The sequence below is a fragment of the Pseudomonas sp. GD03842 genome (assembly GCF_029841165.1).
In the GTDB taxonomy this organism is placed as follows: domain Bacteria; phylum Pseudomonadota; class Gammaproteobacteria; order Pseudomonadales; family Pseudomonadaceae; genus Aquipseudomonas.
Map to the genome: position 1 here is coordinate 1 of NZ_JAOCEA010000010.1, position 57,671 is coordinate 57,671.

Here is a 57,671-nt window from a genome sequence, read left to right on the forward strand (position 1 = left end):
CCACAAATGGGGCCGCTGTAAAAGCGGAACGGTGAATCAGCGTCACCCTCGCCAATGGATCAGCTCGCTATAAACCGAACCAACCGACCAACCAGCCAAACAGCAGCCGCAGCAGAGTGTTTGCCCGGGGCAATTAAAACCGCGCATATTGGATCCTGAATTAGTTGTCTGCTGCCCTTGAAAAGTGACCGAGCCAATTAACCGGTTTTTTAAGTAAGCGAACTAAGGCTGTTCGACAGCCGGTATTCAACTTCCCACCCCCACGGTCGAAACATATTTCAGGCCGCATCTTCCCTTTCTTCTTACAACCCCGTAAAAAGCGCGGCGCGCGCCTGATCGGTCACGCATCCTCGTCGCTGGCATTCCTGGTTATGGACACAATCGTATGATCAAACGTCTGGGCTTCAGCAGAAAGATCCTGCTGGCCGCTGCACTCATAGTTGTCGTTGCTTTTTCATGTTTCATCCTCGTGAACGATTACCGACAGCGCGAAACGCTGAAGAGCAATGTCAACGCCGAACTGCAACAACTGGGCAGTTTGACCACGCAAAACATTCAAACCTGGCTCGACAGCCGAACCCAATTGCTCTATTCGATGGCCCAGCAGATTGCCGCCGATGGCGCCACGCCCGCCAGTCTGCAGCGCATCGTGGGACTGCCGGTGTACCCGGACAACTTCCAGCTCAGCTACTTCGGCGGCAAGGACGGCCTGATGTTCTCGGTTCCGGCCGGTAACCGTGCCGCCGACTATGACCCGCGCGCCCGCGGCTGGTACAAGGCCGCCGATGCGGCTCAAGGCACCATCGTCACCGAGCCCTATATCGCCGCCTCGTCGGGCAAGCTGGTGGTCACCCTGGCCACCCCGGTGCGTCAGCAAGGCCAGATGATCGGTGTGGCTGGGGCGGACATATCGCTGGATGCCATTACCAAAACCATCAATTCGCTGAATTTCGGTGGCCATGGCTATGCGTACATCGTTAGCGCCGATGGCAAGATCCTGATTCACCCGGACAGCAAGCTGATCCTGAAAAACGTCAGTGAGGCTTACCCCAACGGGGCGCCGAAAATCGCGCCAGGCGTGTCGGAAATCGAATCGGCTGGCAAGGCGCAGTTCATTTCGTTCACCAAGGTCGAGGGCCTGTCTTCGGCCAACTGGTACGTGGCGCTGGTGCTCGACCGGGACGCGGCCTACTCGATGCTCAGTGAATTCCGTGCCTCGGCCATGACCGCAATGGTCATTGCGGTGGCGATCATCATGGTGCTCCTGGGCCTGCTGATCCGGGTGCTGATGCAGCCGTTGCACCAGATGGGTCGCGCCATGCAGGACATCGCCGACGGAGAGGGCGACCTGACCAAACGCTTGTCGATCCTCTCCCAAGACGAGTTCGGCGCTTTGGCATTGTCGTTCAACCGTTTCGTGGAGCGGATTCACGGTTCGATCCGCGAAGTGGCCTCCACGGCGGGACAACTGGGCGAGGTCGCCGCGCGGGTGGTGGGTGCTTCCAACTCGTCCATGGGCAACTCGGATCAGCAATCCAGCCGTACCAGCAGCGTTGCTGCGGCGATCAACGAGCTAGGGGCCGCTGCTCAGGAAATCGCCCAGAATGCGGCGCTGGCTTCCCAGCATTCCAGCGAAGCGACACAGTTGGCCAGTGAAGGGCAGGGTGTCGTGTCGCAGACCATCAAGGCGATGAACGCGCTGTCGGAAAAGATCAGCGAGTCTTGCGCCAACATCGAAACCTTGAACGCGAAGACCGCCAACATCGGGCAGATCCTCGAGGTGATCACCGGTATTTCGCAGCAAACCAACTTGCTGGCGTTGAACGCAGCCATCGAAGCCGCCCGTGCGGGTGAGGCCGGACGCGGCTTTGCCGTCGTGGCCGATGAAGTGCGGAACCTGGCCCATCGCACTCAGGACTCGGCTCAGCAGGTGCAGGGCATGATCGAAGAACTGCAAACGGGTGCCCGTGATGCGGTGGCGAACATGACCGAGAGCCAGCGCTTGAGCGAAAGCAGCGTGACGGTTGCCAACCAGGCCGGTGAGCGCCTGAACAGCGTGACCCGACGCATCGGCGAGATCGACGGCATGAACCAGTCGGTGGCCACCGCCACCGAAGAGCAGACCGCGGTCGTGGAGTCGATCAATGTCGACATCACCGAGATCAACACGCTCAACCAGGAAGGCGTCGATAACCTCAAGTCGACCCTCGACGCCTGCGCTCACCTTGAACACCAAACCGCACGCCTGCAGCACTTGGTCGGGACGTTCCGGATCTGAATCGGCACCTCGCCGGAGGCTGCAGGCTGGCCACCTGTCCCGCACCTGAGTCTGTGGGGCAGGGGGCAGCCACCCGCTGCAAGTTGCTTGAGCGTTCCTTCCGGGGACGTTCGACGCCCGTCGAACCGGCGTCTCCCCGTCGATCACCGCCGCAGATATGCTGCAAAATCGATGTCGCCAGCACTGAGAATCGCCTGGACGCGGTTGTGCACGTTGAGCTTGCGAAGAATCGCCGACACGTGCGCTTTGACGGTGGTTTCGGCGATGTCGAGGTTAAAGGCGATCTGTTTGTTCGAGTCGCCTTTGGTCATGCGTTGGAGCACCAGTAATTGCTTGCGCGTCAGGGCGTGAATCAGCTCGGGTGCCAGATGCGCAGCGTTGCTGACGGCGCGGCGCGCCTGGGGTTTCTGGCTGCGAATGACGTCCGAGGGCAGGTAGACGTTGCCATTGAGAATCTGTTCGATGGCCTCGGTCATCTGCTTGCGCGGCGAGGATTTGGTGATGAAGCCAACGGCGCCATAGGTAATGGCCTGAAGCACCACCTGCTTGTCCTGCTCGGCCGAAACAATCACCACTGCAATGGTGGGTGCCTCATTGCGCAGGCTGATCAACCCGTTGAGGCCGTGCATACCTGGCATGTTCAGGTCCAGCAGGATCAGGTCCAGGTCATGGTGCTCGCGGGTGATTGCCAACGCGCTGTCGAGATCGCCGGCTTCCCTGATTTCGCTGCCTGGAAAACCATCGCGGATCACGGTGTGGATGGCCTCACGGAACAGTGGGTGGTCGTCGGCAATCAGGATTTTATGCATGGTTGGGGCGCCTTTCTTATAATGCTGCGCGTCGCTCGGCGTCGGCCTTGAGGACGGTGTTCGCGCATTACATGTCAGAAACGGCACTTTGTGAATGCGACCATAGAAACGAAAACCCGTACTAAAGTCGTAGACGCTTCGCCCAATGCCCTGTCACGGGCGCGTGCATTCGAACGGGGGGCGTCCTCTAGAGGTGCACTTCCACCGCCAGCGGCAGGTGATCGGACAGGTGCGTCCAGGGCCGGGTGCCAAGAATCTTGGGGTCGTGGCTAGTGGCATTGCGCAGGTAGATGCGGTCCAACTGCAGCAGCGGGAACCGTGCCGGATATGTCCGGGCCAGCCGACCATTGCAGCGTTCGAAGACTTCGTGCAAATACTCGCAGCGTGCCAGACGCTTGTTGCCTTGCAATTGCCAATCATTGAAATCTCCGGCGATCACCACTGGGGCGTGCTCGGGCAATGAATCCAGCAAGTCGCACAACAGATTCAACTGCAACTGGCGGTGACTCTCCAGCAGACTCAGGTGAACGCAGATGGCGTGCACTTCCTCATGGCCGGGTACCTGCAACACGCAGTGCAGCAAGCCACGGCGTTCGGGGCCTGTGATCGACACGTCGAGGTTGCGGTAATGCAGGATCGGGTACTTCGAAAGCAGCGCATTGCCATGGTGGCCCTCCGGGTACACCGCATTGCGGCCGTAGGCGAAGTCGCTCCACATGCTGTCCGCGAGGAATTCGTACTGCGAGGTGACGGGCCAATTGTGGTATCGCTCCGCATGACGATCATGGCCACCGAGCACCTCTTGTAGAAAAACCAGATCGGCCCCCGTGCTGCGCACGGCCTCCCTGAGTTCCGGCAGGATGAAACGCCGGTTGAGCGCTGTGAAGCCCTTGTGCGTGTTGACGGTCAGCACCCGCAGGCGATGCACATCGCGCGCGTGGGATGTGTCTGAGGGGGGGACGCTCAAGCCAGGGGAATCCGAGGTCACGCGCTCACTCCTGTCGCGAGGGAATGTGCTAGTTCCGACCGGCCTCGATCCTGGCAGTTCAGCTTTTTCCCACCCCGACTGACTGGCGACGTCTCACACGCGGGTATCGGCCTGTGGCCGACGGGACAGCCACAGCGTCAGGCCCAGCGCAAGCATCGACAACAAGGCAGCGAAGAAGAAGATCCAGTCGTAGCCCATGCCCAACGCAATGGCCCCCATCAGCGGGCCGGAAACAGCCAAGGCCAGATCGAAGAACACCGCATACGCCCCCAGCCCCGCACCCCGGCTGCTGTTGGGGACCTGCTTGATCGCTTCGACACCGATGGCCGGGTACACCAACGACAGGCCAAAGCCGGTCAGGCCTGCACCGATCAGCGCCAGGCCGGTATTCGGCGACAGCCACAGCATGATCAGGCCAACGACCTCGACCGACATGCAGGTGATGGCCGAGCGGAAACCGCCAAAACGCGTGATCGCATTGATGAACAGCAAGCGCGCAAGGATGAAACAGACCCCGAACACCGTCAGGCACCACGCAGCGCCCTCCCAGCCTCGGTTGACGTAATAGAGGGTGATGAAGGTGGTCAAGGTGCCATAGCCGATGGACGACAGCGTCAGCCCCAGCCCGTACGGTGCGACGCGGCCGAACACCGACCAGAATGGCATGCGCTCACCTCGCACCACCGGGACCGGTGGCTTGTTGCGAATCAGCCATAGCGCCCCCCCGGCCAGCGCCGTCAGCGCCAGCCCCAGGCTCACGAAACCCAGCGCCTTGACCATGAGCACCCCCAGCGGGGCACCGATGGCGATGGCCCCATAGGAGGCAATACCGTTCCAGGAAATCGAACGTGCAGTGTGTTCGGCACCGACCTGGCCGATGCACCAACTGATGGTGCCGACGCCGATCAACCCCTGCGACACCCCCAGCATCAGGCGCGCAACGATCAGAATGGCCAGGCTGATACTCGGGAAAGGCTCGAGCAACACGGCCACCACCGTCAGCACGCCGCTGGTGGCAATGCCCAGCAACCCGTAGACGATGGCCCGCTTGGTCCCGATGGTGTCGCAGATCCTGCCCGCCACCGGGCGGCTGAGAAGGGTGGCCAGGTATTGCGCACCGATCACCAGCCCTGCCACGACAGCGCTGAACCCCAATTGGCTGTGAACATAGCCGGGCATCACGGCGATGGGCAGGCCAATGCACAGGAAGGCGATGAAGGTGTAAAACACGATGGCGACGATTTGCAGCGTGATCGCCACCGAACCGGCGTTCGGGGCAGGGGAGTTCGGCGGCAGTGCGGCAGACATGGGGCCTCTTCGCTGGAGCGGTGGAGTGCGCCATCATCGCCCGAGGCGGGTGGAAATGAAAGCAGGCTAACGATTTATCGCGGCGGGGTGTCCTCGGCGCGACAAACTCCGGCGGAGCGTAAGTCGGCCGGAAATCGCCGGTATATGCCACTTCCTTAACTTCACGGTGCGGCCCCATAATCGCGACATTCAACCGTGGTCGTGAGCCCTGCATGAAAATTGTCGACGACACCCTTCTGGAAGCGCCCGCCGAGGTGCCACCCAAGGGCCGCAAGAATAATCCCGAGAAAACCCGCGATGGCATCCTCCAGGCGGCCATTGCCGAATTCGTGGCTCAGGGCCTTTCCGGCGCCCGGGTCGATGCGATAGCCGAACGCACGCAGACCTCCAAGCGGATGATCTATTACTACTTCAACAGCAAGGAGCAACTGTACGCGGAGGTGCTGGAAAAGCTCTACGGCGACATCCGCCGCACCGAAAGCAGCCTGAGGCTAGACGTGCTGGAGCCGATGGAGGCCATTCGCCGTCTGGTGGAGTTCACGTTCGACCACCATGACCGCAATGTGGATTTCGTGCGCATCGTGTGCATCGAGAACATTCACAACGGCGACAACGTGAAGCAGTCGTCGACGATTCGTGCCTTGAGCCAGCATATCCTGGGTGCGCTCGACGAAACCCTGCGCCGTGGGGAGCAGGCCGGGGTATTCCGTCACGGCGTGCAGGCGGTCGATCTGCACATGCTGATCAGCTCGTTTTGTTTTTATCGCGTATCCAATCGCCACACCTTCTCCGAGATTTTCCAGATCGAACTGGAAGACGTCGAGGTGAAGGCACGTCAGAAAGCGATGGTGTGCGAATCGGTGATGCGCTACCTGATGCCCTGATCGGCCAGGCGAGGATGCTTGGCTGGCGCAACGCTTGCGTCGGGGAGGCGCTTTCTTTCGCCTCTCCGACGCAATGATTCAACGCAGCACGCTCACCATTTCGCCGATGACGGTCAGCACGTCATGGGCCAGGCGCATCGATCGTGCTCCAGACCAGCCGGTGAGCGGATCGGGTGCATCGTCGTTGTCCTTGAACGGCATCTCCAGTGTCAGCGACAGGCATTTATAGCGTTCACCGACACTGTTGCACGCCAGGTTCATGTTCGCCTTGCCTGGAGCCGATTTGGGGTAGCCGTAGCGGGTCTGGAAGTCTTTGGTCAAGCCACTGAGGCGTGCGCGGAAATCCGCTTCCAGTGTTTTCTGCTGGTCGGTGTACCCCGGATTGCCTTCGCAGGCTGCAGTGAAGACGTAGGGGATTTCCTCATCGCCATGCACGTCGAGGAACATGTCCACGCCGTACCTTTCCATCTGCTGTTTGACGAAATAAACCTCGGGGCTCAGTTCGGGGGTCGAATCCTGCCACGCGCGGTTGAGGTCCTTGCCCTGGGCATTGGTGCGCAGATGGCCGTGAAACGCGCCGTCAGGGTTCATGTGCGGGACCAGATACAGATCCGCCGACGCCAGCAACGCCTGAACCTGGGCATCGTGCTCTTTCAGGCGTTCGATCACGCCCTCCATGAACCACTCGGCCATGTGCTCACCAGGATGCTGTTGGGCAATGATCCAGACCTTGCGCTTGCCCGGCGCGCCATCGCCTTTTCGCAGCAGCGGAATGTCGCGCCCTTCGACGCTTTTGCCGGTGGCCAACAACTCGGTGCCAGCCTCGTTGAGCGCCTGGCCCATCAGCCAATCATGCCGCTCTCGGCTGTAAGGCTCGAAGTAGGCGAACCAGATCTGCGAGTGTTCGGGCGAACAGGTGAAATTCAATGCCTTGCCGTCGAAGTGGCTGGGCACCCGGAACCACGTCTTGTGGTCGTAGGACGCAACGGCGTTGTAGCCGGTCCAGGCCCGGTTGTAGCTGGATTCGCTGGCGTTGGTCAGGCTGAACGTATGCGTTTCGCCGACCTGCATGCCCTCGACCTTGAAGTGGAACCACTGGAAATGCGGGCTGCGAGTGTCTGGGCGGATGGCCAGTCGCACGTTTTGCGGTTGGCTGGCATCCAGCACGACGATATTGCCGCTGTCGAAATCACAGGTGATGGAAAGGGCGCTCTGGATCACGGAAAAGTCCTGGAAAGGTTAATGCCGACTCCGCGCCATCGGGTGGCGCTTTTGATCGGTACTTTACACGGATCGGGGCAACCGGCCGCGACAGAAACGTTTGACGATGAGACTCCTCGGGGGGCGCCCCTTTTCGGCTCGTCTAACGCTGATCTGCCTTTGAGGCACAGTGCGCTGGGTCCATGATCGGCCCGTCAGCGCCCGCCTCAGTGCGACAGCTTGCTGGATATTGCGCCTGAACCTCGTGGGCAGTTCAGCACGCCAGGTTCTTTTGCTATGATGCGCGCCACCGCGACAGCGACCCTCTTCATTAGCCTGAAGATGCAACACCCGACCGAACCAGACCCTTCAAGGGCACAAAAAAAAAGACCCGGCAAAAATGCCGGGTCAAAAACCGTGATTAGCCTGATGAGGAGATAATCCAAAAGCCGACCTAAGGCTTGAGGGTTATCAACCCGCCTCGCGACGGGTTGCGCTCAATAATAATCATTATCATTTGCACGTCAAATGTTTTTTTCCCTTCCCGCGAAAAAACTGAGGGCCCCCACGTGGGCGCCAGTTGGAATCCTGCTCTCTTGGCATTGCCCGGTCTGGCAGGCAACCGCTAGTCCAGAGGCAGTTCGGTGGTGCGCTTGACCACACTCATCGCAATGTTGGAGTGAGCCTCCTGCACATGGGGGCTCTGCAACAGATGGTCGCGCAGAAAGCGCTCATAGCTGGCAATGTCTTGCACCACCACCTTCAGCATGAAATCCATGTCCCCGGCCATGGTGTAGCACTCCAGAACTTCGGGGTAGCCAATGATCGCTTCTTCAAATTCCGTGAGGTAGCGCCGCCCGTGGCCTGACAGCTTGACGTCGACGAAGACCGTCATGGTCAATCCCAGTCGCGCCGGATCGAGCAGGGCGACCCGACGTTCGATCACGCCTTCTTCTTCCAGACGATTGATCCGCCGCCAGCAGGGGGACTGCGACAGCTCGACCCGTTCGGCGATATCCGCCGCAGACAGGCCGGCGTCGTGTTGCAACAGGCGGAGAATCTTACGATCGATGGGGCTGAGTTTGACCTGCATGAATTGACCCTTTTTTATTCTTCTGAAGGAACAGTCATGCAGGATAGCAGCAGATCCGGGCCAAATTAGAAAGAAAAACCCCACCTCGCGGAGGCAGTATTGGCAGTGTGCGCATCGGGCCCAACCGTCCCGACGCCCCGGCGGCCGCAGCTCATGAGGCTACAGCCCCCATTCAACACGCACCGAATGGCCACATCCCAATAACAACAATGGAGTGCCTGAATGTCCCTCGCCGATATCCGTCTGGACGATAAGTACCGGCTTGCAACCGGCAACCTGTATCTCACCGGTACCCAGGCGCTGACCCGCCTGCCCATGCTGCAGAAGCAGCGCGACGAGGCCCGCGGCCTCAACACCGCCGGCTTCATTTCCGGCTACCGCGGCTCTCCGCTGGGCAATCTCGACAAGAGCCTGTGGGATGCCAAGGATTACCTTCGCGAAAATGCCATCCACTTTCAGCCCGGCGTCAATGAGGAGCTCGCGGCGACGGCAGTCTGGGGCAGCCAGCAGGTCAACCTGTTCCCCCAGGGAAAATACGACGGAGTGTTTGCGCTGTGGTACGGCAAGGGGCCAGGCGTGGATCGGTGCGGCGACGTGTTCAAGCACGGCAACTCGGCGGGTGTCGCTGAAAAGGGCGGTGTGCTGATCCTGGCGGGCGACGATCACGGGTGCAAATCCTCGACCATCGCGCATCAGAGCGAACATGCTTTCATCGCGTCGATGATTCCGGTGCTCAACCCCAGCAATGTCCAGGAAATCCTCGATTACGGCATCATCGGCTGGGAGCTGTCGCGTTACAGCGGCTGCTGGGTGGCAATGAAGACCATCGCCGAGAACGTCGATTCGTCGGCTGTCGTCGAAGTCGACCCCTTGCGCATCCAGACGCGGATCCCCGAAGACTTCCAGTTGCCCGATGACGGCTTGCACATTCGCTGGCCCGACCCGCCGCTGGCGCAGGAAGCGCGCCTGAACACCTACAAGATTTACGCCGCTCGAGCGTTCGCGCGGGCCAACGCATTGAATAAAGTGGTGATCGATTCCCCGCAACCGCGCCTGGGGATCATCACCACGGGCAAGTCTTACCTGGACGTGCGACAAGCGCTCGAAGAACTGGGCATCGACGAAGACCTGTGCGCATCCGTGGGTATTCGAGTGCTCAAGGTCGGCATGAGCTGGCCGCTGGAGCCCGTCTCGGTGCATGACTTCGCCGAAGGCTTGGACGAGATTCTGGTGGTCGAGGAAAAACGCAGCGTGATCGAGGACCAACTGACCGGTCAGTTGTACAACTGGCCGGTAGACAAGCGTCCTCGGGTCGTTGGCGAGTTCGACGAAGAGGGGCGGTCGCTGCTGCCCAACCTCGCCGAACTGACCCCGGCGATGATTGCGCGAGTGATCGCCCGTCGCTTGGCACCGATCTATTCCAGCCCGCAAATCGAGGCACGCCTGCAATTCCTCCAGGACAAGGAAAAAGCCCTGGCCGCGCCGCTGTTCAGCACCCAGCGCACCCCGCATTTCTGCTCCGGTTGCCCGCACAACAGTTCGACGCGGGTCCCCGAAGGCAGCCGGGCACTGGCGGGCATCGGCTGCCACTACATGACGATCTGGATGGACCGTGCCACAGACACCTTTACCCAGATGGGCGGCGAGGGCGTGACCTGGATTGGCCAGGCGCCGTTCACCGAGACCCCTCATGTGTTCCAGAACCTGGGCGACGGCACCTACTTTCACTCGGGACACTTGGCGGTCCGCGCAGCGGTGGCCTCCAAGGTCAACATCACCTACAAGATCCTTTACAACGATGCCGTCGCCATGACCGGCGGGCAGCCGATCGACGGTGTGCTGCGTGTGGATCAACTGAGTCGTCAGGTGTTCAACGAAGGCGTCCAGCGCATAGCGCTGGTCTCGGATGAGCCGGATAAATACCCGAGCCGAGAAGGGTTTGCCCCGATTACGACCTTCCATCACCGCCGTGACCTGGACAGCGTGCAGCGTGAGTTGCGTGAGTTCAAGGGCGTTTCGGTGATCATCTACGACCAGACCTGCGCAACCGAAAAGCGGCGTCGCCGCAAGCGTGGGAAGATGGCCGATCTGGACAAGCGCGCCTTCATTAACCCGGCGGTCTGCGAAGGCTGCGGCGATTGCGGGGCCAAATCCGGCTGCCTGTCGATCCTGCCTAAAGAGACCGCCGAGGGCCGCAAACGCGAAATCGATCAAAGCGCCTGTAACAAGGATTTCAGCTGCGTCGAAGGCTTCTGCCCCAGCTTCGTCACGGTCCATGGCGGGACCCTGCGCAAGCCGCAACTGCCGACGCAGGCCCAGGCATTCGCGCAGTTGCCCGAACCGACGCTGCCTGGCCTGGATCGGCCGTTCAACATCCTGCTGCCCGGCGTGGGCGGCACCGGGGTGACCACCGTCGGGGCCATGTTGGGCTACGCCGCCAACCTGGAGGGCAAGGGCTGCAGCGTGCTCGATCAGGCCGGCCTAGCGCAGAAATTCGGGCCAGTGGTCAGCCACATTCGGATTGCGGCTCGCCAGCAGGACCTCTTCGCGGTGCGGATCGCCGCAGGCGAGGCGGATCTGCTATTGGGTTGCGATCTGCTGGTCGCTTCAGGGCCAGACGCCATCGCCAAGCTCGACAGCGCCAAATCCCACGCCGTGGTCAACAGCCAGCAGACACCGACTGCGGAGTTCACCCGCAATCCGGATGCCGAATTCCCTGCCGACGCCATGATGCAGACCCTTCGCGATGCCGTAGGCGACGATAAGACCCACTTCGTGCCCGCCACCGAGCTGGCCACCCGGCTGATGGGCGACAGCATCGCCAGCAACCTGTTCATGCTGGGTTATGCCTACCAGAAAGGGCTGATACCGCTGTCGGCAGCGGCAATCGAAAAAGCGATCGAGCTCAATGGCGTGTCGGTCAATCTCAACCAGCAAGCGTTTCTCTGGGGACGTCGTGCCGCCTTTGACCTGCCCGCGGTTCAGGCCGCAGCCCACCCCGATGCGGTCGTGCAGCCCGAGCCGCCGACCTTGGAGCAACGTGTCCAGGGCCACGTCGAGGCGCTCACCGAGTACCAGAGCGCGGCTTATGCCAAGCGATACCTGGCGCTGGTGGAACGGGTCAGGGTCGCGGAGGCGCGCGCGTTTCCGGGCGAGGCCCCGGCGCTGACCGAGGCCGTGGCGTTCAACTACTTCAAACTGCTGGCCTATAAAGACGAGTACGAAGTGGCGCGGCTCTACAGCAACGGCGACTTCAAGCGGCAGTTGCAGGCGCAGTTCGACGGCGACTACCGGCTGGAGTTTCACCTGGCTCCGTCCTGGCTGGCCAAGCGCGATCCGCACACCGGTTCGCTGCGCAAGCGCAGTTTCGGCCCCTGGATGTTGAAGGCGTTCGATGTGCTGGCGACCTTCAAATTCCTGCGGGGCACGCCGCTCGATCCGTTCGGCCGTAGCCTTGAGCGACGTCAGGAAAGGGTATTGATTGACCAGTACGTCAGCGATGTCGAGTTGATCCTGCTCCACGTCAACGCTTCCAACCGTCACACCGCCTTGAGCCTGGCGCGGCTTCCAGAGCGCATCCGTGGTTACGGCCATGTGAAGGAAAGCGCGATGAAGGCAGCGGCGCTCCAGGCCGAACAGTTGCGTCAAAGCCTGATCAGCGGGGAAGTGGCGATGCCGAAACTCTATGAGGTTGCAGCCTGACAGCGAAGCAGGGTGCAAGGCTCGCGGAGCCTGCACCCTGCGTTCGATCAGCCTCGGGGGTCGGTTGCGTCATGGCCTACGACGCCGGGGCAACGGACGGCCAGCCCTCACCCCGGTCAGGCGTCGGACAGGTCCACCAGCACAGCGCCCTCGCTGACCATTTCCCCTTCACCGCAATACAAAGCCGAGACAACGCCCGCCCGAGTGGCGCGTATGCTGTGCTCCATTTTCATCGCTTCCAGCACCACCAGCGGCGTTCCCGCTTCCACCTCTTGACCGACTTCTGCCAACACCCGGACGATGCTGCCGTTCATGGGCGCGGTCAGGCCGCCCTGGTGTTCTCGGCTGGCGGTAGAGGCCATTGGGTCGACCTGCTGAACCGCCTGCAGCTCGCCCCGCCAGCTCACGAACAACGTCTCCTCGCGCCGAATGGCCAATGCGCTATGCCGCACGCCGTCCGCTTCATGCTGCAAGTGGTCGTCTTGCCAGCGCACGGTGCCTGCCGCATCGTGCAACCGGACATCACGGGTTTCGTCGTGGCACCGCAGCGCCAGACTGACCTCGCTGGGCAAGCCAAGACGCAAGCCGCTGGCCGTCGACCAAGGCGAGCAGGGGTCGTCTTCGCGGACCCGAAGGGGAGTAGTGGCTTGCCAGGCGCGGGCGGCCAACGTCCAGAACGCGTCTGGAAGGGCCGTGGGCAGCGGCAGCAACGCTGCCTGGTAGCGCGTAATGAAACCGGTATCCAGTTCCGCAGCCGCGAATGCAGGGTGAGCGATGATTCGCCTGAGGAACGCCAGATTAGTGCGCAGCCCACCAATGGCGTATTCATCCAGCATCGCCAGCAGCCTAAGCCGCGCCTGTTCCCGGTCTTCCCCCCAGGCGATCAGCTTGCCCAGCATCGGGTCGTAGAACGGTGAGATCGCCTCGCCTTCCGACACGCCGCTGTCGACCCGACGACCGGGCCCAGGCGTGGATTCCCGGTACACCTGAAGCGTACCGGTGGCGGGCAGAAAATCGTTGGCCGGGTCCTCCGCGTAAAGACGCACCTCTATGGCGTGCCCGTTCAGCGGCACCTGATCCTGTGAGATCGGCAACGGTTCCCCTTGCGCAACGCGGATTTGCCAAGCCACCAGATCGAGCCCTGTGATGGCTTCGGTCACGGGGTGTTCAACTTGCAGGCGGGTGTTCATCTCCATGAAAAAGAACGCGCCGCGCGCGTCCAGAAGAAACTCGACCGTGCCCGCCCCGACGTAGCCGATGGCCTGGGCGGCACGTACCGCCGCTTCACCCATGGCGCGCCGCAGCGTCGAACTCAGGCCCGGCGCAGGCGCCTCCTCGACGACTTTCTGGTGGCGGCGCTGGATCGAACAGTCGCGCTCGTTCAGGTAAAGGCATCGGCCATGTTGATCAGCGAACACCTGGATCTCGATGTGCCGGGGTTTGAGCAGGTACTTCTCGATCAGCATCCGAGCATCGCCGAACGACGATTGTGCTTCCCGCTGTGCGGAGGCCAGGGCGGCCGCCAGGTCTTGCTCGCACTCGACCACCTTCATGCCCTTGCCGCCACCCCCCGATGTGGCCTTGAGCAGCACCGGGTAGCTGATCCGTTCAGCCGCCTCGCGGAAGGTGGACAGGTCTTGGGCTTCGCCGTGGTAGCCAGGCACCAAGGGCACACCGGCGGCCTCCATCAGGGATTTAGCGGCGGACTTGCTGCCCATGGCTTCGATCGCCGAGGCCGGCGGACCGAGAAACACCAGGCCCGCCTGCTCGACGGCTTGTGCGAAGCGGGCGTTCTCGGACAAAAAGCCGTAGCCGGGGTGAATGGCCTGGGCACCGCTGCGTCTGGCGGCCGCGATCAGGGCATCGATCTGCAGATAGCTCTCGGACGCCTTGCTGCCGCCCAGATCCACTGCACTGTCCGCTTCCTGCACGTGCCGGGCATGGCGATCGATCGCGCTGTGCACGGCAATCGTCTTCAGGCCCATCGCCTTGGCCGTGCGCATGACCCGGCAGGCGATTTCGCCCCGATTGGCCACCAGTATCGAGGACAAGGTTTGACTGCGTGGCAGGGTCATGGACGTGATCCTTCTGGCTCATTGTTCTCGTGGCGGTTCTCGTGGCGCCAGCGCGGTTCGCGCTTGTTCAAGAAAGCTTGCAGACCCTCCTGACCCTCAGCGCTGACCCGGATGCGGGCGATGGTGTTCTCGCAGTAGCGGCGCAATGCCGGGCTCAATTCGCCATCACCGACTTCTCGCAGCAACTCCTTGCTGACGCGCATCGCCTGTGGGCTGTTTGCCAGCAGGTTCGTTACCCACTCGTCAACCCGGCGATCCAGCTCGGCCAACGGATAGGACGCGGCCAGCAAGCCGATTTCGGTGGCGCGAAGCCCATTGAAGCGCTCGCCGGTCAGGGCATAGCGCCGGGCATGGCGGGGGCCGATGGCCTGTGTGACGAAGGGGCTGATGACGGCGGGGGCCAGGCCGATCTTCACTTCCGACAGGCAAAATTGCGCGTCGTCGGCACCGATTGCCATGTCGCAGCAACTGACCAGCCCCAGCGCGCCGCCGTAGGCTGCACCCTGGACCACCGCCAAGGAGGGCAGTTTGAGTTTGGCCAGGTTGTACATCAGCTCGCCCAGCTCCCGGGCATCGCCCAGGTTCGTGTTGAAGTCCAGGTTGGCGGATTCCTGCATCCAGGCCAGGTCGGCGCCGGCACTGAAATGCCTGCCCCGGCCACGTAATACGAGGAAACGCAAGCGGCTGTCGTTTTGCAGGCGATCCAGCGCAATGATCAGCTCCCGGATCATTTGCGCATCGAAGGCGTTGTTCTTTTCAGGGCGATTGAGCCAGAGCGTCGCGAAACCCCGCGGGTCGTGCTCCAGTTCAAGGGTGTCGAAGTCGATCATGGTCGTTCCTCGGGTCACATGCGGAACACGCCGAAGCGGCTCGGTTCGATGGGGGCGTTCAGGGTCGCGCTGATGGCCAGGCCGAGAATGTCTCGCGTCTGGGCGGGATCGATTACGCCGTCGTCCCACAAACGGGCACTGGAGTAGTAGGGATGACCCTGGTGCTCGTATTGATCGAGGATCGGCTGTTTGATCTGCGCCTCCTGCTCGGGGGTAAACGCATCGCCGCTGCGCTCGGCCTGCTCGCGCTTGACCTGCACCAGCACGCCAGCAGCCTGTTCGCCGCCCATCACGCCAATTCGCGCATTCGGCCACATCCACAGGAAGCGAGGATCGTAAGCGCGGCCGCACATGCCGTAGTTGCCCGCGCCGAAGCTGCCGCCAATGATCACGGTGAATTTCGGCACCTTGGCGCAGGCCACTGCCGTCACCAGCTTGGCACCGTGCTTGGCGATACCGCCTGCCTCGTATTTCTCGCCCACCATGAAGCCCGTGATGTTCTGCAGGAACAGCAACGGGATGCCGCGCTGGCAGGCCAGTTCGATGAAGTGCGCTCCTTTCTGAGCCGCTTCCGCGAACAGGATGCCGTTGTTGGCGAGAATCGCGACCGGGTAGCCATGCAGGTGCGCGAAGCCGCAGACCAGGGTGGTCCCGAACAAGGCCTTGAATTCATCGAACACCGAACCGTCCGCCAGGCGCGCAATGACTTCACGCACATCGAATGGTTGCTTCGGATCGGCGGAAATGACGCCATACAGCTCCTCGCTGGCGTACAGCGGCGCCACCGGCGCACGCGTCTGGAGCTGGCCGGCCTTGCGCCAGTTCAGATGGGCCACGCTGCGGCGCGCCAGTGCCAGCGCGTGGTCATCACTGTCGGCGTAGTGATCGGCGACACCGGAAACCCTGCAATGCACGTCGGCACCGCCCAAGGCTTCGGCGGTGACCACTTCGCCCGTCGCCGCTTTCACTAGGGGAGGGCCGGCCAGGAAAATCGTGGCCTGCTGCCTCACCATGATCGCTTCGTCCGCCATGGCCGGCACATAAGCGCCACCTGCGGTGCAGGACCCCATGACCACCGCGATCTGCGGAATACCGTTGGCACTCATGTTCGCCTGGTTGAAGAAGATCCGCCCGAAATGCTCTTTGTCGGGGAAGACCTCGTCCTGACGCGGCAGATTGGCGCCTCCCGAGTCGACCAGATAAATGCAGGGCAGGCGGTTCTGCTGGGCAATGGTCTGCGCGCGCAGGTGCTTCTTCACCGTGAGCGGGTAATAAGTGCCGCCTTTGACCGTGGCGTCGTTGGCGATGATCATGCATTCCACGCCTTCGACGCGGCCGATGCCCGCAATCACGCCCGCCGCGGGCACTTCTTCATCGTATACCCCATGGCCAGCCAGTTGGCTGAGTTCGAGAAAAGCCGACCCTGGGTCCAGGAGCCGATTGATACGCTCGCGGGGCAGCAATTTGCCGCGTGAGGTGTGGCGTTCCTGCGCCTTTGTGCCGCCACCTTCATAGACCTGAGCGAGCAGGCTGTGCAAATCGTCGACCTGCTTGCGCAGCGCCGCGTCGTTGGCGAGAAAATCCGCCGACTGTGGGTTGAGCTGTGTTTTCAACGTCGTCACTTGAATCTTCCTCCGAGCCTGGTCGGCCTCCGCGGCGGTGGCCGACGCACACTGCGTGCGGCTTGCCACGTGCTTATGGATGGCTGTTTCATTTCGTCTCGTTGAACAGCTCGCGGCCGATCAGCATGCGGCGGATTTCGCTGGTCCCGGCGCCGATTTCGTAGAGTTTGGCGTCGCGCAGCAGGCGCCCCGCTGGGAACTCGTTGATGTAGCCGTTGCCGCCCAGAATCTGAATCGTATCCAGCGCCATTTGAGTCGCGCGTTCGGCGGTATAGAGGATCACCCCTGCCGCATCCTTGCGCGTCGTTTCTCCGCGCTCGCAGGCCTGGGCCACGGCGTAGAGGTAGGCGCGGCTGGCGTTGAGTTGGGTGTACATGTCGGCGACCTTGCCCTGGATCAGTTGGAACTCGCCGATGCTCTGCCCAAATTGCTTGCGGTCGTGGATGTAGGGCAAGACAACGTCCATGCAGGCTTGCATGATGCCGGTCGGTCCGCCGGACAGCACGACGCGCTCGTAGTCCAGGCCGCTCATCAGTACCTTGACCCCGCCGTTGAGGGCGCCCAGCAGGTTGTCTTCAGGAACCTCGACGTCATCGAAGAACAGTTCGCAGGTGTTGGAACCGCGCATGCCGAGCTTGTCGAACTTCTGGCTTCGGGAAAAACCTTTCCAGTCCCGCTCGACGATGAAGGCGCTGATGCCATGGGGGCCTTTTTCCACATCGGTCTTGGCGTAGATCACATAGGTGTGGGCGTCGGGGCCGTTGGTGATCCAGGTTTTGCTGCCGTTGAGGACAAAACGGTCACCGCGCTTGTCGGCTCGCAGCTTCATCGATACCACGTCGGACCCCGCATTCGGTTCACTCATGGCGAGCGCGCCTATGTGCTGACCGTTGACCAAAGAAGGGAGGTAGCGGGCCTTCTGGTCCGAGTTGCCGTTGCGGTGGATCTGGTTGACGCAGAGGTTGGAATGCGCGCCGTAGGACAGGGCCACGGAAGCGGAGCCGCGGCTGATTTCTTCCATGGCGACCACATGGGCCAGATACCCCAGGCCCGCTCCGCCGTATTGTTCGTCGACGGTGATGCCCAGCAGGCCCATGTCACCGAATTTGCGCCACAGGTCAGCGGGGAACTGGTTGTCTTTGTCGATCTGCGCGGCACGGGGCGCCAGTTCGCGTGCGACGAACGCCTGTACCTGATCGCGCAACAGGTCGATGGTGTCACCGAGTCCAAAATTGAGGGTGGGGTAAATCATGAGACGGCGTTCCCTTAGTTGTTTTTAGCGGGGCGGTCGGGGGGTAATCATGTGTATCACCTTTACGTTAACGTAAACCTGCTACCGCCGGAATGTCAACGAGACGACGCGCCGAGGCGGACAAGTAGGCGATGAGGGGGCGTTGGGCGCGGCCGGGATGACACGGCGGGGGTGGGAGAGGGAGATTTTTCAAACGCCAGACAGCACGAAGGGGAGCCTGAGCTCCCCTCCAAGTTGTTGCATTGCATGCTCTTTTTTGTTTTTAGGCGACCTGTTGTTGTTATTGGCGGCCAGACCTTTTTTGCTTTTTTGAGCGACCCCATTCGGGGCCAAGAGCAAACGTATTTTTTTGAGCGCTGATACAGCTTCGATCTTGCGATTGACCCGACGCGGGAGCTGCCTGAGGGCAGTTTTATTGTTCTCTGTCCGGTTCAGAGGCCTTAGCCTCACAAAGCGATCCACTCCAAAAAAATCAGTTAGCTGCGTCTCTGTCCGTGTTGTTCTTGTTATGTCAGAGCCGATACGTCTTGTTTTTATTGGGTTGCTGCCGTTTGTTATTTTTGTTGTACGCAAGACATAGCAGGAGCCATGCCAATTTTTGCAAATGCCCGAAAACCGGGGCTCGCAGGCTGCGATGCCGGGTTGCGGCATGCTGATAAACCGCTCGGGTGTTTCCGTGTTACCCGTTTCCTGCGTTTGAATGCCGATCAGGGTAACACTCTGTGACAAGTTGTCGCACTTCAGCCCGACAAACGTGCAGTGGCGACCCGCGAACCGTTGGCCCGGCCCAGCACGTCGCTGATGCGCTGCCCTGCGCGAATCAAGCGTTCCAGGTCAACGCCGGTGTCGATGCCCAAGCCGTTGAGCAGGTAGAGCACGTCCTCGGTGGCGACGTTTCCCGTCGCGCCCTTGGCGTACGGACATCCGCCCAACCCGGCCACTGAACTGTCGAACACGTGCAGGCCTTCCAGGAGGCTGGCGTAGATATTGGCCAGCGCCTGGCCGTACGTGTCGTGAAAGTGTCCGGCCAGCTTTCCGCGCGGGATGAATGCGGCCACGGCATCGATCAACGCCCGGGTCGCCCCCGGCGTGCCGGTGCCAATGGTGTCGCCAAGGGAGACTTCGTAGCAGCCCATCGAAAACAGCTCCCTCGCCACCGCAGCCACTTGCTTTGGTGCCACGTGGCCTTCATAAGGGCAACCCAGCACGCAGGACACATAGCCGCGCACCGGCATGCCATGCAGGCGCGCCGCTTCCATGATCGGAAGGAACCGGTCGAGGCTCTCGCTGATCGAGCAGTTGATGTTGCGTTGAGAGAACGCTTCCGAGGCTGCGGCGAACACCGCCACTTCCTTCACGCCGACGGCCAGCGCATCCTCGAACCCTCGCAGGTTAGGGGTGAGCGCGGAGTAGGTCACCCCGTCCTTGCGCTGAATGCCCGCAAATACATCGGCCGACCCTGCCATCTGTGGCACCCATTTCGGCGAAACGAAACTGCCGACTTCAATGAAGGAAAGCCCTGCATCCGCCAGGTCATCCACCAAGCGTATTTTGTCCTCGACGGACAAGGGGCGGGCCTCGTTCTGCAGGCCGTCACGGGGACCGACTTCGACCAGGCGTACACGTTGTGGGAGAGTCATGGCGGGGAAGTCCTTGAGTGAGGAGAGCTCAGTGGGCCAGGCCGAGCGCGGCCTTGCAGCGCTCTTCGGCAGTGTCCAGCTCCAACTGCATCTGCTGAATGTCCAACAGCTGCTGGTCCAACTGCGCGCGGCGTTCGGCGATCTTGGCCAGCATGGTCGTAAGCTGCTTTTGGTTATCGCCCGTCGGGTCGTACAGCCCGATCAGATCGCGGCATTCGGCCAAAGAAAATCCGATGCGCTTGCCCCGCAGGATCAGTTTCAGGGTGACCTTGTCTCTTGGCGAATAGATGCGCTCCAGGCCGCGCCGCTCGGGGCTGAGCATTCCCTGTTCTTCGTAAAAGCGAATGGTGCGCGTGGTGATGTCCAGCTCGCGAGCAAGGTCGGAAATGCTGTAGGTCGGGTGGGTCATGGCTCAACTCGAACGGGGAGGCGATGCGCGTAACCTACGGCGACCTTGACGTTAACGTCAACCGTAGGATGGCTTCAACGCGTCTTCCAATGGCTGTGCCTGCTTGCGCTCCTGGGCCACGATCCACTGACACAACTCGATGATCTGCTCGCGCATCCAGCGGTTGGCAGGATCCTGATCGGTGCTTTCGTGCCAATACAGATGGGTTTCGACGGTGGGCACATCGTTGACCGGCAGTTGCACGAAGTGCAGGTCGTTGCGACGGGCGAAGCGTTCCGGGACGGTCATGACCATGTCCGTCTGCTGCAGCACCTGGGAGGCCATGAGGTAGTGTTGCGAACGTAACGCGATCTTGCGCTGAATACCCATCTTCCCGAGCGACAGGTCAACGTAGCCCAGCCCGCTGCGGCGGCTGGAAATGTGAATGTGGGCCACTGACAGGTAGTCGTCCAGGGTCAGCGCGGCCTTGTGCGCCAATGGATGGCCCTTGCGCATGGCACAGACGTAGTTGTCTTCCATCAGCTTGACATGGCGCACCTGAGGGTCGGTATTGAGCGGGGCATCGACGGCGAAGTCCAGCCGCCCGGCGGCCAGTTCCTTGGTGGTTTCCCGGCGTTTCGACAGAAAGCTTTCGATGGTCACGGCCGGGGCGAGTCGTCGCAGGCGTTGAAACAGCGGCGGGAGAATGATCGCCTCGGTCAAGTCGGTCATGCTGATCCGGTAGTTCTTGTTCGCTTGCTGCGGATTGAAGATACGGCTTTCCTGCACCGAGACACGCAACAGTGCCAACGCGTTGCGCACCGGACCGATGATGTTCTGCGCCATGGGGGTCGGCACCATGCCTTGAGCGGTGCGCACGAATAGCGGGTCGTTGAAGGTCTCGCGCAGGCGGGCCAGGGCATTGGACACGGCCGGTTGGGTGATCCCGACGATCTGGCCGGCGCGTGTCAGGTTGGCCTCGGTGTAGATGGCGTCAAAGACAATAAAGAGGTTGAGATCGACCTTGCTCAGGTTCATTGCTGTACGCCTCACGCTGTTTTTGTTGTTGGGACGATCGTGCAGAAACGGCGCAATCATATATCAGTGATGAATGTTTATACACGCCGAGAATAGGTTAGATAAATGAGGGGGCGTGCTCTAGCATCCGCTGCATGTCTAGAAACACCTCACAGAAGGTAGCTGCCCATGGATTTCGCTTATTCCCCCAAGGTTCAGGAACTGCGCGACCGCGTCACCGCGTTCATGGACGCTCACGTCTACCCCGCAGAACCGGTGTTCGAGCGCCAGGTGGCGGAAGGGGATCGCTGGCAACCGACCACGATCATGGAAACGCTCAAGGCGCGGGCGAAAGCCGAGGGGCTGTGGAACCTGTTCTTGCCGGAGTCGGAGTTGGGGGCGGGGCTGACGAACCTGGAGTACGCGCCACTGGCGGAAATCATGGGCCGCTCGCTGCTGGGCCCCGAACCGTTCAACTGCTCGGCGCCGGACACCGGCAACATGGAAGTGCTGGTCCGCTACGGCAGCGACGCGCAGAAGCGCCAGTGGTTGGAGCCTTTGCTGCGCGGCGACATTCGCTCGGCGTTCGCCATGACCGAGCCGGACGTGGCGTCGTCCGATGCCACCAACATGGCGGCCCGCGCGGTTCGCGACGGGGATGAGTGGGTGATCAACGGGCGTAAATGGTGGACATCCGGGGCCTGTGACCCGCGTTGCAAAATCATGATTTTCATGGGGCTGAGCAATCCCGATGGCCCACGGCATCAGCAACACTCGATGATCCTCGTGCCGACTGACACCCCCGGCGTGAAGATCGTCCGGCCGTTGCCCGTATTCGGCTATGACGATGCGCCCCATGGTCACGCCGAGGTGCTGTTCGACAGCGTTCGCGTTCCCTACGACAACGTATTGCTGGGCGAGGGTCGCGGGTTCGAGATCGCGCAGGGGCGTCTTGGCCCGGGGCGCATTCACCATTGCATGCGCTCGATCGGGATGGCTGAACGAGCCTTGGAACTGATGTGTAAACGCTCGGTGCAACGGACCGCTTTCGGTCGCCCGCTGGCGCGACTGGGAGGCAACATCGACAAGATCGCCGACTCGCGCATGGAAATCGATATGGCTCGTCTGCTGACTCTCAAAGCGGCCTACATGATGGACACGGTGGGCAACAAAGTCGCGAAAAGCGAGATCGCGCAGATCAAGGTAGTTGCCCCGAACGTCGCGTTGCGCGTCATCGACAGGGCCATACAAATGCATGGCGGGGCAGGGGTGTCGGGCGATTTTCCCCTGGCCTACATGTACGCCATGCAGCGCACCCTGCGCCTGGCGGATGGGCCGGACGAAGTGCACCGGGCGGCGATTGGCAAATATGAAGTGGGCAAGTACGTGCCCAAAGAGATGATGCGCAGCGAACACCGCTGATTGCAGGCGCCCCCTGCAGGGTGGGGGCGTTTTATTCAGTTGAAAAGCAGCGCTTTCTGGCGTGCGAACCGGAACGGTTCAGCTCAACTGCAGCCAGATTGGCGCGTGATCGGAAGGCTTTTCCATGCCACGCAGATCGTAATCCACACCGGCCGCCTTGATGCGCGGCTGCAGGCCCTTGGATGCCAGGATCAGGTCGATGCGCAGGCCGCGCTTGGGTTCGTCCTCGAAACCGCGACTGCGGTAATCGAACCAACTGAACTGGTCGATCACTTCCGGGTACAGATGCCGGAAGCTGTCCACCAACCCCCAGTTCTTCAGCTTTTCCATCCACTCGCGCTCTTCGGGGAGGAAGCTGCACTTGCCGGTTTTCAGCCAGCGCTTGGCGTTGTCGGGGCCGATACCAATGTCGCTGTCTTCCGGAGAAATGTTGACGTCCCCCATGACGATCAGCGGCTGATCATTGCTGAAACGCGTCTCGAGCAACTGCTGAAGGTCGGCGTAGAACTTGGTTTTGGCCGGGAATTTGGTGGGGTGGTCACGGCTTTCACCTTGCGGGAAGTAGCCATTCATGACGGTGACGATCTGGCCTTGAGGGTCGGCGTACGTGCCCCAGATGAAGCGGCGCTGAGCGTCTTCATCGTCGCTGTCAAAGCCCTTGTGCAATGACAGGGGCGCCAGGCGGGACAGCAAGGCCACGCCATAATGGCCTTTCTGGCCATGGAAATGCACGTGGTACCCCAGCGCTTCGATTTCCGCCTGTGGGAACTGATCATCGGAGACCTTGGTTTCCTGAAGGCCGATCACATCTGGCTGATGCTTTTCAATCAGCGCCGCCAACTGATGTGGGCGGGCCCGCAGGCCGTTGATGTTGAAAGACACGATTTTCATAGACGGCAGTCCTGGGCTGGGCCCGGCCCATCGCCTCTGGGCCACCGCCGTTGAGTCGGCGAGACGCAGCACCAGTCAGGCGATCGGCGGGCAGGATGAGTCGGCGGAGCCGGGTATCGAAGAAGGAGGAGCGGGTCCTTCGGGTTGCGCGGACCCTAGCAAAAATCAGACAGCGACGCTAGCCACGTGGCCCTGTCGTGGCTGCCGTCCAGAGGCGTTCGGAGCCAGACTGGCCCTGCTACGCTGTCTGTAGCGCCACGGGGAACTGTCGCCATGCCCGCCGACTCGAACGCCTGACGCCACCAAGCCGCTTGTTCCAAGCGAGTGGGCCCACTCAAGGACGCCTTTGATGCCTGAATCCGCCAACCTCGACATTCGCCAACTGGACAGTGGTTATTCTCGGGAGGCTCGCTCGTTGCTGTATCAGGCTTATCGACATGAGCCCAGTTTCGCTTATCTGTTCGAATCCGGGCGGGCGGGGTATGAACAGCGGGTCCGCGCGACCATTCGTGAATTGGTCAAGCAGCACTTTCTGCAGGCGCTCCCTGCTTTGGGGCTGTTTCTCGACGACCGGCTCATCGGCGTGGTTCTCATCGCGCCACCCCAGCGTCGGTTGGGCATCACCGAGAGCTGGGCCTGGCGGCTGCGGATGGTCATGTCCACCGGCCTGCGCTGCACGCAGCGGTACCTCGAGTACTACCATGCGGTATTGGCTTGTTTGCCTTCAGAGGCCGTTCACGTACTGCCGCTGTTCGCCATTCACCCGGACTTCCAGGGCCAGCACCATGGCGAGCAGTTGTTGCAGGCGCTGCACGACTGGTGCGCCGTCGACGAGCATTCGCAAGGGGTGGTGCTGGACACCGGAAACGGCCATTACCTTGAGTTTTATCGCCGACATGGATATGAGGAAATCGGCGAAATTGCTGTAGGACCAATCCGCGAGCACATATTTTTCCATCCCAACCCCCACGTTTCGCTGGGCTCGACGGCGTGAACGCGTTCTGTGCCGCGCGCCTGGCGGGTTCCAGACGTACCCGTCGCTCGTGTTAGCATTTGCGCCTATGAAGTTTCCCGGTCGTTTCACCAGCGGTTTTCTCCTGATGTTGTCCAGCTGTGCGGCGTTTGCCGATGCCCAACTGGACGTGCGGATCAAACCTTCCAATTCCGAGCTCAAATCCAATATTGAAGGGTACGTGGGCAGCCTCGGCGAGCGCGACGAGCAAGCCCTCGAGCGTTTCAGCGTCGGCGCTGTCGAGCAGGCGCGCAAGGCTGCGCAGGCGTTGGGGTTTTACCAGGCCCAGATCGACAGCGACGTGCGCCAGGTCGACAAGGCCTGGCACCTCATCCTGACCGTGCAGCCCGGTGAGCCGGTGCATTTGCGTCACGTCACCGTGCGCATCGACGGGCCGGCGAACCAGCTCAAGGCGTTTCGAGTGCCAAAGAGCGACGCCCTGAAACCGGGTGCGGTGCTCAACCACGGTTACTACGAAGACGCAAAGAAACTCATCCAGAACCAGGCGGCGCGCTACGGGTTTTTCAATGGACGCTTCGTCACGCAACGGCTGCTGGTGGACCCGCGCGCAGGCGTCGCGGACATCGAGCTGGTGTACGACAGTGGACCGCGGTTTTCACTCGGCAAGGTGACTTTCAGCGGGGATGCGCCATTCGATGAAGACCTGCTCAAGCGTATGGTGCCGTTCAAGGAAGACACCCCCTATGACTCCGAACTCATCGCCGAGCTCAATCAGGCGATGCAGTCCAGCGGGTATTTCGAGGGCGTTCGTGTAGATGCCTCTCCCGCGACCGCCCAGGGGCAAGTCATCCCCGTCGATGTGCAACTGCAGACCCGCAAGCCGCGGACCATGGGCCTGGGCGTCGGTTACTCCACCGACGTGGGCCCGCGCGTCAAGGCCAACTGGACGCGACATTGGGTCAATCCGCAGGGCCACAGCTATGGCGTGGAGTCGGAGCTCTCGGCGCCGCGCCAGAACGTCGGGCTGTTCTACGACATTCCCCTCGACCCACCGCTGACCGACAAGCTGCGCTTCGCCGGCGGTTACCAATACGAAGAAATCGCCGACACCGACAGCCTGAGCAAATTGCTCACGGTCGGGCCGGAGTGGCACAGCAAGTTGCCCAGCGGCTGGGAGCGGGTGATTTCCCTTAAATGGCAGCGCGAGGAGTACCGGCTGGGCAACGATTCGGGGCTGAGCACCCTCCTGATGCCGGGCATCAGCTATTCCTACTTACGCAGCGACAATCGGATCGATCCACACAAGGGGTACCGTTTGCAATTCGAGTCCCAAGTCGCCAAGGAAGGGCTGGGTTCCGACGCCAACGTCTTGCACGGGATGGCCACGATCAAAGGGCTGACAACAGTGGCACAAAACCACCGGTTTCTGGGGCGGCTTCAGGTTGGCGGCACCGCGACGAATGGCTACAAGGCCATTCCGCCATCGTTGCGGTTTTTCGCCGGCGGTGACCAGAGCGTCCGCGGCTATGACTACCAGTCCCTGTCACCGGAGAACTCTGACGGCGACAAGATCGGTGGCCGTTACATGGTGGCGGGCAGCGCCGAATATCAATATTCGATCGCCGAAAAATGGCGCATCGCGGCGTTCGTCGATCAGGGCAACGCGTTCAATTCTCTGGATTTCCCGAGTCTGAAGACCGGCGTGGGCATCGGCGTGCGCTGGGTATCACCGGTTGGGCCGTTGCGCCTGGACCTGGCGCATGCGCTGGATGACGAGGGCGGTATCCGTCTGCACTTCTCGATGGGGCCGGAACTGTGACGGGTAGGGCGCGCTTGAAACGAATTTCGGCTTACATGGCGCTGAGCGTGCTGGTGGTCGTTCTGCTCGTTGGTCTCGCCGCGAGTTGGCTGCTGGGCACCGAATCCGGCGGTCGCTGGGCGCTGGCGAGGGTGCCAGGTCTGTCCCTTCAGCACTTCACGGGGCGTCTGGGGGGCGCTTGGCAGGCGGATTCGCTGCTATGGCAGTCGGGCGAGAGCCAGGTGGAGGTGGACGCGCCGGTATTCGCCTGGTCGCCGTCCTGCCTTGCGCGGATGACCCTGTGCATCGATACCCTCCAGGCGGAAGACATCCGCATGCGCTTCGCGCCATCGGATGCCGCGCCGCGCAGCGGACCGATAACCTTGCCTGACCTTGACCTGCCGCTTGCCATCGAGCTTGGACGTGTGCAAGTGGGCAGTGTGCGGCTGGACGGAACCGAGCAGGTCCGCGACCTGCACCTTGCGGCGCACTGGACGGCCGACGGCTTGAAGATCGATTCGCTGCACGCCCAGCGCGACGAAATGGCCCTGGACCTGGTCGGCCTGCTCAAGCCAACGGCGGACTGGCCGCTGACCGCGCAAGGCGAGGTCAAGTTGCCGGACATCAACGGCCAGCCGCTGAACCTTCGTCTCGACATCGAGGGTGATTTGCTCAAGACCCTGAACCTTGACGCGCACACCCAGGGTTATATCGACGCCAGGCTGGTGGGCCAGTTACAGCCTTTGGCAGACAACCTCCCGGCGGACGTGACGATCACCAGTGACAGCTTCAAGCCTACTGCAGACTTGCCCGATACCCTGCAACTCAACCAGCTGAAGCTGACGGCCAAGGGCGACCTGGCGCAGGGTTACGCCATCCTGGGCAACGCCAGCCTGCCCGCCGAGCAAGGCGCGGTGCCCTTGCAACTGCGAGGACGTGTGGATGCCAACGGGGCAGACATCGAGACCCTGGACCTGACGGCCAATCCCGATCAACGGCTCCGGATGAGCGGCAAGGTCGATTGGCAAAGCGGCCTGCGTGCCGACGCGAAGGTCGACTGGCTCGATTTTCCATGGCATCGGCTGTACCCGGTGATCGACGAACCGCAAGTCAGCGTTCATACGTTTACCGGAGAAGTGTCTTATACCGACGGAAAATACCTCGGTCATTTCACCGGGGCGTTCAAGGGCCCCGCCGGGCCGTTCACATTGCAAAGCCCGTTCAGCGGCGACCTGCAACAAGTCTATCTGCCGCAACTGGCATTGGTGGCGGGGCAGGGCAAGGCTGACGGGCACCTGACGATCGGTTTTGCCGATGGCGTGTCCTGGGACACCGCGCTGGATCTAAGTGCCATCGACCCTTCTTTCTGGGTCGGCGAGCTGCCGGGTTCCCTGGCTGGCGCCCTGCGCAGCAAAGGCGCCTTCAAGCATGAACAGCTCAGTCTCGATGCTGACCTGGGGCTCAAGGGCCGGTTGCGCGGTCAGCCTGCGGTCTTGCAAGTGAAGGCTGCCGGCGCAGCGGAACGCTGGAACGTCAGCGCCTTGCAAATCCGCTTGGGGGACAACCGCATTCACGGCACGGGCAGCCTGCAGCAGACACTCACAGGCCAACTGGACATGGACTTGCCGCGCCTGGGTCAGCTGTGGCCGCGCTTGCAAGGGCAAGCCAAGGGCCGGTTGGATCTGGCGGGCACTTTGCAGGCGCCTCAAGGGCAATTGACTTTGCAAGGCGCTCGCTTGGGGTATGAAGCCAACGCGCTGCAAAGCCTGACCCTGGCGGCCAAGGTCGACAATGCCCAGCGTGGCACGATCGACCTGAAAGCCAGCGGCATCCAGGCCGGTGACACCGCCCTGGGCACGTTGACCGTCAATGGGACCGGTGACGTGCACCGGCAACGCGTGGCAATGGATCTGCAAGGGCCGCTGCTGAAACTGGCACTGGCACTGGATGGCACCCTCGACAACGGCAATTGGCGCGGGCGTCTGGCCAGCGGCGACATCCAGACCGGAGGCCAGGATTGGAAGCTCCAGCAGCCGGCGAAACTTGAGCGGCTGGCGGACGGCAGGGTCAACTTCGGTGCCCACTGCTGGGCCTCGGGCCCTGCCAGCCTTTGCGGCGAGGAACAGCGCCTGATGCCCGAGCCGCGCCTGCGCTACCACCTGCGACAGTTCCCGCTGGAAAGCCTGGCCCAGTGGATGCCCAAGGATTTCAGTTGGAAAGGTGCGTTGAACGCCGATGTGCAACTGGACATTCCTGCCGCTGGCCCGAACGGCCAGGTGCTCATCGACGCCAGTGGCGGGACGCTGCGGGTCAAGGACAAGAACCAATGGCTGGATTTTCCCTATCAGGCGTTAAAGCTCACCAGCAGACTCACCCCCAGGAAGGTCGACACGTCGCTGGACTTCCAGGGCGGAAAACTGGGTGACTTGTCTGCCCATCTGAGCATCGATCCACTGGCCAGAAACAAACCGGTCAGCGGCGATTTCCGGCTGGCCGGTCTGGATGTCTCGGTGGCGAGGCCCTTCGTTCCGGTGGTGGCACGGCTCAATGGCAAGCTGGACGGCAACGGCCGCATTTCCGGGACGCTTCTGGCGCCGCAAGTCAATGGCACCGTGGCATTGAGCAACGGTGAAGTGTCCGGGCCGGAATTGCCGATCAGCCTGGAGAAACTCAACGTGCAGGCGCTGATTGCCGGTGAAAATATTCAGCTCACGGGGCAGTGGGCCAGCGGCGCGACCGGGCAGGGCAATGTGGCAGGTCACATCGGTTGGGGCGAGGCGCTGGACGTGGACGTCAGTTTGCGCGGGACGCGCTTGCCGGTCACGGTGGAACCGTACGCCAAGCTCGAGGCCGCGCCCGATTTGAAGATCAGACTTCAAGGGGACCGGCTGGCGGTGTCGGGCAAAGTGTCGATCCCCAAAGGGGAGATCACTGTTCGACAGTTGCCGCCGTCCACGGTCAAGGTGTCCGATGACACCGTGATCGTCGGTGCGCAGACTGAACAGGGCAAACCGCCCATGGCCATCGCGATGGACATCGACGTCGAAGTCGGGCAAGACAGGTTGAGTTTCAGCGGTTTCGGGCTCACCGCCAATCTGGCCGGGCACGTACACATCGGTGACAACCTCGACACCCGTGGCGAGCTGAACCTGAACGATGGCCGCTACCGGGCGTATGGCCAGCGCCTTACCATCCGCAAGGCGCGGCTGTTGTTTGCGGGGCCTGTGGACCAGCCGTACCTGGACATCGAGGCCATTCGCCAGACCGACGATGTGATCGCCGGGATTCGATTGACCGGCAGTGCGGAGCAGCCGACCACGACGGTCTTTTCCGAACCCGCCATGAGTCAGGAGCAGGCGCTGTCCTATCTGGTGCTGGGCCGTCCACTGAGTACCACCGGCGAAGACAACAACATGATGGCCCAAGCGGCATTGGCCCTGGGGCTGGCGGGCAGCTCGTCCACCGCAGGCAAGCTGGCTTCCGGGTTGGGTATCAAGGATTTCGACCTCGACACCTCCGGCAGTGGCGACAAGACGGCCGTGGTGGCGAGCGGGAAGATCACGGACAAGTTGAGCCTGCGTTATGGCGTCGGCGTATTCGAACCGGCCAACACCATCGCGTTGCGCTACCTGTTGAGCAAAAAGGTCTATGTGGAGGTGGCGAGCGGCGTGGCCAGCTCGCTGGATATTTTCTATAAGCGGGATTTTTAGCGTGGCATGAGGTGTCGTCGACGGTGCGACCGAACACACCGTCGACGGCACCTGCCAGCGCGGAAATCGACGTTTTTCAGATGACGCTCAACCGTTGACTAGCTTCATCCCCACGTCGGTGTAGCGCCCGCCGGCGACCTCGGCCACGGGAAACAGCGCCCTGAGCGCCTCAGCCTCTTCAGCGCTCAGTTTGACCTGCAGCGCGGCGATGTTCTCTTCCAGGTATCTGCGCTGCTTGGTGCCCGGAATCGGGATTACATCATCGCCCTGCGCCAGTACCCATGCCAGCGCCAGTTGACCGGCCGTGACGCCTTTCTCCGTCGCCAACTGCCGAACCCTTTCCACCAGCAGCAGGTTCTTGGCGAAGTTCTCGCCCTGAAAGCGTGGGCTGCTGCGGCGGTAGTCGTCCGGGGCGAAATCGTCCGGGCTCTTCAGGGCGCCGGTCAGGAACCCACGTCCCAACGGGCTGTAGGGCACGAAGGCAATCCCCAGTCGGCGGCAGGTTTCCAATACGCCATTTTCCTCCGGGTCTCGGCTCCACAGCGAGTATTCGGTTTGCAGCGCAGCAATCGGGTGCACTTTATGCGCCCGTTCCAATGTCGCGGCGGAAGCTTCGCTCAGGCCCAGGTAGCGCACCTTGCCGGCCTTGACCAGGTCAGCCATGGCACCGACGGACTCTTCAATGGCAACCTTCGGATCGATTCGGTGTTGGTAATACAAATCCAGCGTGTCGATGTTCAGACGTTTCAAGGTGCCGTCGATGGCGCGGCGGATGTATTCCGGGCTGCCGTCGACCCCACGCGCGGCGGGATCGCCGGGGGTGCGAACGATGCCGAACTTGCTGGCGATGAACGCTTGATCACGCTTGCCGGCCAAGGCCTTGCCCAGCAGTTCTTCGTTGGTGTGGGGGCCGTACATGTCCGCGGTGTCGAAAAAGGTGACGCCGAGGTCCAGCGCCCGGTGAACGGTCGCGATCGCTTCCTGGGCGTCGACGCCGGTGGTGTAGAAATCGGTCATGCCCATGCAGCCCAAGCCGACCGCCGACACACGGGGGCCGTTTTTGCCGAGTTGACGCATCTCCATGATGTTTTCCTTTTTTTAAGGGATTCGAGAAAACCGTCTCCCATTCTTGCTCTCGACAAAAATCAGATAAACCGGCTAAAAACGCTTTCACTATTCGTATTTTCTCAATAATGGCCAAAAGGACCGTTGCCCCATGGACCGATTCACTGCCATGCGCGTGTTCACCCGCATTGTCGAACTGGGCGGGTTTGGCAAGGCGGCTGACAGCCTGCACCTGCCGCGTGCGTCGGTCACGGTGTTGATCAAGCAACTGGAGGCACACCTGGGGGTGCAATTGTTGATGCGCACCACTCGCCAAGTGACACCGACACTCGATGGCCAGGCGTATTACGAACGGTGCGTCGCTCTGCTTAACGACCTGGATGACGCCGAAGCGGAGTTTTCGTCGGTGGCCAAAGCGCCCAGTGGTGTGCTGAGGGTCGACATGCCTTCCGGCTTCGGTCGTCTGATCCTCATGCCCGCGCTGCCTGAGTTCACTCGACGCTACCCTGGCCTGGAAATGGAAGTGGGCATGAGCGACAGGCCCGTCGAATTGATCCGCGACGGTTTCGATTGCGTCATACGCGGAGGGCAGGTGCTGGATCATTCGCTGGTGGCCCGTCCGTTGGTGCACATGCGTCAGGTTGTGTGCGCCAGCCCCGCGTATCTGGACCGCCACGGCGTACCGCGCACCTTGGCAGACCTGCCGCGCCACCACGTCATCGAGTATTTCTCCACGGTGTCGAACAAGCGTTACGGGTTGGAATTCGTCATCGAGGGCAGGGATCAGGCCCTGAACCTGCCCAAGAGTATCGCCACCAACAGCGCAGATGGCTATCTGGCGGCATGCCTGGCGGGCTATGGCCTGGTGCAGTCGCCTTACTACCATGTCGCCGAGCCGTTGCGCCGGGGCGCGTTGATCGAGGTCTTGGGTGATTACGCACAGCCCCGGTTGTCGTTGACTGCGCTGTACCCGGCACATCGGCAGACGTCGCGACGGGTGAGGGTGTTCGTGGACTGGCTGGTCGAGCTCTGCGCACGGCCTGGCCTGCTCGACAAGCCCCTGCCTGATGAGGCCGACCGATGATAAAAATCCTGCCAGGCGTTAGGTCGGCGCGCGGTTTCGTGCTTAACTTCCGGTCTTGTCGAAAACCGAACCCTGCAACCTCAGAATAAGGACTCAGCTCATGGCTCAAGTGACTCGTAGAGGCGCCCCGGTACAGATCAGCGGCGAGCTGCCAAAAGTCGGCAGCAAGGCACCGGCATTCAAACTGGTGGGCAGCGATCTGTCGGACGTGACCCTGGAAAACTTTGCCGGCAAGCGCAAGGTATTGAACATTTTCCCAAGCGTCGACACCCCGACCTGCGCCACCTCCGTGCGCAAGTTCAACGCCCAGGCCAATGATTTGGACAACGCCGTGGTGTTGTGCATTTCCGCCGACCTGCCGTTCGCTCAGGCGCGTTTCTGTGGCGCCGAAGGCCTGGAGAACGTCAAGAACCTGTCCACCCTGCGCGGCGCCGACTTCATGCAGGCCTATGGCGTTGCGATTGCCGATGGATCGATGGTCGGCCTGACGGCACGCGCTGTCGTGGTGTTGGATGAGAACGATACCGTGCTGCACAGCGAGCTGGTGCCGGAGATTGGCCAGGAGCCAGACTACGAGGCGGCGCTGGCGGTTCTTAAGTAACATCCTCGAGCGCCCGTTGTCCGAACCTTCACGGCAACACTTCGATACATGAAGCGGCCTGATCTGATCAGGCCGTTTTCATTTGTGCTTCAGCACGTTATGGCCTTCTCCCTTAGGTAAATTGCCGGTAAAGGTTCTTTGCTTGGCGGTTCACAATGCTTATTGTTCAGCCTCCTGAAGACGCCCTCCTGCACACTGGTTGACTTATTCATGCAATTGTCTGGTCCTCGTACATCCCGTCGCTGGCTGCTCAGCCTGTTGGTTCTCCTGATCGTTGCGGGCGTTTGCTGGCACTACTGGCCGGGCGCATCCTCCAAAACCGATGCTTCCGCGCAGAAAGCCGAACAAGCGCACAAGAGCAATAGCCGCAGCGCTGCAAACGGCCGCGCGAGCGGTGCACCACGCCCTGGGTTCGGTGGCTCCACCGGGCCGGTCCCGGTGCGAGTGGCCGCCGCCACGACGGGGGACTTTCCGATCTTCTACAAGGCGTTGGGTACCGTCACGGCGATGAACACGATCAATGTGCGCAGCCGGGTGGGAGGGGAGCTGGTCAAGGTCAACTTTCAGGAGGGCCAATGGGTCAAGGCCGGTGAACTGCTGGCGGTGATCGACCCGCGCAGCTACCAGATTGCCTTGCAGCAGGCCGAGGGCACGTTGATGCAGAATCAGGCGCTGCTGAAGAATGCGCAGATCGATGTCCAGCGCTATCGCGACCTCTACAAGGAAGACAGCATCGCCAAGCAGACCCTCGACACCGCGGAATCTCAAGTCGGCCAGTACCTGGGCACGATCAAGACCAACCAGGCGGCGGTGGGTGATGCCAAGCTCAACCTGGACTTCACCCAGATCCGCGCGCCGATTTCCGGGCGTATCGGCCTGCGTCAGTTGGATGTCGGCAATCTCGTCGCCGCCAATGACACCACTGCGCTGGCCGTCATCACCCAGACCCGGCCCATCACGGTCAATTTCACCCTCCCGGAGAAGGACCTGGCCGACGTGCTGAGCCATTACCGCAAGGGTGACAAGCTGTTGGTAGAAGCCTGGGACCGTGGCGACACCCGGTTGCAAGCCAAGGGCGTGCTGGCGAGCATCGACAACCAGATCGACCTCACCACCGGCACCCTCAAGTTCAAGGCGCGTTTCGATAATGAAGATGAAATGCTCTTTCCCAATCAGTTCGTCAACGCCCGACTGCTGGCCAACACCCTGAAAAATGTCGTGCTGGTGCCCACCGCCGCCGTGCAGTTCGGCGTCAATGGCACGTATGTCTACGTGCTGGAAGGCGACAAGAAGGTGCGCATTCGACCGCTCAAGACCGGTGCCAGCGACGAGACTTCAACCGTGATCACCGAGGGCCTCGCGGCCGGGGACCGCGTGGTGCTGGAAGGTACGGACCGTCTGAAGGACGGCAGCGACGTCGAGGTGGTCAACGACAGCAAGGACGTGCCAAAAACACCGGGCGGACAACTGCAGGGCAAGCCCTCGAAAGAATCCAGTGAATCGGCCACCGCCGAACCGGTGAAAAAAGGCAACGTATGAACCTGTCACGCCTGTTCATCCTGCGGCCGGTTGCTACTACGCTCAGCATGCTGGCGATCGTCCTCGCCGGTCTGATCGCCTACACGCTGCTGCCGGTGTCCGCGTTGCCGCAAGTGGACTACCCGACCATCCGGGTCATGACGCTGTACCCCGGTGCCAGCCCGCAAGTGATGACCAGCGCCGTGACGGCTCCGCTGGAGCGTCAGTTCGGGCAGATGCCGGGCTTGACGCAAATGGCCTCGACCAGCTCGGGCGGCGCCTCGGTGATCACCTTGCGCTTCAGCCTGGACATCAACATGGATGTCGCCGAGCAGGAGGTGCAGGCGGCCATCAACGGGGCGACCAACCTGTTGCCCACTGACCTGCCTGCGCCTCCCACCTACAACAAGGTCAATCCGGCGGACACGCCTGTGCTGACCCTGGCGATCACCTCGAAGACCATGCTGCTGCCCAAGCTCAATGACCTGGTCGACACGCGCATGGCGCAGAAGATCGCACAGATCAGCGGAGTGGGCATGGTCAGCATCGCAGGCGGCCAGCGCCAGGCGGTGCGGATCAAGGTGAACCCTGAAGCGCTGGCGGCCAACGGCCTGAACCTCGAGGACGTGCGGACCCTGGTCAGCGCCTCCAACGTCAACACTCCAAAGGGCAACTTCGATGGGCCGACACGGGTATCGATGCTCGATGCCAACGACCAACTCAAGTCGCCCGAGGAGTACGCCAACCTGATTCTGGCGTATCACAATGGCGGCCCGTTGCGGCTCAAGGACGTGGCGCAGATCGTCGACGGCGCGGAGAACGAACGGCTGGCGGCGTGGGCCAACCAGAACCAGGCCGTGCTGCTGAACATTCAGCGTCAACCGGGCGCGAACGTCATCGACGTGGTGGACCGGATCAAGGCCATGCTGCCTGGCATAACCAGCAACCTGCCCGCCGGGCTGGACGTGGTCGTGTTGACCGATCGCACCCAGACCATCCGTGCATCGGTACGCGACGTGCAGCATGAGCTGTTGATTGCCATCGTTCTGGTGGTATTGGTGACCTTCCTGTTCCTGCGTCGCCTGAGCGCGACCATCATCCCCTCAGTGGCCGTGCCGCTGTCCCTGGTGGGGACCTTCGGCGTGATGTACCTCGCCGGTTTCTCGGTCAATAACCTGACCTTGATGGCAATGACCATCGCCACGGGCTTCGTGGTGGACGATGCCATCGTCATGCTGGAGAACATCTCTCGGCACCTGGAGGAGGGCGACTCTCCTCTGCAAGCGGCGCTCAAAGGCGCAAAACAGATCGGCTTCACCCTGATTTCCCTGACCATTTCGCTGATCGCCGTGCTGATTCCCCTTCTGTTCATGGCGGATGTGGTCGGGCGCTTGTTCCGGGAGTTCGCGATTACCCTCGCCGTGGCGATCCTGATCTCGCTGGTGGTCTCGCTGACGCTGACGCCGATGATGTGCGCACGCCTGCTCAAGCGTGAGCCGCAGGCGCATGAGCAGGGCAGGTTCTACCGGGCAAGCGGTGCCTGGATCGATTGGCTGATCGCCGGCTACGGGCGGTGGTTGCAGTGGATATTGAAACACCAGCCGCTGACGCTGCTGATCGCCATCGCCACCCTGGCCGTCACGGTGCTGTTGTACCTGGCGGTCCCGAAAGGCTTTTTCCCGGTGCAGGACACCGGGGTGATCCAGGGCATCTCCGAGGCGCCCCAGGCGGTGTCGTTCGCCGCCATGAGCGAGCGCCAGCAAGCCTTGGCGAAGATCGTGCTGCAAGACCCGGCGGTTGAAAGCCTGTCGTCCTACATCGGCGTCGATGGCGACAACGCCACGCTCAACAGCGGGCGCATGCTGATCAACCTCAAACCCCATGGCCAGCGTGAGGAGACCGCCACGCAGGTGATCCAGCGGCTGCAGCCGGAGGTGGACAGGCTCTCGGACATCCGTCTGTTCATGCAGCCGGTGCAGGACCTGACCATCGAAGACCGCGTCAGCCGTACGCAATACCAGTTCAGCATGTCCTCGCCAGACGCCGAACTGCTGGCGCTGTGGAGCGGCAAGCTGGTCGATGCACTGGCCCAGCGTCCGGAATTGACCGACGTGGCCAGCGACCTTCAGGACAAAGGCCTGCAGGTGTACCTGAACATCGACCGCGATGCGGCCAGCCGGCTGGGGGTCAACGTCTCGGCGATCACCGACGCGCTGTACGACGCGTTCGGGCAACGGCAGATTTCCACGATCTACACCCAGGCCAGCCAATACCGGGTGGTCCTCCAGGCAGCGGCCAGCAGTGAACTGGGGCCTCAGGCGCTGGAGCAGATTTACGTCAAGACCACCGACGGCGGCCAAGTCAAGCTGTCGAGCCTGGCGCATATCGAACAACGCCAGGCGCAGTTGGCCATCGCCCACATCGGTCAATTCCCGGCGGTGATGATGTCGTTCAACCTGGCGCCCGGGGTGGCGCTGGGGCAGGCGGTGGACGTCATCGAGCAGGTGCAGAAGGACATTGGCATGCCGGTGGGTGTGCAGACGCAGTTCCAGGGAGCGGCCGAGGCGTTCCAGGCGTCGTTGTCCAGCACCCTGCTGCTGATCCTGGCGGCGGTGGTGACGATGTACATCGTACTGGGCGTGCTGTACGAGAGTTACATTCACCCCATCACGATTCTTTCCACCCTCCCATCGGCGGCCATCGGCGCCTTGCTGGCGTTGATTCTGAGCGGTAACGACCTGGGCATGATCGCCATCATCGGCATCATTCTGCTGATCGGCATCGTCAAGAAAAACGCCATCATGATGATCGACTTCGCCCTCGACGCCGAGCGCAACCGCGGTGTCGACCCGCAGACGGCGATTTACGAAGCGGCGCTGCTGCGCTTCCGGCCGATTCTGATGACCACGCTGGCGGCGCTGTTCGGCGCGATCCCGCTAATGTTCGCCACGGGTTCAGGCGCTGAATTGCGCCAGCCACTGGGCCTGGTCATGGTCGGCGGCCTGCTGGTCAGCCAGGTGCTGACCTTGTTCACCACGCCGGTCATCTACCTGTATTTCGATCGTCTGGGGCGCCGGTTACGCGGTTCTCGCGGGTCAGAGGTGGCTGCATGACCGGGTTTTTCGGGGCAGGGGTGGGCCGCATCGAGCGCAGGGGCAGTGCCGTATTTTTCTGTGGCTTGCCGCTTGAAAGACGGACCTCCGCGCCTGGCGTGATCGGGAGCAGCGCCCCATGAATCTGTCGGCACCTTTCATTCGCCGGCCCGTGGCAACCCTGCTGCTGAGCCTGGCGATCATGCTGCTGGGCGGCGTGAGCTTCGGCTTGCTGCCGGTGGCACCGCTGCCGAACATGGACTTTCCGGTGATCGTGGTCAGTGCGTCGCTACCCGGCGCCAGCCCGGAAATCATGGCGTCCAGCGTGGCCACGCCACTGGAGCGTTCGCTGGGGACGATCGCCGGGGTCAACACCATGAGCAGCCGGTCGAGCCAGGGCAGCACGCGGATCATCCTGCAGTTCGATCTGGACCGCGACATCAACGGGGCCGCACGGGAAGTGCAGGCGGCGATCAATGCGTCGCGTAGCCTGCTGCCGAGCGGGATGCGCAGCATGCCGACCTACAAGAAGGTCAACCCCTCGCAAGCGCCGATCATGGTGCTGTCGCTGACCTCGGACGTGCTGGAAAAGGGCCAACTCTACGACATGGCCTCGACCATCCTGTCCCAGAGCCTGTCACAGGTTCAGGGTGTGGGTGAGGTGCAGATTGGCGGCAGCTCGCTGCCTGCGGTGCGCGTCGAGCTGGAACCTAAGCTGCTGGATCAGTACGGCGTGTCGCTGGACGAAGTGCGCACGACGATTTCCGGTTCCAATGTGCGACGGCCCAAGGGCTTCGTGGAAACGGACGCCCACAACTGGCAGGTGCAGGCCAACGATCAGTTGGAAAAGGCCAAGGATTACGAACCGCTGATCATCCATTACGCCAATGGCGCAGCACTGCGACTCAAGGACGTCGCGAAGGTCAAGGATTCGGTCGAGGACCGCTACAACAGCGGCTTCTTCAATGACAAGGCCGCCGTGTTGCTGGTGATCAACCGCCAGGCCGGGGCCAATATCATCGAGACGGTCGCGGCCATCAAAGCCCAATTGCCAGCGTTGCAGGCGGTGCTGCCCGCCAGCGTCAAACTGGACCTGGCGATGGACCGGTCGCCGGTGATCAAAGCCACGCTGCACGAGGCCGAAATGACCCTGCTGATCGCGGTGGTGCTGGTCATCATCGTGGTCTTCCTGTTTCTCGGTAGCTTCCGGGCGTCGCTGATCCCGACCCTCGCCGTGCCCGTGTCGCTCGTGGGCACCTTCGCCGTCATGTACCTCTACGGTTTTTCTCTGAACAACCTGTCGCTGATGGCCTTGATTCTCGCCACCGGCCTGGTGGTGGACGACGCCATCGTGGTGCTGGAAAACATCTCCCGGCACATCGATGAGGGCGTGCCCCCGCTGCAGGCGGCTTACCTCGGCTCGAAGGAGGTCGGGTTCACCCTGTTGTCGATGAACGTGTCGCTGGTGGCGGTGTTCTTGTCGATCCTGTTCATGGGCGGGCTGGTGGAAAGCCTGTTTCGCGAGTTTTCCATCACCTTGTCGGTGTCGATCGTGGTGTCGCTCATCGTCTCGCTGACCTTGACCCCCATGCTCTGCGCACGTTGGCTGCGCCCCCATGTGCCCGGGTCCGAGAACCGGCTGCAACGCTGGAGCCAGCGGGTCAACGACCGCATGGTGGCCGGCTACGACCGCAGTCTGGGCTGGGTGCTGCGTCATCGCCGCCTCACGTTGCTGTCCCTGGTGGCGACCATCGGGGTGAACATCGCGCTGTACGTAGTCGTGCCGAAAACCTTCCTGCCGCAGCAGGACACCGGCCAGTTGATGGGTTTCGTACGGGGTGACGACGGGCTCTCGTTCTCGGTTATGCAGCCGAAGATGGACGTGTTCCGCAACGCGATCCTCAAGGACCCGGCGGTGGAAAGCGTCGCGGGGTTCATTGGTGGAAACGGCGGCACCGGCAACGCCTTCATCATCGTCCGCCTCAAGCCCATCGCCGAACGCAAGATAGGCGCCGAGCAAGTGGTCGAGCGTCTGCGCAAGGAGATGCCGCCGGTGCCGGGCGGGCGCCTGTTCCTGCAACCGGATCAGGACCTGCAATTGGGGGGCGGACGCGAACAGACCACCTCGCAGTATCAATACATCCTGCAAAGCGGCGATCTGGAAAGTCTGCGCGCCTGGTACCCGAAAGTCGTGGAGGCGTTGAAGTCGCTCAAGGAACTGACCGCGATCGACGCCCGGGACGGTGGGGGGACCCAGCAGGTGACGCTGGTCGTCGACCGGGATGCCGCCAAGCGCCTGGGTATCGACATGAACATGGTCACCACGGTATTGAACAACGCGTACAGCCAACGTCAGGTCTCCACCATCTACGATCCGCTGAACCAGTATCAGGTGGTGATGGAGGTGAATCCGAAATACGCCCAGGACCCCGTCACCCTCCAGCAGGTGCAGGTCATTACCGCCGACGGCGCGCGGGTGCCGTTGTCCACCATCGCGCATTACGAGCGCAGCCTGGAAGATGACCGCGTCAGCCACGATGGGCAGTTCGCGTCGGAGAATATCTCGTTCGATCTGGCCGAAGGCGTGGACCTGGATCAGGCCTCGGCGGCCATCGAGCGTGCCGTGGCGGCGGTCGGGTTGCCGGAAGACGTGATCGCCAAGATGGCCGGGACCGCCGACGCTTTCGCCGCAACCCAGAAGAGCCAGCCCTTCATGATCCTCGGTGCGCTGGTGGCGGTGTATCTGGTGCTCGGCATCCTTTATGAAAGCTACATTCACCCGCTGACGATTCTGTCGACCCTGCCATCGGCTGGCGTCGGTGCGTTGCTGAGCATCTACCTCACCGGCGGTCAGTTCAGCCTGATATCCCTGCTGGGCCTGTTCCTGCTGATCGGCGTGGTGAAAAAGAACGCCATCTTGATGATCGACCTGGCGCTGCAACTGGAACGCGGCAGCGGCATGACCCCGGTGGAGTCGATTCGCAATGCCTGTCTGCAACGGCTTCGTCCGATTCTGATGACCACACTGGCCGCCATTCTTGGCGCCGTCCCGTTGTTGCTCAGCAGTGCGGAAGGGGCTGAAATGCGCCGTCCGCTGGGCCTGACCATCATTGGCGGGCTGGTGCTCAGCCAGATCCTCACGCTGTACACCACGCCCGTGGTTTACCTCTACCTCGACCGTCTGCGCCACCGCTTCAATGCTTGGCGCGGGGTGCAGACGGATGCCTCACTGGAAACACCGCTATGAACGACACCCTGAACGCAGCCGTCCCGCCTGACACCTCTTCGTTTCGACGGACGTTCAGCGTCGCGCTCTGCGCGTTGCTGCTCAGCGCCTGCGCGGTCGGCCCCGACTACAGGAAGCCGGACGTCACCACCCCCGCTCACTTCAAGCAGGCCGAGGGCTGGACCCAGGCCAACCCGAGCGATGCCATGGCTCGCGTGGCCTGGTGGGAGCTCTATGGCGATGCACAACTCAATGGGCTGGTCGAAGCGCTGAACCGCTCCAACCAGACGGTCGCTCAATACGAAGCGCAATATCGCCAGGCACAAGCGTTGGTGAAGAGTGCGCGGGGTGCGTTCTTTCCGACGCTCGATCTAAGTGCCAGCAAGAACCGATCGAGCCAGGGGACCGGCAGCAGCAACTCCAGCCTGAGCAGCTCCAGCAGCGGGATTCGCGACACGTACAACGCGCAGTTGGGCGTGAGCTGGGAGGCCGATGTCTGGGGCAAGCTGCGCCGTGGGCTGGAAGCCGACAAGGCCAGCGCCCAGGCCAGCCTGGCGGACCTGGCGTCGATGCGGCTGAGTCTGCAGTCGCAACTGGTGCAGAACTACCTGCAACTGCGGGTCATCGATGAGCAGAAACGTTTGCTGGAGGCCACGGTTGCGGCCTATGAGCGCTCCCTCACGATGACTCAGAATCAGTACCGGGCGGGTATTTCCGGGCAGGATGCGGTCGCCCAGGCGCAGACTCAGCTCAAGAGCACCCAGGCCGACTTGATCGATCTGGCCTGGCAGCGGGCTCAGTATGAGAACGCCATCGCGGTGTTGATGGGGCAGGCGCCGGCCGATTTCTCGCTGGCACCCACCACGACGCTCCCGGTGCTGCCGCAGGTGCCTGCTCAATTGCCCTCGCAGTTACTGGAGCGCCGGCCGGACATTGCCGCGGCCGAGCGCTCGGTCATGGCTGCCAACGCCAACATCGGTGTGGCCAAGGCCGCGTATTACCCCGATTTCACCCTGAGCATGAACGGCGGCTACAGCAGCAGCACCTACAGCAACTGGCTGACATTGCCGAACCGTTTCTGGTCGGTCGGGCCGCAACTGGCCCTGACACTGTTCGACGGTGGCCAGCGCAGCGCCGAAGTCGACCGGACCGAGGCGGTTTACGACCAGACGGTCGCGCAGTACCGCCAGACCGTCCTCGACGGCTTCCGGGAGGTGGAGGATTACATGGCGCAACTGCGTACTTACGAACAAGAGGCGACGGTGCGGACCGAAGCGCTGACGGCAGCCCGAAATTCGCTGCGTTTGACGACGAACCAGTACAAGGCGGGGTTGATCGGCTACCTCGATGTCGTGAACGTGCAGACCACGGCCCTGAGCAACGAGCGGAGTGTGTTGACACTGTTGCAGAGCAGGCTGGTCGCCAGCGTTCAACTGATTGCAGCGCTCGGCGGCGGGTGGAGCGCCGACAGCGGTCTGTCGCTCGATTCGGAGCTTTCCCGGCGCTAGGCAGGCTTAAAATGGCGCAATGCCATTATTTCGTCGGAACGACGCGACATTCTTGCGGATTTCAGTAGAATCGCCCACCGAATTCGTTGGGCTGCGAAGCCTGGGTCATTGAGTCATGAGTCGCGCGCCATGCTGATTGGACACTACACGCTGTCGCTGGTCCTGGTTTCCATCATGGTGGCGATTCTGGCGTCCTACACGACGCTCGACTTGGCGGGGCGTATCGCAAGCGCCAAAGGCCGGGCGATGCTGCTGTGGATCGGTGGCGGCGCGCTGTCCCTGGGCATTGGCATCTGGTCCATGCATTTCATTGGCATGCTGGCCTTCAGACTGTCGATCGACCTGGGTTTCGATGTGGCGCTGACGCTCCTTTCGCTACTGGTGGCGGTGCTGTCTTCCGGTTTCGCGTTATGGCTGGTCAGTCATCGTCACGTCCCGCTGCTGCACATTCTGTTCGGCGCACTCGCCATGGGCATCGGCATCAGCACCATGCACTACACCGGCATGGCGGCACTGCGCATGCAACCGGGCATCGATTATGACCCGACGCTGTTCGGCGCTTCGTTGCTCATCGCGTTCACTGCGTCGGGGGCTGCACTGTGGATCGCCCTCCGGCTGCGTCGGGAGACGCCTTATATCCGGCTGCAACGGGGCGGCGCGGCGGTGGTCATGGGCTTTGCAATTGTCGGCATGCACTACACCGGGATGGCGGCAGCCAATTTCCCGGAAGGCAGCTTCTGCGGCGCTGCGGCTGACGGCCTGCGGACCGACGGCCTCGACAAACTGGTGCTGGTGACCAGTCTAGCGGTGCTGACCATTACCTTGCTGACGTCGGTGCTGGATGCGCGGCTCGAAGCCCGTACCGCGAAACTGGCCCGCTCCCTGAGCGACGCCAACCGCGAGCTGACGCAACTGGCGCTGCATGACACCCTCACGGGCTTGCCGAATCGCATTCTTCTGGCCGACCGCATCGAACAAGCCATGCGCAAGGTCGATTCGCAAGGGGGCCTGTTCGCCTTGATGTTCATGGACCTGGACGGCTTCAAGCCGGTCAATGACGCTTTCGGTCATCACGTCGGGGATCAACTGTTGCGGGACGTGGCGGCGCGCATGCGGGAGAATTTCCATCGCCATGACACCCTGGCCCGGATCGGCGGAGATGAGTTCGTCCTGCTGGTCGAGTTGGGGGAGATCGATGACGCCACCACCGTTGCCTCGCGACAGGTCGCGCTGGTGAGCAAGCCGTTCACGGTGCAGGACCATGACCTGCAGGTGACCGTCAGCATCGGCATCAGCCTGTACCCCGGGAATGGCCGCACGCAGCAGGAACTGCTGATGAATGCGGACGCGGCGATGTACCACGCCAAGAGCGCTGGCAAGAACGGCTACAGCTTCTTCGATGCATCGATGAACACCAACGCCCGGAACCAACTGCAGTTGTTGCAGGATTTGCGCGCCGGCGTGCGTGACCGGCAGTTCTGCCTGCACTATCAGCCCAAGTTCGCCGCCGACTCGGGCAAGGCGATCGGCGCCGAGGCGTTGGTGCGCTGGAATCATCCGGATCAGGGTTTGCTCATGCCGGACAAATTCATCGGTCTGGCGGAGAAGACCGGCTTGATCATCCCGCTGGGCGAGTGGGTGCTCGACGAAGCCTGTCGGCAGATGCGGGTCTGGTACGACGCCGGCTACACCCACTGGCGGATCGCGGTGAACCTGTCGGCCTTGCAGTTCGGCCACGCGGGGTTGGTGGCGGCAGTGGCGCATGCGCTGTCGACGCACGGCCTGTCGGCCAACTGCCTGACCCTGGAAATCACCGAAACCACTGCGATGCACGACGCCGACAGCAGCATGATGGTCTTGCAGCAACTGGCGGACATGGGGGTGGACCTGTCCATCGACGATTTCGGCACCGGCTATTCCAGCCTGATGTACCTCAAGCGGTTGCCCGCCAATGAGCTGAAAATCGACCGGGGCTTCGTCCGCGACCTGGAGCGCGACAGCGACGATGCCGCCATCGTTTCGGCCATCGTGGCGCTTGGCCGGGCGTTGAACCTGAGGATCGTCGCCGAAGGCGTCGAGACCGCCAGCCAACGAAGCTTCCTGACCCAATTGGGGTGCCATTCGCTGCAAGGCTATCTGCTGGGGCATCCATTGCCAGCGGACCGGTTCATGACGGATATTAGCGCGGCACAGAAACGCGTATCCGAAAACACACTTTGACGTTTCACGCTTTGCATAACAGGGGTTCCTGTCGCGTACCGGCCAGCGCAGTCGGTCGCACGGTGGACCTGAAAAGATTGAGCATTGATTCGGACATCCCATGGATAAAAACCTCCTCATAACGGGCGGCTCCAGAGGTATTGGTGCGGCCACGGCAGTTTTGGCGGCGTCACACGGTTACCGCGTTTGCATCAACTACCTTTCGGATCACGAGGCGGCCGAGCGGGTTTGCGCGCAGATTCGCGAAGCGGGCGGGCATGCCATCGCCGTCCAGGCCGATGTCAGTAACGAAGACGAAATCATCCGCCTGTTCTCACGTGTGGACGCCGAGCTGGGGCGTATCGACGCGCTCGTCAACAACGCTGCCACCCTTGGCGAGCAGTCACGGGTCGAGAGCATGTCGGAATTCCGCCTGCTCAAGATCATGATGAGCAACGTGGTCGGCCCGATGCTGTGCAGCAAGCATGCCCTGCTGCGCATGCTGCCTCGCCATGGCGGCCACGGCGGTAGCATCGTCAACGTGTCTTCGGTCGCAGCGCGCTTGGGTTCGCCTGGCGAATACGTCGACTACGCCGCGTCGAAAGGCGCTTTGGACACTTTTACGGTCGGCCTGGCCCAGGAAGTGGCGGGCGAGGGGGTGAGGGTCAATGCGGTCCGCCCCGGTTACATCTTCACTGACCTGCATGCGCTGAGCGGCGACCCGCAGCGGGTCAGCAAACTCGAGCCGACGATTCCCATGGGCCGAGGCGGCCTGGCTGACGAAGTGGCCGAAGCGATTCTGTGGCTGCTCTCCGACAAGGCGTCGTATTCGACCGGCACCTTCATTGACCTGGGCGGCGGCCGCTGAAGCGCTTCGATGGCTAGGCATGACCCTTGGCGCGCTTGAACGGCGAGCCGGGTCATTCCCTCGGCGTCATCGAGCGAATGACTTTGCCCAGTGTCTCCATTGCCCGTTCTGACGTTTCGCTCCACGGCGTGCCGTAGTTCAGGCGTATGCAGTTCTGAAACCGCCGGGTCGGCGAGAACAGGGGGCCCGGCGCAATGCTGATGCCTTGCGCCAGGGCGATATGGAATACCTTCAATGAGTCGACCTGTTCCGGCAATTCCAGCCACAGAAAGTACCCCCCTGACGGCTGACTGACTCGAGTCTGCGGCGGGAAATAACGTGCCACCGCACCGAGCATCGCGCGCAACTGGTCTTCCAGAGCGTGGCGCAGCTTGCGCAGATGCCGGTCGTAGCCCCCGTGCTGCAGGTAATCGGCAATCGCCGCCTGGGCTGGCATCGACGCGCACAGGGAGGTCATGAGCTTCAAGCGCTCGACTTGCTGCGCATACCGCCCAGCGGCGACCCAGCCCACGCGATAACCGGGGGCCAGGCTTTTGGCGAACGAGCCGCAATGCAGCACCAACCCCTCGGTGTCGAAGGCTTTCGCTGGCTTGGGCGCGTTCTGGCCGTAATAGAGTTCGGCGTAGACGTCGTCTTCGATGAGCGGCACCTCATGCCGACGCAGCAGTTCGACCAGCGCTTTTTTACGCGACTCCGGCACGCTGGCGCCCGTCGGGTTCTGAAAGCTGGTCATGCTCCAGCACGCCTTGATCGGGTGACGTTCAAGGGTTTGCTCCAGCACGTCCAGATCGATGCCCGTGTGGGGATGCACCGGGATTTCCACCGCTTTGAGTTTCAAGCGCTCCAGCACCTGCAGACAGGCATAGAAAGCCGGGGCTTCGATGGCCACCAGGTCGCCTGGCTCGGTGACTGCTTGCAGGCACAGGTTGAGGGCTTCGAGGGCGCCGTTGGTGATGAGCAACTCCTCCATGGGCAACATCTGTCCGGCGACCATGTAGCGCAAGGCAATCTGCCGACGCAGCACCGGGTTGCCGGGCGAGAGATCGCTGACCACCATGCTGGGGTCCATGTCCCGCGTGGCGCTGGCCAACGACCTGGCCAGCCGTTGCAAAGGAAACAACCCGGCACTGGGAAAGGCCGAGCCGAACGGCACGGTGTTGGGGTCCTTGATCGATTCGAGCACCGAGAAGACCAGTTCACTGACGTCGACCTCGGTCGACTCTGCGACGCGTGATGAGGCCAGGTCATCGGCCGCGAGGGGCGTGACGTCGAAGCGTTGGCCCGCGAAGGTTGGGTTGATCAGGCTGTCATTGACGAAATACCCGGAGCGCGGCCTGGCGCGGATCAGCCCTCGACGCTCCAGCAGGTAGTAGGCCTGGAACACCGTCGAGGGGCTGATGCCGTGCGTCTGGCTGGCATAGCGCACCGAAGGTACCCGCTGCCCGGCGGCCAGCACGCCCGAGCGGATCAGCTCGGCAATGTCGTCGGCAAACTTTTCGTAACGTTTCATGGCGCGCTCGCGGATGGCCGGTGCAGGGCAGGGGAGAGACTTCTCAGCCGCGGACTATGCGCTTGGATGAGGTTCCAGTACAGGATCAGTTTTTTCAATAAACAGCAGATCAGACGGTGCCCAAGTCCCTCATCCTCCGAGCTTTCCGGGCCATCGATGCCGACTGAACGGGAGATCGCATCAGACGAACGTCACCTTGATGCACTGAACCTGAAACCTTTTGTACGGTCTGTTGACCACGCTTTCTTTACCGTATGGGGCCCATCCACCCGGCCTTTCTTTTATTTTTTTGTCGAAGAATCTCCATGTCATCATCGCCTTTTCATTCTGTTTCCGCTTCGCCTTCCCCCTCGACGCCGAGCGTCACACGCCGCTTGCTTCGCGCCAGTCTGCTGGGAAGCCTGCTTTTCACCGCGCTGACCCCCCAGGCTCAGGCCGAGGGTAAAGAGCGTTGGGTCAGTGACACCTTGAGCACCTATGTTCGCAGCGGTCCCACCGATGGCTATCGCATCGTCGGCACTTTGAAGTCCGGGCAGAAGGTCGAACTGCTCAACACCCAGGGTGACTACAGCCAGGTGCGCGGCAGCTCCGGTGACAGCGTGTGGATCCCCTCGAGCGATTTGCAGGACGTTCCCGGGCAGGCTGAACGTCTGCCGCAACTGACGCAGCAGGTGGCGGATCTCAGCGGTCAGTTGAAAACCATCGACGACGACTGGAAGACCAAGGTCCAGGGTATGCAGGAAACCCTCGACTCGCGCAAGAAGCTGGTCGATGAACTGGAGGCCCGCACCAAAGACCTCAACGCGCAACTGACCGACGCGCAGTCGGAATTGCGCGCGACCCAGGCCAAGCTGGGCGATGAAAACAACCAAGTGCTGATGCGCTACATGGTCTACGGCGGCAGCATCGCTGGCGCGGGGCTGCTCGTCGGCCTGATCCTTCCTGCGCTGACCCGGGGACGTAAGCGCAACGACCGCTGGTTCTGAGGTTAACGGACGGGGTCGTGCCGGAAATCGCCGTGCCGGGCTCGGCGATTCAATCCCGGAAGAACACTTGCACCAAGTGATAGCCGAATTTGCTCTTGACCGGGCCATGGACGGTCCGTAACGGCTTCTTGAAGATGATCTGGTCGATCACGGGCACCATCTGCCCCGGCCGCACTTCGCCCAGGTCGCCGCCGCGCTTGCCGGACGGGCAGGTGGAGTGTTTTTTCGCCAACACGTCGAACGCCTCGCCTTGCGCGATGCGCTGCTTGAGCCGTTCAGCCTCTTCGGCGGTTTTGACCAGGATGTGGCGGGCTTGAGCTTTCATGATGAAATGGCCTCGATAAAAAGCCGCGCATTATGCCCTTGCGGGACGATTTCAGGTACTTTCCCTGCACTTGATCTGATAAACCTTAGCCGAACGACGGTAACGGTCGATGGTCGCAGCTAGGAGAGGTGCCTGACAGGCACCCGGCGTCGACCTGCAGTCTTCTCAACCTCTATGTGCGGTGTGCCCTATGGATTTCCCGGCGTTGTTAAAGGTGCTTGCCACCCAGGACGGATCGGACCTTTATCTCTCTACCGGCGCGCCCCCTTGCGCCAAGTTCAATGGCGTGCTCAAACCGCTGGGCACCGAAGCTTTCAAGCCCGGCGACGTGGCACACATTGCCGACGCGATCATGGACGCCGAACAGCGTCAGGATTTCGAGCGGGAGCTGGAAATGAACCTGGCCTTCTCGCTGTCGGGCGTCGGGCGTTTTCGGATCAACATCTTCAAGCAACGAAACGAAGTGTCCATCGTCGCGCGAAATATCAAACTCGACATTCCGAAATTCGAAGACTTGCACCTGCCGCCGGTGCTGCTCGATGTGGTCATGGAAAAGCACGGCCTGGTCTTGTTCGTCGGCGCTACCGGGTCGGGCAAGTCCACCTCGCTGGCCGCCTTGATCGACCATCGCAACCGCCATGCCAGCGGCCACATCATCACCATCGAAGACCCCGTGGAATTCATCCACAAGCACAAGAAGTCGCTCATCAACCAACGTGAGGTCGGGGTCGACACCCGCAGCTTCCATGCGGCGCTGAAAAACACGCTGCGCCAGGCCCCGGACGTGATCCTCATCGGCGAAATCCGTGATCGGGAAACCATGGAGCACGCCTTGGCCTTCGCGGACACGGGCCACCTGGCGATTTCGACCCTGCATGCCAACAACGCCAATCAGGCGCTGGATCGCATCATCAATTTCTTCCCCGAGGAGCGTCGCCCGCAATTGCTGCACGACCTGGGCAATAACTTGAAGGCCTTTGTGTCGCAACGTCTGGTGAAAACTAAGGATGGGAAGCGCAGGGCTGCCGTGGAGGTCATGTTGGGCACCCCGACCATTCGCGATCTGATTCACCGCAACGAGCTCACCGAACTCAAAGGCATCATGGAAAAATCCACCAACCTGGGGATGCAGACATTCGATAACGCGCTGTACGACCTGGCGGTGGAAGGGGCGATCAGCGAGGAGGAAGCGCTGAAAAATGCCGACTCAGCCAACAACGTACGCTTGCGTTTGAAGCTGCACAACGAAAACGGTGCGGCCATCACCAGCGCCCCCACGCCGCCGCAGCCTGCTGCGCAGGTGAGCGTCGAAGACTGGGGGCTGGTGGACGAGCGGGACGAGCCGGGGAGCTGAATCCTCGGCAGGCGTACGGGGTGGCTGAAGCGGGCGGTCAGCGTGCCAGCCATCCGCCATCGATGTTCCATGCCGCGCCACGGACTTGCGCACCGGCCTCGCTGCACAAAAACAGCGTCAGCTCGCCCAATTGACTTGGGGTCACGAAATCCAGAGAAGGCTGCTTTTCGGCGAGCAGGTCATGCTTGGCCTGCTCGGCATTCCCGGTTTGCGCGGCCCGGTCATCGATCTGTTTCTGAACCAGGGGCGTCAGCACCCAGCCGGGGCAGATGGCGTTGCAGGTGATCGGGCTGGTCGCTGTTTCCAGACCGACCACCTTGGTCAGGCCGATGACGCCGTGCTTGGCGGCGACGTACGCGGCCTTGCCGGTGGACCCCACCAGCCCATGTACCGAGGCGATGTTGACGATCCGCCCCCAGCCCTTGGTCCGCATGCCCGGCAGGCACAGGCGGGTGCTGTGGAAAACCGAAGACAGGTTGATGGCGATGATTTTGTCCCAGGTGTCCACGGGGAAGTCTTCGACCGCATCGACGTGTTGAATGCCGGCATTGTTCACCAAAATATCCACCCCCCCGAAGGTGCGCTCGGCGTAGGCGATCATGTCGGCGATTTGCGCCACGTCGCTGACATCCGCGGGATGATGGCCGACCTTGCCGCCGTACTGCTTGACCTCTTCGACCACTGCCGATGCATCGCCGAAGCCGTTCAGCACCAGGTTGGCGCCTGCCTTGGCCAGCGTCAGGGCGATGCCCAGGCCAATGCCGCTGGTGGAGCCGGTGACCAGTGCGGTTTTGCCTTGCAGACTCATGTTCGATTCCTCATACGATGCCAGTTGCGTAGAACGTCGCAATCACCACGAAGACCGCCAGGGTCTTGATGATCGTGATGCCGAAAATGTCTTTGTACGCCTCGCGGTGGGTCAGGCCGGTGACCGCGAGCAGGGTGATCACCGCACCGTTGTGAGGCAGGGTGTCCATGCCGCCGCTGGCCATGGCGGCCACTCGATGCAGCACGTCCAGTGGAATATTGGCGGCGTGGGCGGCGACGATGAAGCTGTCGGACATGGCCGCCAGGGCGATACTCATCCCACCGGAGGCCGAGCCCGTGATGCCCGCCAGCAGGGTAACGGTGATCGCTTCGTTGACCAGCGGGTTGGGGATGGATTTCAGCCAGTCCGCCAGCACCAGAAAGCCTGGCAGCGATGCAATGACGGCACCGAAGCCATATTCGGAGGCGGTGTTCATGGCCGCCAGCAGCGCGCCGCTGACGGCACCCTTGCTGCCTTCGGCGAGTTTCGACTTCACCGCGCTGAAAGCAAATATCAGCACGAAGACGATGCCCACCAGCAACGCCGCCTCTACCGCCCAGATGGCTGTGATCTTGGCGATGTCGGTGGTGACTGGCGTCGCCATTCCCGGCAGTGCCAGCGCATGGGTCTTGCCGTACCACTGCGGAATCCACTGGGTGAACAGCAGATTCATCACGCCCACCAGCAACAGAGGCGCCAGCGCGATCCAAGGGTTGGGCAAGCGAATGTCTTCAGGGGTGTCAGGCTCGTTCCGCAATTCGGTGCCATAGCCTTCTCCAGCGCGCTGGGCCTTGTTGCGCTGGCGTTGGAGAAACAGCATGCCTGCGCAGAACACGAACGCCGTGCCAATGAGCCCCAGCCAAGGCGCGGCCCACGCGGTGGTGTTGAAAAAAGTGGAGGGAATGATGTTCTGAATCTGTGGCGTGCCCGGCACCGCGTCCATGGTGAAGGAAAACGCGCCCAGCGCGATCGTGGCCGGTATCAGTCGTTTTGGGATATCGCTCTGGCGGAACATCTCCGCCGCGAACGGGTAAACGGCGAACACCACGACAAATAACGAAACTCCGCCGTAGGTCAGCAGGGCGCACACCAATACGATGACCAGCATGGCCTGGCGGGTTCCGAGCACCTTGATCGCAGCGGCAACAATGGACCGGGAAAACCCTGAGAGCTCAATCAGCTTGCCGAACACAGCGCCCAGCAGAAACACCGGGAAGTACAGTTTGACGAAGCCCACCATCTTGTCCATGAACACGCCGGTGAAGGCTGGGGCTACAGCGGAAGGATCCGTGAGCAGCACGGCGCCCAGCGCAGCAATCGGGGCGAAGAGGATGACGCTGTAACCCCGGTAGGCAGCCAGCATCAGCAGCGCGAGGGCTGCCAGAGCGATGATCACACTCATCGAGTGTCTCCTGTTGTTTTTGTTATGGATGCGGTCGAGCCGCGTGAGTACGTCATAGCTATTTCTGTGCCATCAGGCCAACACACTGATTTGTAAGGGAAAATCTGATCAGCCGGGAAAAATGCCGAAGGGCTTTGTCTCGATTTGGAGACGCTGCCCCGGCACGCGGCGGGATTGGGTGAGCTTGGTAGCAAGTCGAGGGGCTTGAAAGACCGATGAGCCGGGCATAGGGGGCGAGTCACCGCGCTGTCTACAAAAGGAGACAGGTCATCCCATTAATGAGATTCGGCGATTCCCAGGGCTGACATTTTCTTGTAGAGGGTAGAGCGACCCAGCCCGAGCTGGCGGGCGGCGAGTACCACGTTGCCTTGGCATTCGGCCAGCTTGGCCTGAATCAACTCACGGTCGAACCGCTCGCGGGCTTCACTGTACGTTTCGTTCGGCACGGCAGCCACATGAGCCGTTGGCATGGAGGGCTGAGGCGGAATGAGGGTACCAATCGCAGCGCGTATGTCTGCGACCGTCAGGTGCGAATGTTCACTGAGCAAGGCGGCTCGCTCCAGCACGTTGCGCAGTTCACGAATGTTCCCTGGCCAACAGTGTTGAGCAAGGGTATCCAAGGCCTCTTGCGTCAGTTCGTGTTGGCTGCGCAGCTCTTCCAGGATCACTTCGGTCAGCGCCGGCAAATCGTCCAGCCGTTCGCGCAGCGGCGGGACTTCGATGGGCAGGACATTGAGGCGGTAATACAGATCGGCGCGAAACTCGCCGCGCTTGATTGCCGCTTGAAGGTCCGTGGAGGTCGCGGCGATCAATCGCACATCGCTTTTGATCATTTCGTTGGAGCCGACAGGTTCGTATTCCTTCTCCTGCAGGACCCTCAGCAGTTTGCTCTGCAGCGGCAACGGCATGTCGCCGATTTCATCAAGGAACAGGGTTCCGCCTTCGGCCAGAAAAAGCTTGCCCTGCCGGCCCCGTCGGTCGGCCCCGGTGAACGCGCCAGGGGCGGTTCCGAAGAACTCGGCTTCGAGCAGGGTCTCCGGAATGGCGGCACTGTTGACGCTGACGAAGGGCTTGTGGGCGCGGGGGGAGGTGTTGTGAATGGCATGGGCGAGCAATTCCTTGCCCGTACCGGTTTCCCCCAGCAGCAGGACGGGCGATTCGGCACTGGCACTGCGGCGGGCGCGACGCTTGACCTCCAGGCTCGCGGCGCTGGTGCCGATGAAGTGCGCAAAGCTGTACTTGGCTTGACGGGCCCGCAGCAACGAGCGAGTGGAGGCCAGTTCCTGCTGCATGCTCAGGTAGCGTTTGAGCAGCGGCGACAACGCATGCAACTCATCGAACAGGGCAAAACCGATGGCGCCGATCACCCCGCCAACGTCGTCGTGGATCGGCAGGCGCATGACCACCAGCGGGTCCTTGGCGGTGTCCATCATGTCCAGCAGAATCGGCTGCCCATTGGTGGCCACCTGCCGCAGCAAGCTGCCGGGAATCACTTTTTCGCATGGCTGGCCCACCGCACGGCTGGCGTCCTCGAGGCCGAAGCGCCTGGCGTAGCGTTCGTTGATCCAGACAATCCGCGCCTCTTTGTCGACGATGACCGTGCCTTCGCTGGACTGCTCGATGATTTCGAACAGCGAACGGATCGCCAGTCGACGCACGCGGCGGTAGTCCTTCAGGCTGTCACTGTCTTTCATGCACTGTTCCGATGTCTCCATCTCGGCATCTGGCCGCACAGACTGCTGTTAGGTGCTGCTCTCAGTTGAACCCTGGGTGTGCCGCCGCCAGCAACTCCCGCGTGTAGGGGTGCTGGGGTGCGTCGAACACGTCATGGCTGGCACCCCGCTCGACCACCTTGCCATCCTTGACCACGATCAGGTCATGGGCCAACGCCCGGACCACGGCCAGATCGTGGCTGATGAACAGGTACGTCAGGCCGTGTTTTTCCTGCAACTGGCGCAACAAGGCCACGACCTGTTTCTGCACGGTGCGGTCCAGCGCAGACGTGGGTTCGTCGAGCAGAATCAAGGCAGGTTTGAGCACAAGGGCACGGGCGATGGCGATGCGTTGCCGCTGCCCGCCGGAAAATTCATGGGGATAGCGGTGCCGACTCAGGGGGTCGATCCCGACTTCCTCCAGCACGCGAACGACTTCGGCCTCACAACACACCTTGTCCAGTTCACTGTGCACCTCCAGTCCCTCGCTGATGATCTGCGCCACCGACATGCGCGGGCTGAGACTGCCATAAGGGTCCTGAAACACCACCTGCATCTGCTTGCGCCACGGGCGCATTTGCTTGGGATTGAGGTGGTCCAGTGCATGACCCTTGAACCGAATACTGCCACGGGATTCCAGCAAGCGCAGGATGGCCTGACCAAGTGTCGATTTTCCAGAGCCCGATTCGCCGACGATACCGAGGGTCTTGCCCCGCTCGATGCTCAGGCTGATGTCGTCCACCGCCTTGAGGTATTCGACATGGCGATTGAAAATGCCGCTGCCCAGGGAAAACCAGACCCGCAGGTTGTCCACTTCAAGGACCTTTTCCCGAGTGTCGCGCGGCAAGGGTTCACCTGCCGGTTCAGCGTCCAGCAGCAGACGGCTATAGGGATGCTGCGGGTTTTTGAACAGGCTCTGGCAGTTCGACTGCTCGACGATTTCACCCGCGCGCATCACACAGACTCTCTGGGCGATGCTATGCACCAGATTGAGATCGTGACTGATCAGCAACAGGGACATGTTCAGGCGTTGCTGCAGGGCCTTGAGCAGCAGAAGGATTTTGCGCTGGACCGTGACGTCCAGCGCGGTGGTGGGCTCGTCGGCGATCAACAATTCGGGCTCGCAGGCCAGGGCCATGGCGATCATCACCCGCTGGCGCTGGCCGCCCGACAATTCGTGGGGGTAGGCTTTCAAACGCTTTGCCGGGTGCTGAATACCGACCATCTCCAGCAGTTCGAGAATGCGTGCCTGCGCTGCCTTGCCGCTCAGCCCTTTGTGCAGCAGCAGGGTTTCACCGATCTGCTTGGCCACCGTATGCAAGGGGTTGAGCGAGGTCATCGGCTCCTGAAAGATCATGCCGATCTGGTTGCCCCGGATCTGGCGCAGCAACTTGCCGTCGGCTCCCAGCAATTCCTGCCCGCGGTAACGAATGCTGCCTGTGCTGACCGTCCCGGTCTGGGGCAGCAGTTGCAGGATCGAATGGGCAGTGACCGATTTACCCGAGCCCGATTCGCCGACCAACGCGAGGCACTGCCCTGCAGGGATGTCCAGGCTCAGGTGTTTGACGACCGTATTGCCGTTGAACGAGACCGACAGATCACGGATTTCAATCAGGTTTTCAGTCATGTCAGGACCTCGGATCGAAGGCGTCACGCAACGCCTCGCCAATGAACACCAGCAACGAAAGAATCAACGCCAGGGTGAAGAACGCCGTGAAACCCAACCACGGGGCCTGCAGGTTCTGCTTGCCTTGACTGATCAGCTCCCCCAGCGACGCGCTTCCCGCCGGCATGCCGAACCCGAGAAAATCCAGCGCCGTGAGTGTTGAAATGGCCCCGGTCAGAATGAAGGGCAGGTAGCTCAATGTGGCATTCATGGCGTTGGGCAGGATGTGCCGCAGGATCACCTTGCGGTCATCAAGGCCCAGCGCCCGCGCGGCCTTGACGTATTCCAGATTGCGACCCCGAAGGAATTCGGCACGCACCACGTCCACCAGCGCCAGCCACGAAAACAGCGCCATGATGCCCAGCAGCCACCAGAAGTTGGGCTCGACGAAGCCGGACAGGATGATCAGCAGGTACAACACCGGCAGCCCGGACCAGACTTCCAGCAGGCGCTGCCCGAGCAAGTCCACCCAACCCCCGTAATAGCCCTGCAGCGCGCCAGCCGCGATGCCGATCAGCGCGCTGATCGCGGTCAGGGCGAGGGCGAAGAGGATCGAGACGCGGGCGCCATAGATCACCCGCGCCAACACGTCGCGCGCCTGGTCATCGGTACCGAGCCAGTTGATGTCGGACGGTGGGCTGGGGGCCGGCTTGTTCAAATCGTAATTGGGCGTGTCTTCACTGAATGGGATGGGCGGGAACAGCATCCAGCCGTCGCCCTTGCTGATCAGTTGGCGCACGTAATCGCTGCGGTAGTCCGGCTGGAAAGGCAATTGCCCGCCGAAGGCTTGCTCGGTGTAGCGTTTGAAGGCAGGAAAGTAGAGTTGGTGTTGGTAGCTGAGCACCAGCGGTTTGTCGTTGGCGATCAGCTCCCCGCACAGGCTGATGACGAACAGGCCACAAAACAGCCACAGCGACCACCAACCACGGCGATTGTTGCGGAAACGCTCGAAGCGTCGGCGAGCCACCGGAGACAGTCTGCGCATCACGCATTCCTCGCGCTGAAGTCGATGCGGGGGTCGACCAGGGTGTAGCAGATGTCACCGACCAGTTTGATCAGCAGGCCGAACAGGGTAAAGATGAACAGCGAGCCGAACACCACGGGGTAATCCCGGGACACCGCCGCTTCGTAACTCATGCGCCCCAGCCCGTCGAGGGAGAAGATCACTTCGATCAGCAACGACCCGGCGAAGAACACGCTGATGAACGCCTGAGGTATGCCTGCCACCACCAACAGCATGGCGTTGCGGAACACATGACCGTAGAGCACGCGGCGTTCACTCAGGCCCTTGGCCCGCGCGGTCACCACGTATTGTCTCGTCACCTCATTGAGGAAGGAGTTCTTGGTGAGAATGGTCAGCGTCGCGAACCCGCCGATCACCAGCGACGCCACCGGCAGGACCAGGTGCCAGAAGTAATCGGCGACCTTGCCCAGCGGGCTCATCTGGTCGAAGTTTTCCGACACCAGGCCGCGAACCGGGAACCAACTGAGTGAAGTGCCCCCGGCGAACAGCACCACCAGCAGCATGGCGAACAGGAAAGCCGGCATCGCATACCCGATGACGATGGCGGTGCTGCTCCAGATGTCGAAATGGCTGCCGTGCTTGACAGCCTTGCGGATACCCAGCGGAATCGACACCAGGTAGGTGATCAGCGTTGCCCATAGGCCCAAGGAGATCGAAACGGGCATCTTTTGCAGGATCAGGTCAGTCACCTTGGCCCCGCGGAAGAAACTGTTGCCGAAATCCAGCCGTGCGTAGTGGCTCAACATCAGCCACAGACGCTCGTGCAAGGGTTTGTCGAAGCCGTACTGATGCTCGATCTCCTTGATCAGCTTCGGGTCCAGGCCACGGCTGGCGCGGGACTGGCCGGTGTTCATGGTTTCCGTATGACCGGCACCGATGGTGCCACCCGCCACGCCCTGCAATTTGGCGATGGCCTGCTCCACGGGCCCTCCAGGGGCCGCCTGGACGATGAAAAAGTTCACCAGCAGGATGGCGAACAGCGTCGGGATGATCAGCAGCAGACGCCGCATCAGGTAGCCGAGCATCACTTGATCTCCCAAGGCAGGGCCGATGCGCCTCGCTGACGCGTGAACTGATCGGTGGTCAGCGCCTGAGGGCTCAGCTCCCACCAGGTATCGATCGCCTCACTGTTGGCAGCCTGCGTGCGGGGAATGCCGAAGCGATTCCACCAGACCGTGGACGAGCCGGGCGGGTAATAATTGGGGATCCAGTAAAACCCCCATTGCAGGGTTCGATCCAGCGCGTGGGCGTAATCAATCATCGCCGATTTGCTGTCGGCTTTGGCCAGTCCTTCGATCAGGCTGTCGATGGCGGGATCGCGCAGCACCATGTAATTGCTGGAGCCGGGGTCGCGAGCGACTTTCGATCCGAAGTTGTTGTACAACTCCATGCCCGGGGAGGTCGACACGCCGTAGCCGGTGACGATCATGTCGTAGTCCCTCGCCATCACCCGGTTCAGATACTGGGCCGAGTCGATGCGCCGGATCTCGAAGCCAACGCCGATCTGCGCCAGGTTGCGCTTGTAGGGCAACAGGATTTTTTCGAAGCCGCTTTGCCCATTGAGGAAGGTGAAACTCAGCGGCTCGCCGGCCGCATTGACCAGTTTGTCGCCTTTGGGCATCCAACCGGCTTCTTCCAGCAACCCCAGCGCCTGAAGTTGCTTGTCACGGATGAAGCCGCTGCCATCGGTTTTTGGCGTATGGAACACTTGGGTGAACACTTCCGGCGGAACTTGACCCCGCAAGGGTTCCAGGATTTTCAGTTCGGATTCGCTGGGCAACTGGGTCGCCGCCAGTTCGCTGTTGGAAAAATAGCTGTTCTGGCGCACGTAGCCGTTGCGCAT

41 protein-coding genes (1 of these 41 running past the window's edge) are annotated in these 57,671 nt (G+C 61.8%); 17 read left to right on the forward strand and 24 right to left on the reverse strand.

Annotated elements, in window-relative coordinates; translation table 11 throughout:
- Window positions 1-385 precede the first annotated feature (385 nt).
- Window positions 386-2,278, forward strand: a complete 1,893-nt coding sequence (locus tag N5D61_RS15225) for a methyl-accepting chemotaxis protein (RefSeq protein ID WP_279893408.1) — start codon at window positions 386-388, stop codon at window positions 2,276-2,278.
- 143 nt (window positions 2,279-2,421) lie between these two features.
- Here the strand turns inward: N5D61_RS15225 and N5D61_RS15230 are convergent, their stop codons facing one another.
- The 3 genes from N5D61_RS15230 to N5D61_RS15240 form a co-directional block, all read right to left on the reverse strand.
- Window positions 2,422-3,087: a response regulator transcription factor gene (locus N5D61_RS15230; protein WP_279893409.1), complete on the reverse strand. Its 666-nt coding sequence runs from the start codon at window positions 3,085-3,087 to the stop codon at window positions 2,422-2,424.
- Between the two features lie 187 nt (window positions 3,088-3,274).
- The gene (locus tag N5D61_RS15235) at window positions 3,275-4,075 is read right to left on the reverse strand and encodes an endonuclease/exonuclease/phosphatase family protein (RefSeq protein WP_279893410.1); all 801 of its coding nucleotides are present in this window, start codon (window positions 4,073-4,075) and stop codon (window positions 3,275-3,277) included.
- Window positions 4,076-4,168: 93 nt separating this feature from the next.
- Window positions 4,169-5,383, reverse strand: coding sequence for an MFS transporter (locus N5D61_RS15240; RefSeq protein ID WP_108240609.1), 1,215 nt, complete (start codon window positions 5,381-5,383; stop codon window positions 4,169-4,171).
- Between the two features lie 212 nt (window positions 5,384-5,595).
- Between N5D61_RS15240 and N5D61_RS15245 the strand changes: the two genes are divergently transcribed.
- The gene (locus N5D61_RS15245) at window positions 5,596-6,267 is read left to right on the forward strand and encodes a TetR/AcrR family transcriptional regulator (protein ID WP_108240610.1); all 672 of its coding nucleotides are present in this window, start codon (window positions 5,596-5,598) and stop codon (window positions 6,265-6,267) included.
- A 78-nt stretch (window positions 6,268-6,345) separates the two neighbouring features.
- On the opposite strand, the gene N5D61_RS15250 is transcribed toward N5D61_RS15245, so the two are convergent.
- On the reverse strand, window positions 6,346-7,485 hold the full coding sequence (locus tag N5D61_RS15250; protein WP_279893533.1) for a M14-type cytosolic carboxypeptidase: 1,140 nt from the start codon (window positions 7,483-7,485) through the stop codon (window positions 6,346-6,348).
- A gap of 607 nt (window positions 7,486-8,092) precedes the next feature.
- Window positions 8,093-8,560: an Lrp/AsnC family transcriptional regulator gene (locus N5D61_RS15255; RefSeq protein ID WP_108240611.1), complete on the reverse strand. Its 468-nt coding sequence runs from the start codon at window positions 8,558-8,560 to the stop codon at window positions 8,093-8,095.
- Window positions 8,561-8,782: 222 nt separating this feature from the next.
- On the opposite strand from N5D61_RS15255, the gene N5D61_RS15260 reads away from it, so the two are divergent.
- Window positions 8,783-12,262, forward strand: a complete 3,480-nt coding sequence (locus N5D61_RS15260) for an indolepyruvate ferredoxin oxidoreductase family protein (RefSeq protein ID WP_279893411.1) — start codon at window positions 8,783-8,785, stop codon at window positions 12,260-12,262.
- Between the two features lie 116 nt (window positions 12,263-12,378).
- On the opposite strand, the gene N5D61_RS15265 is transcribed toward N5D61_RS15260, so the two are convergent.
- From N5D61_RS15265 to N5D61_RS15300, 8 genes are all read right to left on the reverse strand, one after another.
- The gene (locus N5D61_RS15265) at window positions 12,379-14,337 is read right to left on the reverse strand and encodes an acetyl/propionyl/methylcrotonyl-CoA carboxylase subunit alpha (protein ID WP_279893412.1); all 1,959 of its coding nucleotides are present in this window, start codon (window positions 14,335-14,337) and stop codon (window positions 12,379-12,381) included.
- Window positions 14,334-15,167, reverse strand: coding sequence for a gamma-carboxygeranoyl-CoA hydratase (locus tag N5D61_RS15270; protein WP_279893413.1), 834 nt, complete (start codon window positions 15,165-15,167; stop codon window positions 14,334-14,336). The genes N5D61_RS15265 and N5D61_RS15270 overlap by 4 nt, the downstream gene beginning before the upstream one ends.
- Window positions 15,168-15,181: 14 nt before the next feature.
- Complete coding sequence (locus N5D61_RS15275; protein WP_279893414.1) at window positions 15,182-16,789, reverse strand: carboxyl transferase domain-containing protein; 1,608 nt, start codon at window positions 16,787-16,789, stop codon at window positions 15,182-15,184.
- 88 nt (window positions 16,790-16,877) lie between these two features.
- Window positions 16,878-18,041 (reverse strand): isovaleryl-CoA dehydrogenase, encoded by a 1,164-nt coding sequence (locus tag N5D61_RS15280; RefSeq protein ID WP_279893415.1) that lies wholly within the window; start codon window positions 18,039-18,041, stop codon window positions 16,878-16,880.
- 189 nt (window positions 18,042-18,230) lie between these two features.
- Window positions 18,231-18,770, reverse strand: a complete 540-nt coding sequence (locus N5D61_RS15285) for a hypothetical protein (protein ID WP_279893416.1) — start codon at window positions 18,768-18,770, stop codon at window positions 18,231-18,233.
- Between the two features lie 11 nt (window positions 18,771-18,781).
- Window positions 18,782-19,681: a hydroxymethylglutaryl-CoA lyase gene (locus N5D61_RS15290; protein ID WP_279893417.1), complete on the reverse strand. Its 900-nt coding sequence runs from the start codon at window positions 19,679-19,681 to the stop codon at window positions 18,782-18,784.
- Between the two features lie 28 nt (window positions 19,682-19,709).
- Window positions 19,710-20,090 (reverse strand): MerR family DNA-binding transcriptional regulator, encoded by a 381-nt coding sequence (locus N5D61_RS15295; RefSeq protein WP_108240265.1) that lies wholly within the window; start codon window positions 20,088-20,090, stop codon window positions 19,710-19,712.
- Window positions 20,091-20,147: 57 nt separating this feature from the next.
- Window positions 20,148-21,107 (reverse strand): LysR family transcriptional regulator, encoded by a 960-nt coding sequence (locus tag N5D61_RS15300; protein WP_279893418.1) that lies wholly within the window; start codon window positions 21,105-21,107, stop codon window positions 20,148-20,150.
- 168 nt (window positions 21,108-21,275) lie between these two features.
- On the opposite strand from N5D61_RS15300, the gene N5D61_RS15305 reads away from it, so the two are divergent.
- On the forward strand, window positions 21,276-22,508 hold the full coding sequence (locus tag N5D61_RS15305) for an acyl-CoA dehydrogenase (RefSeq protein WP_279893419.1): 1,233 nt from the start codon (window positions 21,276-21,278) through the stop codon (window positions 22,506-22,508).
- Between the two features lie 78 nt (window positions 22,509-22,586).
- Here the strand turns inward: N5D61_RS15305 and xthA are convergent, their stop codons facing one another.
- Window positions 22,587-23,399, reverse strand: a complete 813-nt coding sequence (gene xthA / locus N5D61_RS15310) for an exodeoxyribonuclease III (protein ID WP_108240263.1) — start codon at window positions 23,397-23,399, stop codon at window positions 22,587-22,589.
- A gap of 349 nt (window positions 23,400-23,748) precedes the next feature.
- On the opposite strand from xthA, the gene N5D61_RS15315 reads away from it, so the two are divergent.
- The 3 genes from N5D61_RS15315 (at window position 23,749) to N5D61_RS15325 (ending at window position 29,880) form a co-directional block, all read left to right on the forward strand.
- The gene (locus tag N5D61_RS15315) at window positions 23,749-24,393 is read left to right on the forward strand and encodes a GNAT family N-acetyltransferase (protein WP_279893420.1); all 645 of its coding nucleotides are present in this window, start codon (window positions 23,749-23,751) and stop codon (window positions 24,391-24,393) included.
- Window positions 24,394-24,460: 67 nt separating this feature from the next.
- Window positions 24,461-26,191 carry an autotransporter assembly complex protein TamA gene (locus N5D61_RS15320; RefSeq protein ID WP_279893421.1) on the forward strand — a complete coding sequence of 577 codons (1,731 nt, stop codon included), beginning with the start codon at window positions 24,461-24,463 and terminating at the stop codon, window positions 26,189-26,191.
- A 35-nt stretch (window positions 26,192-26,226) separates the two neighbouring features.
- Complete coding sequence (locus tag N5D61_RS15325; RefSeq protein WP_279893534.1) at window positions 26,227-29,880, forward strand: translocation/assembly module TamB; 3,654 nt, start codon at window positions 26,227-26,229, stop codon at window positions 29,878-29,880.
- Between the two features lie 87 nt (window positions 29,881-29,967).
- On the opposite strand, the gene N5D61_RS15330 is transcribed toward N5D61_RS15325, so the two are convergent.
- Window positions 29,968-30,963 (reverse strand): aldo/keto reductase, encoded by a 996-nt coding sequence (locus N5D61_RS15330; protein ID WP_279893422.1) that lies wholly within the window; start codon window positions 30,961-30,963, stop codon window positions 29,968-29,970.
- A gap of 133 nt (window positions 30,964-31,096) precedes the next feature.
- Here N5D61_RS15330 and N5D61_RS15335 point away from each other — a divergent pair, with 133 nt between their 5' ends.
- The 8 genes from N5D61_RS15335 (at window position 31,097) to N5D61_RS15370 (ending at window position 45,041) form a co-directional block, all read left to right on the forward strand.
- The gene (locus tag N5D61_RS15335) at window positions 31,097-32,029 is read left to right on the forward strand and encodes a LysR family transcriptional regulator (RefSeq protein WP_279893423.1); all 933 of its coding nucleotides are present in this window, start codon (window positions 31,097-31,099) and stop codon (window positions 32,027-32,029) included.
- Window positions 32,030-32,129: 100 nt separating this feature from the next.
- Window positions 32,130-32,630, forward strand: a complete 501-nt coding sequence (gene tpx / locus N5D61_RS15340) for a thiol peroxidase (RefSeq protein WP_108240257.1) — start codon at window positions 32,130-32,132, stop codon at window positions 32,628-32,630.
- 210 nt (window positions 32,631-32,840) lie between these two features.
- Window positions 32,841-34,169 (forward strand): MdtA/MuxA family multidrug efflux RND transporter periplasmic adaptor subunit, encoded by a 1,329-nt coding sequence (locus N5D61_RS15345; RefSeq protein WP_279893424.1) that lies wholly within the window; start codon window positions 32,841-32,843, stop codon window positions 34,167-34,169.
- Window positions 34,166-37,261 carry an MdtB/MuxB family multidrug efflux RND transporter permease subunit gene (locus N5D61_RS15350; protein ID WP_279893425.1) on the forward strand — a complete coding sequence of 1,032 codons (3,096 nt, stop codon included), beginning with the start codon at window positions 34,166-34,168 and terminating at the stop codon, window positions 37,259-37,261. Before N5D61_RS15345 ends, N5D61_RS15350 begins: the two co-directional genes overlap by 4 nt.
- 118 nt (window positions 37,262-37,379) lie before the next feature.
- A complete protein-coding gene (locus tag N5D61_RS15355; RefSeq protein WP_279893426.1) occupies window positions 37,380-40,487 on the forward strand; it encodes an efflux RND transporter permease subunit in 3,108 nt (1,035 codons plus the stop codon).
- Window positions 40,484-41,974, forward strand: a complete 1,491-nt coding sequence (locus tag N5D61_RS15360; protein WP_279893427.1) for an efflux transporter outer membrane subunit — start codon at window positions 40,484-40,486, stop codon at window positions 41,972-41,974. The genes N5D61_RS15355 and N5D61_RS15360 overlap by 4 nt, the downstream gene beginning before the upstream one ends.
- Window positions 41,975-42,103: 129 nt before the next feature.
- On the forward strand, window positions 42,104-44,194 hold the full coding sequence (locus N5D61_RS15365; RefSeq protein WP_279893428.1) for an EAL domain-containing protein: 2,091 nt from the start codon (window positions 42,104-42,106) through the stop codon (window positions 44,192-44,194).
- A gap of 100 nt (window positions 44,195-44,294) precedes the next feature.
- Window positions 44,295-45,041, forward strand: a complete 747-nt coding sequence (locus tag N5D61_RS15370; protein ID WP_108240252.1) for an SDR family oxidoreductase — start codon at window positions 44,295-44,297, stop codon at window positions 45,039-45,041.
- 52 nt (window positions 45,042-45,093) lie between these two features.
- Here N5D61_RS15370 and mapR read toward each other — a convergent pair whose 3' ends face one another.
- Window positions 45,094-46,551, reverse strand: coding sequence for a GntR family transcriptional regulator MpaR (gene mapR / locus N5D61_RS15375; protein WP_279893429.1), 1,458 nt, complete (start codon window positions 46,549-46,551; stop codon window positions 45,094-45,096).
- A 305-nt stretch (window positions 46,552-46,856) separates the two neighbouring features.
- Between mapR and N5D61_RS15380 the strand changes: the two genes are divergently transcribed.
- Complete coding sequence (locus tag N5D61_RS15380) at window positions 46,857-47,537, forward strand: TIGR04211 family SH3 domain-containing protein (RefSeq protein ID WP_279893430.1); 681 nt, start codon at window positions 46,857-46,859, stop codon at window positions 47,535-47,537.
- A gap of 49 nt (window positions 47,538-47,586) precedes the next feature.
- On the opposite strand, the gene N5D61_RS15385 is transcribed toward N5D61_RS15380, so the two are convergent.
- Window positions 47,587-47,862: a peptidylprolyl isomerase gene (locus tag N5D61_RS15385; protein ID WP_108240249.1), complete on the reverse strand. Its 276-nt coding sequence runs from the start codon at window positions 47,860-47,862 to the stop codon at window positions 47,587-47,589.
- Between the two features lie 190 nt (window positions 47,863-48,052).
- Between N5D61_RS15385 and N5D61_RS15390 the strand changes: the two genes are divergently transcribed.
- Entirely contained in the window at window positions 48,053-49,216 is a 1,164-nt protein-coding gene (locus tag N5D61_RS15390) for a PilT/PilU family type 4a pilus ATPase (protein ID WP_108240248.1), read from the forward strand.
- Between the two features lie 37 nt (window positions 49,217-49,253).
- On the opposite strand, the gene N5D61_RS15395 is transcribed toward N5D61_RS15390, so the two are convergent.
- The 7 genes from N5D61_RS15395 to N5D61_RS15425 all read right to left on the reverse strand — a co-directional run.
- Complete coding sequence (locus N5D61_RS15395) at window positions 49,254-50,024, reverse strand: 3-hydroxybutyrate dehydrogenase (protein ID WP_108240247.1); 771 nt, start codon at window positions 50,022-50,024, stop codon at window positions 49,254-49,256.
- A 10-nt stretch (window positions 50,025-50,034) separates the two neighbouring features.
- Window positions 50,035-51,426 (reverse strand): GntP family permease, encoded by a 1,392-nt coding sequence (locus tag N5D61_RS15400; RefSeq protein WP_279893431.1) that lies wholly within the window; start codon window positions 51,424-51,426, stop codon window positions 50,035-50,037.
- Window positions 51,427-51,701: 275 nt separating this feature from the next.
- Window positions 51,702-53,120, reverse strand: coding sequence for a sigma 54-interacting transcriptional regulator (locus tag N5D61_RS15405; RefSeq protein ID WP_108240245.1), 1,419 nt, complete (start codon window positions 53,118-53,120; stop codon window positions 51,702-51,704).
- 61 nt (window positions 53,121-53,181) lie between these two features.
- Entirely contained in the window at window positions 53,182-54,765 is a 1,584-nt protein-coding gene (locus N5D61_RS15410) for an ABC transporter ATP-binding protein (RefSeq protein ID WP_279893432.1), read from the reverse strand.
- Between the two features lies 1 nt (window position 54,766).
- Complete coding sequence (locus N5D61_RS15415; protein WP_108240243.1) at window positions 54,767-55,789, reverse strand: ABC transporter permease; 1,023 nt, start codon at window positions 55,787-55,789, stop codon at window positions 54,767-54,769.
- Window positions 55,789-56,853 (reverse strand): microcin C ABC transporter permease YejB, encoded by a 1,065-nt coding sequence (locus tag N5D61_RS15420; RefSeq protein WP_108240242.1) that lies wholly within the window; start codon window positions 56,851-56,853, stop codon window positions 55,789-55,791. Before N5D61_RS15420 ends, N5D61_RS15415 begins: the two co-directional genes overlap by 1 nt.
- Window positions 56,853-57,671, reverse strand: the 3' end of a protein-coding gene (locus tag N5D61_RS15425; protein WP_279893433.1) for an extracellular solute-binding protein. Its footprint extends 1,050 nt past the window's final position; 819 of the gene's 1,869 nt are visible here — the last part of the coding sequence; its start codon lies beyond the right edge, outside the window; its stop codon occupies window positions 56,853-56,855. The genes N5D61_RS15420 and N5D61_RS15425 overlap by 1 nt, the downstream gene beginning before the upstream one ends.

Coding starts and splice junctions, on each gene's coding strand:
- N5D61_RS15385 (WP_108240249.1), bottom strand. CDS start 47,862: ATGAAAGCTCAAGCCCGCCACATCCTGGTCAAAACCGCCGAAGAGGCT.
- N5D61_RS15325 (WP_279893534.1), top strand. CDS start 26,227: ATGGCGCTGAGCGTGCTGGTGGTCGTTCTGCTCGTTGGTCTCGCCGCG.
- N5D61_RS15415 (WP_108240243.1), bottom strand. CDS start 55,789: ATGCGCAGACTGTCTCCGGTGGCTCGCCGACGCTTCGAGCGTTTCCGC.
- N5D61_RS15365 (WP_279893428.1), top strand. CDS start 42,104: ATGCTGATTGGACACTACACGCTGTCGCTGGTCCTGGTTTCCATCATG.
- N5D61_RS15260 (WP_279893411.1), top strand. CDS start 8,783: ATGTCCCTCGCCGATATCCGTCTGGACGATAAGTACCGGCTTGCAACC.
- N5D61_RS15350 (WP_279893425.1), top strand. CDS start 34,166: ATGAACCTGTCACGCCTGTTCATCCTGCGGCCGGTTGCTACTACGCTC.
- N5D61_RS15290 (WP_279893417.1), bottom strand. CDS start 19,681: ATGACTCTCCCACAACGTGTACGCCTGGTCGAAGTCGGTCCCCGTGAC.
- N5D61_RS15230 (WP_279893409.1), bottom strand. CDS start 3,087: ATGCATAAAATCCTGATTGCCGACGACCACCCACTGTTCCGTGAGGCC.
- N5D61_RS15295 (WP_108240265.1), bottom strand. CDS start 20,090: ATGACCCACCCGACCTACAGCATTTCCGACCTTGCTCGCGAGCTGGAC.
- N5D61_RS15405 (WP_108240245.1), bottom strand. CDS start 53,120: ATGAAAGACAGTGACAGCCTGAAGGACTACCGCCGCGTGCGTCGACTG.
- N5D61_RS15330 (WP_279893422.1), bottom strand. CDS start 30,963: ATGGAGATGCGTCAACTCGGCAAAAACGGCCCCCGTGTGTCGGCGGTC.
- N5D61_RS15245 (WP_108240610.1), top strand. CDS start 5,596: ATGAAAATTGTCGACGACACCCTTCTGGAAGCGCCCGCCGAGGTGCCA.
- mapR (WP_279893429.1), bottom strand. CDS start 46,551: ATGAAACGTTACGAAAAGTTTGCCGACGACATTGCCGAGCTGATCCGC.
- N5D61_RS15270 (WP_279893413.1), bottom strand. CDS start 15,167: ATGATCGACTTCGACACCCTTGAACTGGAGCACGACCCGCGGGGTTTC.
- N5D61_RS15240 (WP_108240609.1), bottom strand. CDS start 5,383: ATGTCTGCCGCACTGCCGCCGAACTCCCCTGCCCCGAACGCCGGTTCG.
- N5D61_RS15420 (WP_108240242.1), bottom strand. CDS start 56,853: ATGCTCGGCTACCTGATGCGGCGTCTGCTGCTGATCATCCCGACGCTG.
- N5D61_RS15305 (WP_279893419.1), top strand. CDS start 21,276: ATGGATTTCGCTTATTCCCCCAAGGTTCAGGAACTGCGCGACCGCGTC.
- N5D61_RS15225 (WP_279893408.1), top strand. CDS start 386: ATGATCAAACGTCTGGGCTTCAGCAGAAAGATCCTGCTGGCCGCTGCA.
- N5D61_RS15410 (WP_279893432.1), bottom strand. CDS start 54,765: ATGACTGAAAACCTGATTGAAATCCGTGATCTGTCGGTCTCGTTCAAC.
- N5D61_RS15320 (WP_279893421.1), top strand. CDS start 24,461: ATGAAGTTTCCCGGTCGTTTCACCAGCGGTTTTCTCCTGATGTTGTCC.
- N5D61_RS15345 (WP_279893424.1), top strand. CDS start 32,841: ATGCAATTGTCTGGTCCTCGTACATCCCGTCGCTGGCTGCTCAGCCTG.
- N5D61_RS15300 (WP_279893418.1), bottom strand. CDS start 21,107: ATGAACCTGAGCAAGGTCGATCTCAACCTCTTTATTGTCTTTGACGCC.
- N5D61_RS15355 (WP_279893426.1), top strand. CDS start 37,380: ATGAATCTGTCGGCACCTTTCATTCGCCGGCCCGTGGCAACCCTGCTG.
- tpx (WP_108240257.1), top strand. CDS start 32,130: ATGGCTCAAGTGACTCGTAGAGGCGCCCCGGTACAGATCAGCGGCGAG.
- N5D61_RS15255 (WP_108240611.1), bottom strand. CDS start 8,560: ATGCAGGTCAAACTCAGCCCCATCGATCGTAAGATTCTCCGCCTGTTG.
- xthA (WP_108240263.1), bottom strand. CDS start 23,399: ATGAAAATCGTGTCTTTCAACATCAACGGCCTGCGGGCCCGCCCACAT.
- N5D61_RS15280 (WP_279893415.1), bottom strand. CDS start 18,041: ATGATTTACCCCACCCTCAATTTTGGACTCGGTGACACCATCGACCTG.
- N5D61_RS15400 (WP_279893431.1), bottom strand. CDS start 51,426: ATGAGTGTGATCATCGCTCTGGCAGCCCTCGCGCTGCTGATGCTGGCT.
- N5D61_RS15265 (WP_279893412.1), bottom strand. CDS start 14,337: ATGACCCTGCCACGCAGTCAAACCTTGTCCTCGATACTGGTGGCCAAT.
- N5D61_RS15360 (WP_279893427.1), top strand. CDS start 40,484: ATGAACGACACCCTGAACGCAGCCGTCCCGCCTGACACCTCTTCGTTT.
- N5D61_RS15315 (WP_279893420.1), top strand. CDS start 23,749: ATGCCTGAATCCGCCAACCTCGACATTCGCCAACTGGACAGTGGTTAT.
- N5D61_RS15370 (WP_108240252.1), top strand. CDS start 44,295: ATGGATAAAAACCTCCTCATAACGGGCGGCTCCAGAGGTATTGGTGCG.
- N5D61_RS15380 (WP_279893430.1), top strand. CDS start 46,857: ATGTCATCATCGCCTTTTCATTCTGTTTCCGCTTCGCCTTCCCCCTCG.
- N5D61_RS15335 (WP_279893423.1), top strand. CDS start 31,097: ATGGACCGATTCACTGCCATGCGCGTGTTCACCCGCATTGTCGAACTG.
- N5D61_RS15395 (WP_108240247.1), bottom strand. CDS start 50,024: ATGAGTCTGCAAGGCAAAACCGCACTGGTCACCGGCTCCACCAGCGGC.
- N5D61_RS15390 (WP_108240248.1), top strand. CDS start 48,053: ATGGATTTCCCGGCGTTGTTAAAGGTGCTTGCCACCCAGGACGGATCG.